General features: G+C 60.0%; 48 protein-coding genes, 2 tRNA genes and 1 riboswitch (2 of these 51 only partly in view). Of the genes, 28 read left to right on the top strand and 22 right to left on the bottom strand.

The features are described 5' to 3' along the window. The 3 genes from OK142_RS06550 to OK142_RS06540 all read left to right on the top strand — a co-directional run. Positions 1-1,132, top strand: the 3' portion of a protein-coding gene (locus OK142_RS06550) for an aspartate aminotransferase family protein (protein WP_498681678.1). It extends 68 nt beyond the left edge of the window; 1,132 of the gene's 1,200 nt are visible here — the last part of the coding sequence; its start codon lies off the left edge, out of view; the stop codon is at positions 1,130-1,132. 54 nt (positions 1,133-1,186) lie between these two features. After that, on the top strand, positions 1,187-2,104 hold the full coding sequence (argF, locus tag OK142_RS06545; RefSeq protein ID WP_137037048.1) for an ornithine carbamoyltransferase: 918 nt from the start codon (positions 1,187-1,189) through the stop codon (positions 2,102-2,104). 243 nt (positions 2,105-2,347) lie between these two features. After that, complete coding sequence (locus tag OK142_RS06540; RefSeq protein ID WP_035241561.1) at positions 2,348-3,337, top strand: Hsp33 family molecular chaperone; 990 nt, start codon at positions 2,348-2,350, stop codon at positions 3,335-3,337. 215 nt (positions 3,338-3,552) lie between these two features. On the opposite strand, the gene apaG is transcribed toward OK142_RS06540, so the two are convergent. Continuing rightward, positions 3,553-3,945 (bottom strand): Co2+/Mg2+ efflux facilitator ApaG/CorD, encoded by a 393-nt coding sequence (apaG, locus tag OK142_RS06535; protein WP_498681677.1) that lies wholly within the window; start codon positions 3,943-3,945, stop codon positions 3,553-3,555. 245 nt (positions 3,946-4,190) lie between these two features. Then, on the bottom strand, positions 4,191-5,375 hold the full coding sequence (locus OK142_RS06530) for an O-succinylhomoserine sulfhydrylase (protein WP_498681676.1): 1,185 nt from the start codon (positions 5,373-5,375) through the stop codon (positions 4,191-4,193). Positions 5,376-5,418: 43 nt separating this feature from the next. After that, positions 5,419-5,497, bottom strand: a riboswitch (SAM riboswitch). Positions 5,498-5,570: 73 nt separating this feature from the next. On the opposite strand from OK142_RS06530, the gene OK142_RS06525 reads away from it, so the two are divergent. Further along, positions 5,571-6,668, top strand: coding sequence for a 2'-deoxycytidine 5'-triphosphate deaminase (locus OK142_RS06525; RefSeq protein ID WP_035241992.1), 1,098 nt, complete (start codon positions 5,571-5,573; stop codon positions 6,666-6,668). A gap of 56 nt (positions 6,669-6,724) precedes the next feature. Continuing rightward, a tRNA-Gly gene (locus OK142_RS06520) sits at positions 6,725-6,798 on the top strand. A gap of 38 nt (positions 6,799-6,836) precedes the next feature. On the opposite strand, the gene OK142_RS06515 is transcribed toward OK142_RS06520, so the two are convergent. Then, the gene (locus OK142_RS06515) at positions 6,837-11,981 is read right to left on the bottom strand and encodes a beta strand repeat-containing protein (RefSeq protein WP_498681674.1); all 5,145 of its coding nucleotides are present in this window, start codon (positions 11,979-11,981) and stop codon (positions 6,837-6,839) included. A gap of 338 nt (positions 11,982-12,319) precedes the next feature. On the opposite strand from OK142_RS06515, the gene aqpZ reads away from it, so the two are divergent. Both aqpZ and OK142_RS06505 read left to right on the top strand, forming a co-directional pair. Beyond that, the gene (gene aqpZ / locus OK142_RS06510) at positions 12,320-13,045 is read left to right on the top strand and encodes an aquaporin Z (protein WP_137037052.1); all 726 of its coding nucleotides are present in this window, start codon (positions 12,320-12,322) and stop codon (positions 13,043-13,045) included. Positions 13,046-13,097: 52 nt separating this feature from the next. Next, on the top strand, positions 13,098-13,391 hold the full coding sequence (locus OK142_RS06505) for a hypothetical protein (protein WP_035227544.1): 294 nt from the start codon (positions 13,098-13,100) through the stop codon (positions 13,389-13,391). Between the two features lie 202 nt (positions 13,392-13,593). Here OK142_RS06505 and OK142_RS06500 read toward each other — a convergent pair whose 3' ends face one another. Then, entirely contained in the window at positions 13,594-15,531 is a 1,938-nt protein-coding gene (locus OK142_RS06500) for a glycosyltransferase family 2 protein (protein ID WP_498681672.1), read from the bottom strand. A 170-nt stretch (positions 15,532-15,701) separates the two neighbouring features. Between OK142_RS06500 and OK142_RS06495 the strand changes: the two genes are divergently transcribed. Next, entirely contained in the window at positions 15,702-16,463 is a 762-nt protein-coding gene (locus tag OK142_RS06495; protein ID WP_082183673.1) for a transporter substrate-binding domain-containing protein, read from the top strand. A gap of 12 nt (positions 16,464-16,475) precedes the next feature. Here the strand turns inward: OK142_RS06495 and uppX are convergent, their stop codons facing one another. Continuing rightward, positions 16,476-17,768, bottom strand: coding sequence for a Wzx-type polysaccharide biosynthesis protein UppX (gene uppX / locus OK142_RS06490; protein WP_498681670.1), 1,293 nt, complete (start codon positions 17,766-17,768; stop codon positions 16,476-16,478). A gap of 292 nt (positions 17,769-18,060) precedes the next feature. Between uppX and uppY the strand changes: the two genes are divergently transcribed. Together uppY and OK142_RS06480 are read left to right on the top strand one after the other, a co-directional pair. Continuing rightward, positions 18,061-19,356, top strand: coding sequence for a Wzy-type polysaccharide biosynthesis protein UppY (gene uppY / locus OK142_RS06485; RefSeq protein WP_003493729.1), 1,296 nt, complete (start codon positions 18,061-18,063; stop codon positions 19,354-19,356). Between the two features lie 26 nt (positions 19,357-19,382). Further along, positions 19,383-20,135, top strand: coding sequence for a polysaccharide deacetylase family protein (locus tag OK142_RS06480; protein WP_003493731.1), 753 nt, complete (start codon positions 19,383-19,385; stop codon positions 20,133-20,135). A 65-nt stretch (positions 20,136-20,200) separates the two neighbouring features. Here OK142_RS06480 and OK142_RS06475 read toward each other — a convergent pair whose 3' ends face one another. Together OK142_RS06475 and OK142_RS06470 are read right to left on the bottom strand one after the other, a co-directional pair. Continuing rightward, positions 20,201-20,854, bottom strand: coding sequence for a S24 family peptidase (locus OK142_RS06475; protein ID WP_003493732.1), 654 nt, complete (start codon positions 20,852-20,854; stop codon positions 20,201-20,203). Between the two features lie 113 nt (positions 20,855-20,967). Further along, the gene (locus OK142_RS06470; protein ID WP_003493733.1) at positions 20,968-21,618 is read right to left on the bottom strand and encodes a response regulator; all 651 of its coding nucleotides are present in this window, start codon (positions 21,616-21,618) and stop codon (positions 20,968-20,970) included. A 254-nt stretch (positions 21,619-21,872) separates the two neighbouring features. On the opposite strand from OK142_RS06470, the gene OK142_RS06465 reads away from it, so the two are divergent. After that, complete coding sequence (locus OK142_RS06465; protein WP_313607270.1) at positions 21,873-22,226, top strand: DUF952 domain-containing protein; 354 nt, start codon at positions 21,873-21,875, stop codon at positions 22,224-22,226. Then, positions 22,226-23,317, top strand: a complete 1,092-nt coding sequence (locus OK142_RS06460; RefSeq protein ID WP_137037057.1) for a quinone-dependent dihydroorotate dehydrogenase — start codon at positions 22,226-22,228, stop codon at positions 23,315-23,317. The genes OK142_RS06465 and OK142_RS06460 overlap by 1 nt, the downstream gene beginning before the upstream one ends. Before the next feature lie 213 nt (positions 23,318-23,530). Here the strand turns inward: OK142_RS06460 and OK142_RS06455 are convergent, their stop codons facing one another. Together OK142_RS06455 and OK142_RS06450 are read right to left on the bottom strand one after the other, a co-directional pair. Continuing rightward, positions 23,531-24,028, bottom strand: a complete 498-nt coding sequence (locus OK142_RS06455) for a CAP domain-containing protein (protein ID WP_082183681.1) — start codon at positions 24,026-24,028, stop codon at positions 23,531-23,533. Between the two features lies 1 nt (position 24,029). Continuing rightward, entirely contained in the window at positions 24,030-24,296 is a 267-nt protein-coding gene (locus OK142_RS06450; RefSeq protein WP_498681666.1) for a DUF6460 domain-containing protein, read from the bottom strand. A gap of 157 nt (positions 24,297-24,453) precedes the next feature. Here OK142_RS06450 and OK142_RS06445 point away from each other — a divergent pair, with 157 nt between their 5' ends. The 3 genes from OK142_RS06445 to OK142_RS06435 all read left to right on the top strand — a co-directional run bounded on the left by OK142_RS06445 (position 24,454) and on the right by OK142_RS06435 (position 26,857). After that, a complete protein-coding gene (locus OK142_RS06445; protein WP_313615288.1) occupies positions 24,454-25,395 on the top strand; it encodes a class I SAM-dependent methyltransferase in 942 nt (313 codons plus the stop codon). A 135-nt stretch (positions 25,396-25,530) separates the two neighbouring features. Next, complete coding sequence (locus OK142_RS06440; protein WP_498681747.1) at positions 25,531-26,142, top strand: YitT family protein; 612 nt, start codon at positions 25,531-25,533, stop codon at positions 26,140-26,142. 73 nt (positions 26,143-26,215) lie between these two features. After that, the gene (locus OK142_RS06435; protein ID WP_498681663.1) at positions 26,216-26,857 is read left to right on the top strand and encodes a YitT family protein; all 642 of its coding nucleotides are present in this window, start codon (positions 26,216-26,218) and stop codon (positions 26,855-26,857) included. A 26-nt stretch (positions 26,858-26,883) separates the two neighbouring features. Here the strand turns inward: OK142_RS06435 and OK142_RS06430 are convergent, their stop codons facing one another. Together OK142_RS06430 and OK142_RS06425 are read right to left on the bottom strand one after the other, a co-directional pair. Next, positions 26,884-27,345 carry a carboxymuconolactone decarboxylase family protein gene (locus OK142_RS06430; protein WP_498681662.1) on the bottom strand — a complete coding sequence of 154 codons (462 nt, stop codon included), beginning with the start codon at positions 27,343-27,345 and terminating at the stop codon, positions 26,884-26,886. 108 nt (positions 27,346-27,453) lie between these two features. Continuing rightward, a complete protein-coding gene (locus tag OK142_RS06425) occupies positions 27,454-27,957 on the bottom strand; it encodes an RrF2 family transcriptional regulator (protein WP_313607275.1) in 504 nt (167 codons plus the stop codon). A 122-nt stretch (positions 27,958-28,079) separates the two neighbouring features. Here OK142_RS06425 and OK142_RS06420 point away from each other — a divergent pair, with 122 nt between their 5' ends. Then, entirely contained in the window at positions 28,080-30,599 is a 2,520-nt protein-coding gene (locus OK142_RS06420) for a ligase-associated DNA damage response DEXH box helicase (RefSeq protein ID WP_498681660.1), read from the top strand. 34 nt (positions 30,600-30,633) lie between these two features. Further along, positions 30,634-31,362 carry a ligase-associated DNA damage response endonuclease PdeM gene (gene pdeM / locus OK142_RS06415; protein ID WP_313607278.1) on the top strand — a complete coding sequence of 243 codons (729 nt, stop codon included), beginning with the start codon at positions 30,634-30,636 and terminating at the stop codon, positions 31,360-31,362. A 24-nt stretch (positions 31,363-31,386) separates the two neighbouring features. Here pdeM and OK142_RS06410 read toward each other — a convergent pair whose 3' ends face one another. From OK142_RS06410 to podJ, 4 genes are all read right to left on the bottom strand, one after another. Next, entirely contained in the window at positions 31,387-31,824 is a 438-nt protein-coding gene (locus OK142_RS06410) for a universal stress protein (protein ID WP_006313302.1), read from the bottom strand. A 159-nt stretch (positions 31,825-31,983) separates the two neighbouring features. Then, entirely contained in the window at positions 31,984-32,811 is an 828-nt protein-coding gene (locus OK142_RS06405; protein ID WP_216330681.1) for a TIGR02186 family protein, read from the bottom strand. Continuing rightward, complete coding sequence (locus tag OK142_RS06400; protein WP_003493749.1) at positions 32,808-33,734, bottom strand: sulfite exporter TauE/SafE family protein; 927 nt, start codon at positions 33,732-33,734, stop codon at positions 32,808-32,810. Before OK142_RS06400 ends, OK142_RS06405 begins: the two co-directional genes overlap by 4 nt. Before the next feature lie 264 nt (positions 33,735-33,998). Next, positions 33,999-37,769, bottom strand: a complete 3,771-nt coding sequence (podJ, locus tag OK142_RS06395) for a cell division protein PodJ (protein ID WP_498681654.1) — start codon at positions 37,767-37,769, stop codon at positions 33,999-34,001. A 378-nt stretch (positions 37,770-38,147) separates the two neighbouring features. Between podJ and OK142_RS06390 the strand changes: the two genes are divergently transcribed. The 6 genes from OK142_RS06390 (at position 38,148) to OK142_RS06365 (ending at position 44,689) form a co-directional block, all read left to right on the top strand. Then, complete coding sequence (locus OK142_RS06390) at positions 38,148-39,944, top strand: acyl-CoA dehydrogenase C-terminal domain-containing protein (protein ID WP_498681652.1); 1,797 nt, start codon at positions 38,148-38,150, stop codon at positions 39,942-39,944. A gap of 32 nt (positions 39,945-39,976) precedes the next feature. Then, entirely contained in the window at positions 39,977-41,185 is a 1,209-nt protein-coding gene (locus OK142_RS06385; RefSeq protein ID WP_498681650.1) for an acetyl-CoA C-acetyltransferase, read from the top strand. A 183-nt stretch (positions 41,186-41,368) separates the two neighbouring features. Beyond that, entirely contained in the window at positions 41,369-43,585 is a 2,217-nt protein-coding gene (locus OK142_RS06380; protein ID WP_498681648.1) for a 3-hydroxyacyl-CoA dehydrogenase NAD-binding domain-containing protein, read from the top strand. 314 nt (positions 43,586-43,899) lie between these two features. After that, positions 43,900-44,322: a hypothetical protein gene (locus OK142_RS06375; RefSeq protein ID WP_498681646.1), complete on the top strand. Its 423-nt coding sequence runs from the start codon at positions 43,900-43,902 to the stop codon at positions 44,320-44,322. 89 nt (positions 44,323-44,411) lie between these two features. Continuing rightward, the gene (locus OK142_RS06370; protein ID WP_216330686.1) at positions 44,412-44,648 is read left to right on the top strand and encodes a hypothetical protein; all 237 of its coding nucleotides are present in this window, start codon (positions 44,412-44,414) and stop codon (positions 44,646-44,648) included. Next, positions 44,614-44,689: transfer RNA gene (locus OK142_RS06365), tRNA-Phe, on the top strand. The genes OK142_RS06370 and OK142_RS06365 overlap by 35 nt, the downstream gene beginning before the upstream one ends. A 531-nt stretch (positions 44,690-45,220) precedes the next feature. Here OK142_RS06365 and mnhG read toward each other — a convergent pair. From mnhG to OK142_RS06330, 7 genes are all read right to left on the bottom strand, one after another. After that, positions 45,221-45,565 (bottom strand): monovalent cation/H(+) antiporter subunit G, encoded by a 345-nt coding sequence (mnhG, locus tag OK142_RS06360; RefSeq protein WP_313617428.1) that lies wholly within the window; start codon positions 45,563-45,565, stop codon positions 45,221-45,223. Then, the gene (locus OK142_RS06355) at positions 45,562-45,843 is read right to left on the bottom strand and encodes a K+/H+ antiporter subunit F (protein WP_003493758.1); all 282 of its coding nucleotides are present in this window, start codon (positions 45,841-45,843) and stop codon (positions 45,562-45,564) included. Before OK142_RS06355 ends, mnhG begins: the two co-directional genes overlap by 4 nt. Then, complete coding sequence (locus OK142_RS06350) at positions 45,840-46,328, bottom strand: Na+/H+ antiporter subunit E (protein WP_216330687.1); 489 nt, start codon at positions 46,326-46,328, stop codon at positions 45,840-45,842. Before OK142_RS06350 ends, OK142_RS06355 begins: the two co-directional genes overlap by 4 nt. Continuing rightward, positions 46,325-47,971 carry a monovalent cation/H+ antiporter subunit D gene (locus OK142_RS06345; protein ID WP_216330688.1) on the bottom strand — a complete coding sequence of 549 codons (1,647 nt, stop codon included), beginning with the start codon at positions 47,969-47,971 and terminating at the stop codon, positions 46,325-46,327. Before OK142_RS06345 ends, OK142_RS06350 begins: the two co-directional genes overlap by 4 nt. Beyond that, on the bottom strand, positions 47,968-48,303 hold the full coding sequence (locus OK142_RS06340) for a Na+/H+ antiporter subunit C (RefSeq protein WP_137037070.1): 336 nt from the start codon (positions 48,301-48,303) through the stop codon (positions 47,968-47,970). The genes OK142_RS06345 and OK142_RS06340 overlap by 4 nt, the downstream gene beginning before the upstream one ends. After that, a complete protein-coding gene (locus OK142_RS06335; protein ID WP_498681642.1) occupies positions 48,303-51,221 on the bottom strand; it encodes a monovalent cation/H+ antiporter subunit A in 2,919 nt (972 codons plus the stop codon). Before OK142_RS06335 ends, OK142_RS06340 begins: the two co-directional genes overlap by 1 nt. 106 nt (positions 51,222-51,327) lie before the next feature. Next, positions 51,328-51,705, bottom strand: coding sequence for a hypothetical protein (locus tag OK142_RS06330; RefSeq protein ID WP_003493767.1), 378 nt, complete (start codon positions 51,703-51,705; stop codon positions 51,328-51,330). 505 nt (positions 51,706-52,210) lie between these two features. Between OK142_RS06330 and OK142_RS06325 the strand changes: the two genes are divergently transcribed. The 5 genes in view from OK142_RS06325 to cheR are tightly spaced (at most 16 nt apart) and all read left to right on the top strand, a layout consistent with a single transcriptional unit that may run on beyond the window. Next, complete coding sequence (locus OK142_RS06325; protein ID WP_498681640.1) at positions 52,211-53,818, top strand: globin-coupled sensor protein; 1,608 nt, start codon at positions 52,211-52,213, stop codon at positions 53,816-53,818. Further along, entirely contained in the window at positions 53,818-54,117 is a 300-nt protein-coding gene (locus tag OK142_RS06320; RefSeq protein WP_216330690.1) for an STAS domain-containing protein, read from the top strand. The genes OK142_RS06325 and OK142_RS06320 overlap by 1 nt, the downstream gene beginning before the upstream one ends. After that, positions 54,114-54,479, top strand: a complete 366-nt coding sequence (gene cheY1, locus OK142_RS06315; protein ID WP_003493773.1) for a chemotaxis response regulator CheY1 — start codon at positions 54,114-54,116, stop codon at positions 54,477-54,479. The genes OK142_RS06320 and cheY1 overlap by 4 nt, the downstream gene beginning before the upstream one ends. Positions 54,480-54,495: 16 nt before the next feature. Further along, complete coding sequence (locus OK142_RS06310) at positions 54,496-56,763, top strand: chemotaxis protein CheA (RefSeq protein WP_498681638.1); 2,268 nt, start codon at positions 54,496-54,498, stop codon at positions 56,761-56,763. 13 nt (positions 56,764-56,776) lie between these two features. After that, on the top strand, positions 56,777-57,671 hold the 5' portion of the coding sequence (gene cheR / locus OK142_RS06305) for a protein-glutamate O-methyltransferase CheR (RefSeq protein ID WP_082183695.1). 14 nt of this gene lie beyond the right edge of the window; the window shows 895 of its 909 coding nt (coding positions 1-895); its start codon is at positions 56,777-56,779; its stop codon lies beyond the right edge, outside the window.

The raw sequence follows: 57,671 nt of genomic DNA, 5'->3' as shown, positions 1-57,671 counted from the left end.
GGGCGTCTGGCTGTTCACGGAAAGCGGCGAACGATATCTCGATTTTGCGGCCGGTGTCGCCGTCAACTCGCTGGGCCATGCCCATCCGCACCTTGTGGATGCGATCAAGACGCAGGCCGAGAAGGTCTGGCACGTCTCGAACCTCTATGAAGTGCCGGGACAGGAAAAACTCGCCAGGCGCCTGACGGAAGCGACTTTCGCAGACAAGGTGTTCTTCACCAATTCCGGCGCGGAAGCGCTGGAATGTGCAATCAAGACCGCGCGCCGTTATCACTATTCGAAAGGCCATGCGGAAAAGTTCCGTATCGTCACGTTCGAAGGCGCATTCCATGGCCGTACGCTTGCGACGATCGCCGCCGGCGGCCAGCAGAAATATCTCGAAGGTTTCGGTCCCAAGGTCGAAGGTTTCGATCAGGTGCCGTTCGGCGATGTCGATGCCCTGAAGGCAGCCATCACGGCCGAGACGGCCGCACTTCTGATCGAGCCGATCCAGGGCGAGGGCGGTATCCGCGCGCCCAGCAAGGAATTCCTGCAACTCCTGCGTAGCCTGTGCGACGAGCACGGCCTGCTCCTGATTTTCGATGAGGTCCAGACGGGCGTCGGCCGCACGGGCAAGCTCTTTGCCTATGAGCAGACCGGTGTTGCGCCCGATATCATGGCAGTCGCCAAGGGTATTGGCGGCGGTTTCCCGCTTGGCGCATGCCTTGCAACGGCGGATGCTGCTTCCGGCATGACGGCGGGCGTACACGGCACCACCTATGGCGGCAATCCGCTGGCCATGGCGGTCGGCAATGCCGTGCTGGATGTCGTTCTAGCCGACGGTTTTCTCGAAAAGGTCCGTGACGTCGCACTGGTTTTCCGCCAGGGCCTCGCCTCGCTCAAGGATCGTTATCCTGACGTGATCGAGGAAATCCGCGGCGAAGGCCTGCTTCTGGGTATCAAGGCGAAGGTCCCTTCGGGCGATCTGCTGCAGGCCATGCGCGCCGAACATCTGCTTGGCGTGCCTGCGGGCGACAATGTCATCCGCCTTCTGCCGCCGCTCGTCACCACGGCGGAAGAGGCCCGCCAGGGTCTTGCGCGTGTCGACGCGGCCGCCGCCTCCCTGACAGCGAAACAGGCGAAAATCGCCTGAGTAAATCAAGGGCGGGCCTCTGTTCAGAGGCTCGCAAGCATGGGACAGATCAGCATGGTTTCACCAAAACATTTTCTGGACCTCTCGGCCGTCGGGTCGGAGGACTTGCGGACAATTCTTGATGATGCGCGCACGCGCAAGATTGCCACCAAAACCGGCACGGCGGAAAAGCCGCTCGCCGGCAAGATGCTGGCGATGATCTTCGAAAAGCCGTCCACCCGCACCCGCGTCTCCTTCGATGTCGGCATGCGCCAGCTCGGCGGCGAGACCCTTTTCCTGTCGGGCACGGAAATGCAGCTGGGCCGCGCCGAAACGATTGGCGATACGGCCAAGGTGCTGTCGCGTTATGTCGACGCCATCATGATCCGCACGACAGATCATTCGCGCCTGCTCGAGCTTGCTGAACACGCCACTGTGCCGGTCATCAACGGTCTGACGGACGACACCCATCCCTGCCAGATCATGGCGGATATATTGACGTTCGAGGAACATCGCGGCCCGGTCAAGGGCAAGACCATTGCCTGGACGGGCGACGGCAACAATGTGCTGCATTCCTTCGTGGAAGGCTCCGCTCGTTTTGGCTATCGCATGGCGATGGCGGTGCCGATGGGGTCCGAACCGCATGACAAGTTCCTGAACTGGGCGCGCAACAATGGCGGCGAGATCGCGCTGTACCACGATGCCGATAAGGCAGTGGCGGGAGCGGATTGCGTCGTTACCGATACCTGGGTGTCGATGAACCAGGAGCACAAGGCGCGCGGCCACAATATTTTCCAGCCCTATCAGGTCAATGAAGCCCTGATGGCGAAGGCTGATAAAGACGCGCTGTTCATGCATTGCCTGCCGGCACATCGTGGCGAGGAAGTGACTGATGGCGTGATCGACGGGCCGCAGTCGGTTGTCTTCGATGAGGCGGAAAACCGCCTGCATGCGCAGAAGTCCATCATTGCCTGGTGCATGGGCGTCATCTGACGGCTCTTGCCCTTCCTGCCAAACGGTGAGGAAGGGTGCTTGAACTTGGCTCGGTACATTACCATCTGTGGGACTTCGAAAAGGCTCGTCGGTTTTGCTGGCGGGCCACAATCACGATTTGCACGATTTTTCCCGGAGGCGGTTTCGCTTCCCGAATCTCTGTGCGACAAGCGGAAAAAGCACATTCAGAAAGCCGGACTTTTGGACGGTAGCGGCGCAACGGCTGCGCCAAGGAGTTATGATATGGCAGATGTAACAGTTGAACTGGACGACCTCGATTTGGCTGGCGACGACAAGGTCGTGCCCTTTCAGGTCGAAGGTCTGGATGTGCGCGGCCGCGCCGTGCAGGTTGGGCCGCTGTTGAATGCCATTCTCGAAAGGCACGACTATCCTGCGGTGGTCGCCCGCCTTCTCGCGGAAGCCACCGTTCTGACGGCGCTGATCGGCACCTCGCTTAAATTTTCCGGCAAGCTCACCGTTCAGACCAAGGGTGACGGCCCGGTTGACCTTCTGGTGGCGGATTTCACCGCCCCTGAAAGCATGCGTGCCTATGCCCGTTTCGATGAGGAGCGGCTGGCGGAGGCGATTGCGGCGGGAGCGACCTCTCCGGAACAGTTGCTGGGCACCGGCATTCTGGCCTTCACCATCGATCAGGGCGCGGGAATGCAGCCCTATCAGGGCATCGTGCCGCTGGACGGCTCGTCGCTGGAAGAAATCGCCGGGGTTTATTTCCGCCAGTCGGAACAGCTTCCCACCCGCGTGCGCCTTGGCGTCGCCGAATTCTTCGACCGTGACGGCGAAGGAAAGCCACGCCACGGCTGGCGTGCCGGCGGCGTGATTGCGCAATTTCTGCCGCAGGCGCCTGAGCGTCTTCGCATGCGTGATCTTCACGGAGGCGACGGCGATGAGGGCAATTACGACGTGGCTGAGGATGATGCCTGGACCGAGGCGGTCACGCTGCTGAACACGGTGGATACCGACGAGCTGACCGATCCGCAGGTGCCGGTGGAGCGTCTGCTCTACAGGCTTTTCCACGAAAGTGGCGTGCGCATCTACGATCCGCAGGCGATTTTTGACCGCTGCAGCTGCTCGCGCGAAAAGATCAAGGGCGTGCTCTCCGGTTTCACCGCCGAAGAGATCAAGGCAAGCGAAGAAGACGGCGCAATTGCCGTGACCTGCGAGTTCTGCTCCACGACCTATCGCTATGATGTCAGCGAGTTTGAAAACGTCTGACGAGGAGAGCCGTACCTTCGCACACCGTCATCCCGGCCTTGAGCCGGGATCCAGCGCGATCAAGTCTTTGATCGCGTAAGACTCTTTCACGGCGCAGACGCGCCGTGGCTGGATGCCGGATCTAGTCCGGCATGACGGAAGAGAGATTTTTTACCTTACCGACGACACTCTCAGCTGCGCTTTTAACGCGCGGCTCTCGCGTTCCTGCGATTTCATCAGTTCAGAACCCGCAATAGGCCAGGTGAATCCAGTGAAAACGCGGGTATGGTGACATTGAACACCTCGCCCTTGTCCGTTTCCATTTCATAATGGCCAAACATCAGGCCGGACGGCGTATCCAGCGGACATCCTGACGAATATTCGTAGCTGTCGCCGGGGTTCAGATGCGGCTGCTCGCCGACGACGCCGGGGCCGTAGACTTCATCCACCTGTCCGTTCTGATCGGTGATGTGCCAGTAGCGGTTGACGAGTGTTACCGGAATATCTGAGTTGTTCGAGATCACGACTTTATAGCCCCAGACGTAACGATCGTCATCTGGGTCGGATTGTTCCTCGAGATAATACGGATCGACCGTAACCTCGATATCCCTTGTCAGAGCACGATACATACGCGCCACACCTCGATATTATGCCTGCCGCCGATATCCTACACTATAGGTTCTGGCTATCGTCAAGAAAATGAACGACTTGACGGGCAGGCGGCATCTTCTGTTGCGCTGTTTTCCACCGTTAGGGATAACGGTAAAGGTAAATATTGGTTGCCTGATACCGGGCTTCACCCTTGCGGCGGGAGCCTTTCGGGCGCCATGGCCGGTCATTGAAGACGGGCCATGGCGATGTGCAGACTGAATTTTTAAGCCGAAACGGCTGCCAGACCCTTCGCCAGATCCTCCAGCAGATCGTCCGTATCCTCAATGCCGCAGGAAAGACGCAAGGTGCCGCCGGAAATGCCGAGTTCGGCGCGCGCCTCATCGGTCAGGTTCTTGTGCGTCGTGGTGCCGGGGTGCGTAATGAGGCTCTTGGCATCGCCGAGATTGTTGGAGATCTTCACGATTTCCAGCGCGTTCTGCAGCGCGAAGGCCGCATCCTTGCCACCCTTCAGTTCGAAAGCCACGAGCGTCGAGCCGCCGGACATCTGCCGCGCGATGATGTCGGCCTGCGGGTGATCGGCGCGGCCGGGATAGATGACCTTGGCAACCTTGCCGCTATCGGCGAGGAAATCGGCGATTTTGCCGGCATTGGCCGTCTGCTGCTTGACGCGCAGCGGCAGGGTCTCGATGCCCTTCAGCAGCGTCCAGGCGTTGAACGGCGACATGGCCGGGCCGGTATGGCGGAAGTAATCCTGCAGCTCTTCCTCGATCCAGTTCTTGTCGGAAAGGATCACGCCGCCAAGGCAACGGCCCTGACCGTCAATATGCTTCGTTGCCGAATAAACAACGATGTGAGCGCCGAGTTCGAGCGGCTTCTGGAAGAGCGGCGTCGCGAAGACGTTATCGACCACCACTTTCGCGCCGATCTGGTTGGCGAGCTTCGCCACGCCGGCAATGTCGATGATTTCAAGCGTCGGATTTGTCGGGCTTTCAAGGAAGAACAGCTTGGTGTTCGGCTGGATCGCCTTTTCCCAATTGCCGAGATCGCGTCCGTCGATCAGCGTGCATTCGATGCCGTATTTCGGCGCAAGCGTTTCGACCACCCAGCGGCAGGAGCCGAAGAGGGCACGGGCAGCAACGATATGATCGCCGGCGCGCAGCTGGCACATGATGGCGGCGGTGACAGCGGCCATGCCGGAGGCGAGCGCCCGGGCGTCTTCCGCACCTTCCAGCAGGCACATGCGCTTTTCGAACATGTCATTGGTCGGGCTTGCATAGCGGGCGTAGATAAATCCATCCGTTTCACCCTTGAAGCGCGCTTCGGCAGCTTCGGAGTTTTCGTAGACGAAACCCTGGGTCAGATAGATCGCTTCCGACGTTTCACCATAGGGTGAGCGTAGCGTACCGCCGTGAACGAGCTGGGTTGCCGGGCGCCATTTATTGCTCATGTGATCACCTTCAAAACAAAAAAACCGGCCGCAAAAGCAGACCGGTTCCTAGCACCCGGTCTTTTTAGCCACTTGTTTAACGTGGCTGCAAGCCGACCGGCCAAATCACCACGGGATAAGCTTGCCATACTGCCGTTACCGGCTTGCGTCAATGCTTTCCTTTTGGTTTTGTCGCCGTAAAAAGGAATGATGACCATGATCAGAACCACGGGCATTTTGGCGGATGGCGCAATCAGGGCGCTGTTTGCGGGCGGCAAGCTGAAAAGCGAAGCTGATCTCGATGCTGACCAGGTGCAGCCCGCCAGCCTCGATCTGCGGCTCGGCTCGAAGGCCTATCGCGTGCGCGCCAGTTTCATGCCGGGCCCCGGAACCCGCGTCATCGACAAGCTCAACCGCTTCAGCCTGCACGAGGTCGATCTCACCCAGGGGGCGGTGCTGGAAACCGGGTGTGTTTACATCGTTCCCCTGATGGAAAGCCTGGAGCTGCCGGCGGACATGTCGGCCTCGGCCAATCCCAAAAGCTCGACCGGACGTCTTGATATCTTCACCCGCGTCATGACCGACAATGCGCAGGAATTTGACAAGATACCGGCTGGATATTCAGGTCCGCTCTATCTGGAAATCAGCCCGCGCACCTTCCCCGTGGTCGTGCGTCGCGGATCGCGCCTGTCGCAGATCCGCTTCCGCGTTGGTCACTCGCTGCTCAACGAAAGCGAGCTGCTGAAACTGCACGAGACGGAAATGCTGGTCGCGAGCGACACACCGAACGTGACCGGCGGCGGCATCGCGCTTTCCATCGACCTCATGGGTTTTGGCGAGAACGGCCTGATCGGATATCGCGGCAAGCATCACACGGCGGTGGTCGATGTCGACAAGAAGGCTCAGCACGACGTTCTCGATTTCTGGGAGCCGCTGCATGCGCGCGGCCGCGCGGAACTGATCCTCGATCCCGATGAATTCTATATTCTCGTCTCACGCGAGGCCGTGCATGTGCCCCCGCTTTACGCGGCCGAAATGACGCCTTTCGACCCCTTGGTGGGGGAGTTCCGCGTGCATTATGCCGGCTTCTTCGATCCCGGCTTCGGCCACGCGCAGGCCGGCGGCACAGGCAGCCGCGCCGTTCTCGAGGTGCGCAGCCACGAGGTGCCCTTCATCCTCGAACACGGCCAGATCGTCGGCCGCCTGGTTTACGAGCATATGCTGCAAAAGCCGGAAGGCCTCTATGGCAGCGGCCTCGGCTCCAACTACCAGGCCCAGGGCCTGAAACTTTCCAAGCATTTCCGCGCGGAATAATGACCCCTCCGGGTGCTTGACACCCGGATGGAACTATCCGATGTCTTGTCTGCGGCGCGGGTGTAGCTCAATGGTAGAGCAGCAGCTTCCCAAGCTGAATACGAGGGTTCGATTCCCTTCACCCGCTCCAGCTACCTTTCTTTACTCCAGCATTCGCCGCACTGAAGGTCATGCGTTCAGGTAGGACAAAATCGCAGCAGCGACGTCTGGCGACTGTTGAGACGTCGCCTGCGTCGTCGACGTGTCGGCTACGGTGGATGAGGCGATGGTTTGGGCGGAGCTGCTTACCGGATCGTCGCTGTTCAACGCCACGACCTGCGCCGAACTCATGGCGGCGATCTGACCCGGTGTGAAGGCTGCCGCCTGCGAAGCCGTCAAGGCGGCGAGCGCGCTGGTGCTCAATCCCGAGATCGCGTTTGAACTCAAGCTGATGATTTGCTCGGTGGACAATGCGGCGAGATCGTCTCCGCCAAATGCGGCGGTCTGCAGCGATTTAAGGGCGCCGACCTGCGCCAATGTCAGGGCTCCGATTTGCGCGGAACCCATTGCCGCCACCTGGCCGTAGCTCAGCGAAGCCACCTGGCTTGTCGTCAGTGCGCCTACACCCTGAGAGGAAAGGGACGCTATGACGCCGGTGGAAAGCCCCCTGATCGCCGACGAGTTGATCGCGGCGAGTTCCTCGGTGGTAAAGGTTGCCAGACCTTCCGCCGTCAACCCTGCTAGTGCGGCTGAACTCAACGCGGCGATCTGGCCGGTGGTGAGTGCCCGGATCTGCTCCTTGCCGAAAGCGCCGATCTGGTCGCTGGTCAATCCGGCGACGCCGGCTGTACTCAAGGCCGCAACGTCAGTGGAAGACAATGTGGCGATGAAGTCGGTAGACAATCCCCTTATCGCGTTCGAGCCAATCGCAGCGAGTTCCGCCGGCGAGAAGGTTTTCAGCATGGCCGGAGACAGGCCCGTGAGCGCCTCCGAACTCAACGATGCGATGTGGCGGGTGGAGAGCGCTTCGATCTGCCCAACACTCAGGGCGCTGATCTGTGCGCCGCTGAAGCCGGATGCAGCCAGAGCATCGAGAGCCGCTATCTGGGTTGCCGAGAATGAGGCGATGTGGGCGGGGCTGAGGACGGCAATCTGTTTGGAGGTGAGGGCACTAACCTGGGCATTGCTCAGGGTGTTCAGCTGGCTACTGGTCAAGACGGCCACCTGCCCGGTGCTCAGCCCACTAATGGCATCCGGGCTCAATGCTGCGATCTGCGCTGCCGTCAGCGACGCTATGGTCTCCGTTGAGAGGCCCGCGATCGCATTCATGCCGATTGCAGCCAGCTCGGAATTGGTAAATGTGACCAGATCATCGGCGCTGAGGGCCACGATCTGTTTCGAGTCGAGCGCGCCGATCTGAGCGCCGGTCAGAGCCTCGACCTGATCGTTGCTCAACGCCACAATCTGATCGCTGGTCAGGCCTGTTATGCCCGCCGTGCTGAGAGCGGCGATCTGGGCTGTTGAAAGCGAGGCGATGTCATTCGTGCCTAGCGCTGCAATCTGTTTGGAGGTGAAGGCGCCGATTTGGGCGTTGCTCATGGCCTCTACCTGGCTGGTGCCGAGCGCGCCAATTTGGTCGATGGTCAGGCTGGCTATCGCCGCCGTGCCGAAGGCGGCGATCTGTGCGGTCGTCAACGAAGCGATCGTGGCCGTCGACAGGCCGGGGATCGCATTCAGGCTGATTGCGGCCAGCTCCGCGGTCGTGAAAGTGCTGAGGTCATCAGCACCGAGGGCGGCAATCTGTTTGGAGCTGAGAGCGCCGATCTGGGCACTGGTCAGGGCCTCGACCTGATCGGCGCTGAGCGCCGCGAACTGATCGGTGGTCAGGCCAGTCACACCCGCTGTGCCGAGAGCGGCGATCTGGTTTGCCGAAAGCGAGGCGATGTCGTCTGTACCCAGCGCTGCAATCTGTCTGGAGGTGAGGGCGCTGACCTGGGCGCTGGTCAGGGCGCCCACCTGATTGGTCCCGAGGGCTGCAACCTGGTCGGTGGTCATGCCCGATACTACCGTGCCCAGTGCTGCGATCTGAGCCGTCGTCAGCAAAGCGACCGTTGCTGTCGACAGACCCCGGATCGCTGTGGAGCTGATTGCAGCCAGCTCGGCGGCGGTGAAGGTGTTGAGATCATCGGGACTGAGGGCGGCAATCTGTTTCGAGTTAAGCGCGCCGATCTGAGCGCTGTTCAGAGCCGCGACCTGATCGGTGGTGAGGGCGTCAATCTGATCAGGGGTGAGGCCCGTTATCCCCGCAGCGCTGAGAGCGGCGATCTGGCTTGCTGAAAGCGAGACGATATCGTCCGGGCGCAACGCCGCAATCTGTCTGGAGGCGAGGGCACGGATTTGGGCATTGGTTAGCGCGTTCACCTGAGCGCTGGTCAAGGCGGCCACCTGCCCGGTGCTCAGTCCACCAATGCCAGCGGAACTCAGGGCGGCAATCTGCATCGTCGTCAAGGAGGCTATGGTCTCCGTTGACAGGCCGGGGATGGCACTGGCGCTGATCGCTGCAATATCCCTGGCGGAGAATGTTGCAATGTCCTCCGTGCTCAAGACGGCGATCTGTTTCGAGGTGAGAGCGCCGACCTGTGCGGTGGTCAAAGCCTCCACCTGTGCCGTCGTCAAGGCGGCAATCTGCGCGGTGGTCAGCGCGCCGATGCTTTGTGCGTTGAGAGCCGAAATCTGACCCGTTGTCATGGAGGCTACGGTCTCGGTCGACAGACCTTGGATCGCGTTTAAGCTGATCGCGGCAATATCCTTGGTCGAGAATGTTGCAATGTCATCCGTGCTCAAGACGGCGATCTGCTTCAAGGAGAGCGCGCTGACCTGTGCAGGGGTCAGGGCAGCCACCTGAGCGGTGGTCAGGGCGGCGATCTGCGCCGTGCTCAGTGCACTGATGCTTTGCGTATTCAGGGCGGCAATCTGCGCCGTCGTCAGGGACACCATCGTTTCGGCCGACAAGCCCGGGATCGCCGTCGAACCGATGGCGGCAATCTCCCTGGGTGTGAATGTCGCGAGATCATCCGTGCCCAGTGCCGAAATCTGCGTGGAATCGAGATTGACAATCTGCGCGCCCGTCAGGGCGCTGGCCTGACCGGTGCTGAAGGTCGCCAGCTGCTCGGCGCTCAGTCCCATAATGCCTGCGGCACTTATGGAAGCGATCTGGTTTTTTGAAAGAGCAGCTATGTCGTCTGTGCCCAGAGCGGCAATTTGCGCCGAGCTTAAGCTTGCCATTTGCCGGGTGGTCAGACGTGAAATCTGATCGGTGCTCAAAGCGGTGATCTGACTGGTTGAAAGTCCCGCGATGCCTGCGGCGCTTATGGCCGCGATCTGGACCGGCGAAAGTGATTTTATGGTGTCCTCGCTCACGGCCGCGATCTGCGCCGCGCTGAGAGCGCTGATCTGGACTGCGGTCAAGGCCGAAAACTGACCGACGCTCATGGCGGCAATCTGATCGGCGCTCAGGCCCCTGACACCCGCTGCACCCAACATTGCGGTTTGGCTGGTGGAGAGGACCGTCACATCGCTGCCAAGGGCAGCGACCTGCGCCGAACTCAACGCTTTAAGCTGCGCGGCGGAGAGAAGGCCGACCTGATCTCTACTGAGGGCTTCGACCTGATCGGTGGTCAGGCCCGTGACTGCGCTGGCGCTTAGAGCAGCGATCTGATCTCTGGTCAGCGCGGCGATAGCATCCACGCTCAAGCCCGGCAGGGCCTTGTTCGTGATTGCCGCGACATCAGCGGTCGAGAATGTCATCAGCTGCTCCAGACGCAGGGCCGCGAGTTGCGTCGAACTCAGCGACCTCACCTGCGCGGAGGACAGGGCCTCGACCTGACTGGTGCTCAAGATGTCGATCTGATCTGCTGTCAGGCTTGCGATCACGCCGGCGTTCAGGGCGGCAATCTGGGTGGCCGACAGGAGTTCGATCTGACTGGCGTTCAGGACTTGAAACTGCGCTGCGCTGAGGGCGTTGAGCTGGGCTGTCGTCAAGGCTGCGATCTGATCATCGCTAAGCGAAGCGATCGCCTCCGTACCCAGGCGTAAGATTGCTTTGCTGTTGATCGCCGCGATATCGGCGGTGGAGAAGGTTGCTATATCCTCGGCGCCGAGGGCGGTGAGTTGCGCCGCACTCAACGCCTTCACCTGCGCCGGTGACAGGGCCTCCATCTGGCTCGTGCTGAAAGCCGAAATCTGTTTCGTCCCGAGTGCGGCAATCTGAGCCGTCGTCAAGGCTGCGATCTGATCGGTACTCAAGACTTCGATCTGATCGGTCGTCAGGCTTGCAATTACGCCCGTGCTGAGGGCAGCGGTCTGATCGGGGGTAAAGCCTGATAGCGCCTGCGTGCTCAGGCCCGGCACGGCTCTGGCCGTCACCGCCGCGAGGTCGGCGAGGGAGAAGGTCGCTATGGCATCCGTGCTGAGCACCGCGAGTTGCGCCGAACTCAGCGCCATCACCTGCGCCGGCGACAGGGCTTCGATCTGGCCGACGCTGAAGGCCGCGACCTGTGTCGTTTTGAGTGCGGCAACCTGAGCTGCCGTCAATGCGGCGACCTGATCGAGGGACAGGGCGGCGACACTATCCGTGGTCATCCCCGGCAGGGCCTTGGCGTTGATCGCCGCAATATCGGCGGTCGAGAAGGTTGCTATATCCTCCACGCTGAAGGCCGCAAGTTGCGCCGAATTCAGCATCCTGATCTGTGCGGGCGACAGGGCTTCGATCTGACCTGGACTCAAAACCGCGATCTGATCGGTCGTCAGGCTCGCAATGGCGCTTATGTTCAGAGCCGCGATCTGATCTGGGGTAAGCGCTGCGATCGCCTCCGTGCTCAAGCCGGGCATGGCTCTGGCGGTTATCGCCGCAATATCGGCGGTCGAGAAGGTCGCTAATTCCTCCGCGCTGAAGGCCGCAAGTTGCGTTGCTTTGAGGGCGCTCACCTGGGGCGCGGTCAACGCCTCCGCTTGATCGACCGTCAGCGCATCGATCTGCGTGGTGGTGAGCGCAGAAATCTGACCCGCACTCAGGCTCTTGATGGCGTATTGATCGAGGATGTTCAGCTGATCCAGCGTCAAACCGATGATGGCGCCCTGTGAGATGGCGCTTAACTGTCGGGAGTTGAGGACTTTGACATCCTCTGCATCCAGTGCCGCGACTTGATCGGAGGAAAGCGCTTTAATCTGAGCCGTGGAAAGCGTCGCCACCTCATCGGTTGTCCAGGCTGCAACTGCTGCTGTCGAAAGATATTTGATCTGATTGACATTCAGGGAAGAAATGATCGAAGTCATGTCCGGAAAATCCTAAAGGCTAAGGCCAAATTCTCAACAGCAACAAATGATTTACTTGCCAATGCCCCGAAGAGCGTCCGTTCAAGTCCATCACTTTGCAAAGGCTCATTACGCAATCGGGCTTGCCTGAGCCTGAAGTTGCTAAGCGTCAGCCGATCTCACCCTGCGTTGTCTTTTTGAAACGCTTCAGGCGCTGGCGTGCGAGCAGAGGCAGAGGAACGCTGTGTCGTGCGGGAGCGCATTGACGCCCCGGCAGTCGCGTGAATATGCGATTTAGCTTGACTACTATTAAATTGCACGTAATAGTTGATGCAGTCGTAACATGATGGGGAAATGTTATGAGTCGCAAGCTTCTTTCGGAATTTCTGGGTACCTTTTGGCTCGTGTTCGGAGGCTGCGGCAGTGCGGTTTTTGCTGCTGCTTTTCCTGAACTCGGCATTGGTTTTCTTGGTGTCGCTTTCGCTTTCGGCCTGACGGTTTTGACCATGGCCTATGCGGTTGGCGGCATTTCGGGCGGTCATTTCAATCCGGCCGTTTCCGTCGGCCTGTCGGTTGCCGGTAAATTTCCGGCAGCGAACCTCCTGCCCTATATAGTGGCGCAGGTTCTGGGGGCGATTGTCGCGGCCGCGGCGCTTTATGTCATCCTTACAGGCAAGGCAGGGGCGGACATTGGCGGTTTTGCCGCCAATGGTTATGGTGAACATTCGCCGGGTGGTTATTCTCTCGTCTCGGCGCTGCTGATCGAGGTCATCCTGACGGCCTTTTTCCTGATCGTCATTCTGGGATCGACGCATGGCAGGGTTCCATCCGGCTTCGCGCCGATCGCCATCGGTCTTGCCCTCACCCTTATTCATCTGATTTCCATTCCGGTCACCAACACATCCGTCAATCCGGCCCGCTCCACGGGGCAGGCCCTGTTCGTCGGCGGATGGGCGGTGCAACAGCTCTGGCTGTTCTGGCTCGCTCCGATCCTCGGCGGCGTCATTGGCGCCGTGGTCTGGAAAATCTTTGGCGAGGAAGAGAAGGCCGGCCACGCCGGTTCCGTCCAGCCTGCGCAGACATGAATAAGAGGCTTTGTTTCCCCGAATGGTCGGGGAAACAAGTGAGGAGGATGACATGGATCTTACTTCGATATTGGCCCAAATCGTTGGTGGTGCGGTTGGCGGCACGGCAGGCGGAAAGATACTGAAGGATTCCGATCTCGGTTCGCTCGGAAACCTGATCGCCGGCGCCATCGGTGGCATCGGCGGCGGAACGGTTCTCGGATCGCTGCTCGGGACTGCAGGCACGGCGGCAGCCGGCGGCGTGGATATCGCCGCTCTTGCCGGTCAGCTCGTTGGTGGCGGTGTGGGCGGTCTGATCGTCCAGGTCATTGTTGGCTTGATCAAGAACAAGCTCGTCGCCAAATAAAGTTTTCAGCCGCTTCGGTGGCGAAGTGAAAGACCTTGCCGGGAGACAAGCCTCGTTCGGCAAGGCATTTTAAGTATTGCCGCTGCTATAGCGGCATCGCCATCGAAGCCGGAATGGTTTCCAATTGCGGAAGCGCGGACTGAGAGTATTCCATGTATCGTGAGAAAGCGCGAAGTAAGCGCTTCCCCCCGGCTATGTCTCGTCACGCCGCATCTTTGACGACAGGCACATGCGGCGTCTTGTTCCAGACGAAAGGTCTGGTTTTCAGCTCCACCACGGCGCGCCAGGCGGCAACAGACATCATCAGCCAATAGAGCGGGATTGCCATCCAGCGACGTCCGATCTGTTGTTTTTCGTAGGCTATCATCCTGTTTCGGCCCATCAGCACGAAGATGGCGTAGCTGCCGAAAATATTCAGCGTATCGATGAGAAATAGAGCCCCCTGCCAGGAAAGCAGCATATCCGCGCCATTTTCACGGATCGCCATGACCATGAAAGCGAAGGAAACGAACAGCAGGGGATGCGTTAGCGACGACAGGAGCATCCCGCCGATCAGTAACTGAAAGACCGTATAGGCACCCCATCCCATGTGGCGTGCGGTGATGAAGGGCGCGCGGGTCATTACCAGCCAGCTTTGCAGCCAGCCCTTGTACCATCGCGCACGCTGGTTCAGCCACACGGGAAGCGAGGTCGGCGCATCCTCCAGCGTCTGTCGCCGGATGACACCGCAGCGATAACCGAGCCTGTGCAGCCTGAGGCCCATATCGGCGTCTTCCGTCACATTGTAGGGATCCCAGGCGCCGACCCGACGCAAGACGGCGGTGCGGAAATGGTTGGAGGTGCCGCCAAGCGGCAACGGCAGCCTGTGCGCGGCGAGAACGGGCAACATGCAGCGAAAGAGACCAGAATATTCCAGTGCGAAACAGGCGCTGAGCCAGGAGGAGCGCGCATTGCTGATGATAAGCGGCGCCTGCAGGCAGGCCACCTCTTCCGGCTGGTCGTGAAAGGCGGCATGGGCTTCGCGCAATTGTTGCGGATGCGGTCGGTCTTCGGCATCGTAAACGGCAACGAATGTGCCGCGCGCGCCGGAGAGTGCATAGGTCAGCGCCTTGGGTTTGGTGCGCGGTAGGGACGGCGGAACCCTTATGATCTCCACATGCGGACCCGGATTTGCCCGATGTATGGCCTTAATCGTCGCGGCGTCGTCCGCCTCGCAGACGAGCTTGATGTCGAGCCGGGATTTGGGCCAGTCCAGCCGCTCCAGCGCACCGACAAGCTGCTCGACGACCGCTTCTTCGCGATAAAGCGCCACGAGAATGGTGTAGACCGGCAGATCTCCGTCCTGCGGGAGCGGGACGACGGTTTTTGCATCGTTTTCTCTGGGCGCATGGACGAGCGCAAAAAGTCTGAAAAGCAGGGTGGAAAGATAAAGCATTGTCAGCGTGACGTGAATATAGACCAGGGTCGCCTGCGTATAAAACAGCAGCGACAGAACGAGCAGGGTAACGAGGACACCGCTTGTAAAACCCTGCTGCCCTTGCAGCGTGATTCTGGCCGAATGCTGCGGCGCCGCGTTGAAAAGCCGATGTCGCGTGTCCTGGCAGCGGCGCGCCTCGCCCGCCTTCCAGATTGCGCCGCGCATCGCCTGCGGTGTGGTCACAGCCAGTTCGTCGAAAAGCTGCGGACGCTGATCGAGCATGCTTTTCAGCAATTCCATCCGTGCCAGTTCCGGCACGATCAGCAGCATCGGTTTGCCGTTCAGTGGTGCCAGCCGCAGAAGCCGTGGTTCGGCAAGTTGCATGTCCAGATGTTTGATGTCTGATACCCGGCCGGGATCGATTTCCGCAAGAAACGGCAGTCGCAAAAATCTGGCAAAGGCGCCGTAATAGGCATCCGCATCGACAAGACCGCTTGCCAGCAATTCGTCTTCCACGGTCGAGCCGTTTTTCAGGGCCCGTTCTTCGAATGTGCTGATATAGGGCTTGCCAAACCCCAGCGAAGAGAGAAAGCGCGTTGATCCGGGCTCGTCCTGTTGGGGAGCCATCCAGAGCGGATTGTCACCAATGAGCGAAAACGCAATTTTTCGTCCCGCCGGCGTCGTGCGAAACGATTCTCGTGTATACTGCCTAAAATAATCCATGCATCGCCGCCGCTGTCATGGTAACGCGCCAATTCCTGCTACGGACAGTATAGATGAGAATGACGAATGTAACGCGGAATGTAAGTCTTGTTTTTACTTTAGCTGTCGCTTTACAATTTGTTGGCTTTTTTAGCAAAGTTCATGCGGAAGGTCTGTCGGACGGAAACCGCATGCCGGTGCTGTTTGATGCGCAGGAGCGGTTTCCGGGCGGCGATCTTTCTTCCGTTCCCCGCATCAGGTTTCTGATGTCGGTCGATTTCCCACCCTTCAATTTTACTGATCAGGAAGGCCGGCTTGCGGGTTTTCATGTCGATCTCGTGCGTGAAATCTGTGCCCAGCTGAAGGTTGAAAGCAAATGCCAGGTGCAGGCGCTGCCGTTTGACGAGCTGGAAGCGGCGCTCGAGATGGGGGAGGGGGAAGCGGTGATTTCCGGTCTCGCCACCACCGCCGATCTGCGCAAGAGTTTCACCTTCTCACGCCCCTATCTGCTATTGCCCGCACGCCTGGCCGTCAACAAGGCGGGGAAATTCACCGGTTCCGGCGCTGAAGCCCTCTCGGGAAAAAAGGTAGGCGTTGTCACGGGTTCGCGGCACGAGCAGATGCTGAAGGCATTTTTTCCAAAGGCCGCGGCTGAAGGTTTCGAGGGCTATGAACCCATGTACGACGCGTTGAAGACGGGCAAGGTGGACGCCGTTTTCGCCGATGGTCTGCGCCTGCCTTTCTGGGTTTCAGGAAGCGCGTCCGAAGGCTGCTGCTCGCTCTTCGGCGGGCCTTACATGTCCGACAGATTTCTTGGCGAAGGCCTGTCCATCATGGCTGTCGATCCGGACAATGTGCTTGTGCCGGCCTTTGATCAGGCGCTTGCCGCACTTTCCCGCAACGGCCGGCTGGAAGAAATCTACCGGCGTTATTTCCCCTATGGGCTTTATTAAAGAAAGCGCCGTCTATTTGGCAGGTGCAAAGGCTTCATCGTTGCGCCGCAGGCGCAGAAGCGCGATCCAGACGGCCGCGGCAATAGCGGATTCCACCAGGAAATAGCTGCCGATCGTTCCCGAAATGCTGAAGAACCAGGTGAAGACGGCGACGACAACGGAGCCGATAAGGTTGCCGCTGTTCCAGATCTTGGCGCGAATATCCTGCCGCCCGGATGCACCGAGTGCTTCAAGCGCCGTCGCCGCCACCGCCATCGGTAAAACGACCCAGCAAAGGACACGGGTAATGATGGGCAGCGAGACATATTCGTCGCCGAACAACAGGGGCAGGAAAGGCGCGATGATGAAGATCGCCAGCGCGCTGCCAACTGCGATAACGAGCGCCGCCTTCAGCACATTATAGGCGCGTTCTATGGTCTTTCCGATGCCCTGCAGAGCGGCCGAGGCCGAACCCGGATAGATCAGGCGGTTAAGGGCCTCCACCGAGAGGTAGGAGCTGTCGAGAATCCGCCGGGCGATGGAATAGCTGCCCAGGACCTCGGCGCTGGCAATGACGCCGAGAACGAGAATATCGGCATTGCCGCGCACGGCCTTGAACAGGAACTGGGTGGAGAACAGAATGCCGATGCGGATTTCATCGCGAACGATCCGGAAAACCGGCTTGCCAAGCCTGCCGATCGCCTTGACCGAGATCACCGTCGCAATGGCGTGGGCGGCAAGGTTCCACAAGGCCCAGGCCTCGACCGTTTCTATCTTGAAGATGAGGCAGGCAACCACGGCGGCAATCGTGCGTGCGACGGCGAACATCACTTCCAGCTTGTTGGCTGAAGCGAAGTCGGAATGGGCGATGAAGCTCTGCGTGGAAAGCGAAATGACTTTCAGAAGAACGAGGTTCGTTATCAGGATCAGGAAGGTGGTGATGAGTGTATGCAGCAATGTTTCCGACGTCGGGAAAAACACCGGGATCGTCACCATGCCGATGAAGGTCAGTACCACGCCTGTCGCCGCGCTGAGAAGATAGCTGTGGCCGAGCATGACGGGAAACATGCTGCGATCCTGCGCGACGCGGCGGATCAGAGATTCCTGCGAACCGATGCCGCAGATCTGCACGCCGAGATTGGTGACGGCCGTGATCGACGCATAGAGCGCGAATTGTTCGACGCCGAGATGACGGGCAAGCAGGGCGAATGTCAAAAGCTGGGCGGCGCTGGACATCAGCAGAGCCCCGCCGGACGCCATATAGGTCAATCCCAGTCTGACTAGATGGCCGAGCCGCGGCGTATTGAACGACACCTCATTCTCCATGTTTTCCGACATTGCCGGACGCATTCAAAAAATGACTGCCCTGCTTTGTAATATTTGGCGAACTGAAAGCCGGCGTCCGGCCAGTAATCTGAATGCCGGTGAACCGATGAATGACAGTTTCTTCTGTCTTAGCCTTCTTTGAGGTAAGAGAGGGTTAAAGCAATTACACAATAATGATGATAATGACTGTTTATGGTTGTTTGGACAGGGCCTGGTTTCAAAAAAGGGTTTCGTCGTTCGTCCGAGAGCAGACCATAGATGATCCGATTATCCGTTCTCCGTACAGGCGACCATGCCGCGTTTTGCTGATACCCAGCCCATTTCTGCGCCAAGCAATGCCATGTCGCTTACGGGCAGCCGTCGTGACGCGATTTTTTTCGTCGGCACGATGCTTTATATCTGGATTTCCGTTGCCCCATTTGAAAATCTCGCGGCTCCGCCGGTGCCGCATGCGGCCGCAAACCAGCTCACCGGGCTTGTCATTGCTTTGATTTTGGGTGTTTTTGCCCTGCGCCACCGGCTGACAGGACTTTTGCTGCGGCCGCGTCTGCCCATCCTCCTGTTGTTTTTCTGGCTGGTGATCTGCTCGGTGCTTGGCGAGCAGCCGGGGACCTCGCTGCAACGCCTGATCTTTACGGCCCTTCTCTGTTTCATCACCAGCGTCCTTGTCGTCATGCCCCGGGACCGGCGCCAGTTTGACCGGATGATGGCCATCTTCGCCATCATCCTGCTGGCGCTCTGCTATTTCGGGGTGCTCTTTCTGAGCTCGCGCTCGATCCATCAGCCCTACGATCTCGATGAAACGTCGCTTGCGGGCGATTGGCGCGGCATCTTCAACCACAAGAACGCGGCTGCTCCGGCCATGATCATTCTTTTCATGGTCGGGCTTTACCTGCGTAATGCCTGGTCGACGGTTGGCGGTATCGCAATCACGCTTCTGGCAGGTTTCTTCCTCTGGAAAACCAATGGAAAAACCGCGGCGATGCTGTTGCCAGTCACTATCGCGCTGATCTGGATTCTGGAAAGACATGCAGGCCGCACATTGCTGATGATCGGCGGCCTTCTGGCCTTCTTCAACATCCTTGCAGTCGGCTCCACCTATTTTCCGAGCATACAGAATCTGGTCGAAAGTCTGGGTATCGATTCCACTTTTACCGGCCGAACGGACATATGGCGTCTGTCCTTCGACACCTTTGCGCAATCGCCGATTTTCGGGCAGGGTTTCCAGGCATTCTGGACGAGTAGCGCGCTCCTGTCGCAGGCCGATATTTCCGAAACCTGGGCGGTCACGGCCTCCCATGCCCATAACGGCTATGTAGAAAGCCTGCTGAATGGCGGCCTGCCGGCATTTATTCTCATAGTCATATGGCTCGTCATCATACCTGCAAATGATTTTCGTATAGCGGTGGAAAGGGGAACCGATCCGGGATTGACGCGGCTTTTTGCCCGAATTTGGGTGTATGCACTGCTTTCTTCGTGTATTGAGAGTAATTTCTTTACTGGAACTGGGCCTATCTGGTCTTCTCTTCTGATCGCAATCTATTGTTTGAGGCATCAGGCTTACGACATACTTGAACAAGGGCAGTAATTTGCAGAAAGGCCGGGGGGCTATGCATGGCGCAAAAAATCGGGACATTTGCGGACCGGATCAATAACCGGCTCGTACGCTATTTTCCGGGACCGGCGGCTCGGATCGAGACATCCGAACCGATCGTCTCCTTCACATTCGACGATGTACCCGCAACCGCCTGGACAAAGGGCGCACGCATACTGGAAAACGAGGGTGTTTGCGGGACGTTTTACATTGCGGGCGTTTTCATCGACACGCACGATGAGCAGCAGGAGATGATCTCCACGCAGGGCTGTTCGGAACTGGCAGCGGCCGGCCACGAGCTAGCCTGCCACACCTATTCTCACCGCAAACTCTCAAGCTTTTCGCGGCGCGGGCTTGAGGAGGATCTCGATCGCAACGAAAGCGTGCTCGGATCATTCAACCAAAATGGGCATAAACGGAATTTTTCCGTTCCCTTCGGCATGGCCTCACCCCTCATGCAACCATTGTTGCGGCGCAGGTTCAGGACGGCCCGTGGCATCACGGCCGGCATCAATCGGGGCAGCATCGATCCCTATAATCTGGCTGCGGTGGAATTGCGGCCCGATCAGAACTATCTCAACGCTGCCGATCGCTGGCTTGAGGATGTTTTGCAAAATGGCGGCTGGCTCATCATTTTCACGCATGATGTCTCGCCTGCGCCGAGCTTTTACGGTTGCCCGGAAGATAGGTTGCAAGGCCTTGTCCGCAGGGCGGTGTCCGGCGGTGCGAAGGTCATGCCGGTTGATGCCGCTGTCAGCGCACTCGGCCTGTAAAGGGATATTGTCGGCAGGGTGCGGAGAGCGTAGCGACGTAAGCGGGACGCCCGCACGCTCATTGCCTATTGGCTGGCCCAGATGATGCGGGCGATCCATTCCACCTCGGCCATGTCGAAGCTGCGGTTCGGATGTTCGGGGTTGAGCGAAAGAAGCTCGATATTCTTGGGGCTTTGCCGCGCCAGCACCTTGGCCATCACTTCGCCGTCGCGGCTTTTCAGCACCACGCGGTCGCCGCGCCGCACCTGCGCGCCTGGCTCTACAATCAGGATGTCGCCATCGCGGTAAAGCGGCATCATGCTTTCGCCCTGTACCTCCAGCGCATAGACGCCCTGCTTGCGTTCGGGAGAAGAGGGGAATTCCACCACATCCCAGCCCTGACCGGCCGGAAAACCACCATCATCGAAGAAACCGCCGGAACCCGCCTGCGCAAAACCGAGCAGGGGTATGGCATTGTCCGCGCCGGAAGGCTGCATCGTCTGGGCGGCCTTGCCAAAAGCATAGCCGAAAAACTGGTCGACGCTTGCCCCCGTCGCCTCCAGCACCTTGGAGACGGATTCCGTCGAAGGCCAGCGTTTGCGGCCATCCGGGCCGAAGCGCTTCGATTTGTTGAATGAGGTCGGATCGAGACCGGCGCGCTTCGCCAATGCCGAGGGCGTCAGCTCATGGCGTTTGGCAAGCGTATCGATGGCGCCCCAGATCGTCTCGTGTGACAGCATGGTAAGAAAGCCCGCAGGTGGAGCCGATAGCGGAAAAGCTCCTGTCATTTACTCCCCGGAATCTAGACCATATCCGGCCCGGAGTAAAGAAAGGAAAGGAATAAAATCCTTGATCACGCCACCATGGCCGATGTGTTTATCTTGGCGAGCTGGATCACCGCCTGCGTGCGGCTGTCGACCTTGAGTTTCAGCAGGATCGCGGAGACATGCGCCTTGATGGTGGCTTCCGAAACATTCAGCTCATAGGCGATCTGCTTGTTCAGCAATCCTTCGGCCAGCATGCCCAGAACCCGGCTTTGCTGCGGCGTCAGCGTTCTGAGCCGGCCTATGAGATCAGCCACATCCGGGTCGTTTTCCTTGTCACCGTGGCTGCTCGCCGGTATCCAGACGTCCCCTTCCAGAACGGCGCGAATACCATCGCGAATATCGTCGATGCCGGAGGATTTGGAAATGAAACCGGAAGCGCCGAGTTCGATGGACCGGCGAACGGTGGTCGCATCATCCGTTGCCGAAACGATGACGATCGGCAGGCTCGAAAATTCCGCCCGGAGCGCCATCAGGCCTGAAAACCCGCTGACACCCGGCATGGCGAGGTCGAGAAGCATCAGATCGGCGTCGTTACGCGCCGTCGCGGCACTTCGGGCGGCCTCGAAATCCCCGGCTTCTATGATGGTCTGCTGCCCGTCAAGACCGGATACGGCCTGTTTGAGGGCGCCGCGAAAAAGCGGGTGGTCGTCTGCTATGATAATGACAAGTTCCGACATTCTGGCCCCCTCCCAAGGGCGTTATGCGGTTCTTTCGCTGGTCTGATGCACTCCCATTTGCCGGCGGTCGAAACGCTACCGGCTCCTCCGCTCAAAGGTTGCTCCAATCGGTTGCGCATTACAAGAAAAAGCTTGTGGACAGGCGGCCTTTGACGGCTTCAGCAATAAAAATGCAGTGGAAACTGTGGACAATCGACCCGCTTTGCGGCAAACCGCCCAGACTGAAAAGCCTTGGAAAGCCTTCGGAGAGCCCCATGCAGGAAACGCCCGCGATCATCTATAAAATCGTGCCGGAGACGTTGTGGAATGCGGCCAAAGCGAAGGGCGTCTTCGAAGGCGCCGCCATCGATCTGACCGACGGCTTCATTCATTTCTCGACGGCAAAGCAGGTGGCCGAGACCGCCGCAAGGCACTTTTCCGGCCAGGTTGACCTGCTTCTGATCGCGGTCGACGGGGGCGTGCTTGGCGACAAGCTGGTCTATGAACCCTCGAGAGGCGGCGATCTTTTCCCCCATCTTTATGCGTCTCTTCCCCTGACCGCCGTGCTTTGGGAAACGCCGCTTTCACTTGGCCATGACGGCCAGCACCAGTTTCCGGAGATTTTGTGATGAGCGGATTATTTTCCTCGATCGGCCGCAGGGGTCTGTTTCTGGTCGATGCGGAAAAGGCGCATGGCCTCTCCGTGGCGGCGCTGAAAAGCGGCTTCCTGCCGACCTGCATGGTGCCGCACGATCCGCGTCTGCAGCAGACCGTGGCAGGCCTCGTTTTTCCCAATCCGCTTGGCATGGCTGCGGGTTACGACAAGAATGCGGAAGTGCCGGGACCACTTCTGCGGCTCGGTTTTGGCTTTACCGAAATCGGCACCGTCACGCCGCGTGCGCAATCGGGAAACCCCAAACCGCGCATCTTCCGTCTGGTTGAGGATGAAGGCGTCATCAACCGTCTCGGTTTCAACAATGAAGGCCACGCCGCAGCACTGGAACGTCTGAAGCAGGCGCAGCTGCGCGGCATTGTCGGCGTCAATATCGGTGCCAACAAGGACAGCGAAGACCGCATCGCGGATTATGTGCAGGGCATCGAAGCCTTTTATTCGATTGCATCCTATTTCACCGTCAATATCTCCTCGCCCAATACGCCGGGCCTGCGCGACCTGCAGGCGCGGGAAAGCCTCGCAGCACTTCTCGCCGCCGTGCTGGAACGCCGGAAAGTGGAGGCAGAACGCTTTGGCAAACGCATTCCGATCTTCCTCAAGATCGCGCCCGATCTGACCGAGGAAGGGCTGGATGATGTTGCAGAAGAGGCCTTGGCCCATGATCTCGATGGCCTGATCGTATCGAACACCACTCTTTCGCGCGAAGGCCTGCGGCCCGGTCCGCACAAGGGTGAGGCCGGCGGGTTGTCCGGCAAGCCGCTATTCGAGCTTTCGACCACGGTTCTCGCCAAGATGCGCCGTCGCGTGGGCGGCAATCTGCCCATCATCGGCGTGGGTGGGGTTTCTTCGCCGGAAACGGCATTGGAAAAGGTAAGGGCAGGGGCCGATCTGGTTCAGCTCTATTCCTGCATGGTCTATGAAGGCCCCGGCCTGCCGTCGTCCATCGTCAAGGGCCTGTCGAAGCTGGTCGCCCGCGAAGGCGTGGAGTCGATCCGCGACTTGCGCGACAGCGCGGTGGACCGCTGGGCCGACCGTAAGCTTGGCTGAGCATGATCTAAAGGTCGAGACGGTGCCGTCGGTTAAGAGGAGTGCTTCTTGTGGTGCGCCCTCCTCCTCATTCCTGTGCTTGTCACAGGAATCCAGCCAGCCCAAGTCCTTGGGCTGAAAGGACTCTTCCCGCCGCGCAGACGCGCGTCGGATGGATTCCCATGACAGGCACAGGAATGAGGGTGGAGGGGTTTTAGCCCCCGCCCCATTATCTCACGCGCAGAGCACCATCGCCCAATAGGGCCGGTTACGGCTGGCGGCATCATAGGCAACAGCGACGCCGAGGCCATTATAGGGCCCAAGCATGTTTTCGAGATGATGTTTAGAGCCGATCCAGGCCTTGACGACACGCTCCACGCTGTCCTGACCTGCGGCCACGTTTTCCGCCGCCGGTAGCGGCACATTGCCGTCCTTCATGCGGATGAGGAAACTGTCGGTCAGGCCGATCAGATGCGCCATTTTCTGCGCCTTGACCATGCGGCCGGCCTGATAAGCGGCAGCACCGCTGGCTGCGCCATTGATGGCGAGTGGCGAAAGGCCCTTCGAGCGGCGCAACTCGTTGACCATCGGAAGCGCTGCCGCGGTCTCATCGCGGGTGCCGGACGGCATGCCCTTGTTGGTGGGCACGGAAACGCAGGCGGAAAGCACGGAGCCGGCGGAAATCAGCACGAAGCCGCGCCGGGTGAGCGTCTGGAATGATGTGTCGGTCATGTCAGCGGCGATAGCTCAGGAGACGCAGGATGATGAAAACGGGAATGACGATCGTAGCGCCGAGGATCAGATAGTCGCCGATTGCGCCCAGCGCATGGAAACCGCTGCGCCACAGCTCGACCACGAAATCGCGCGCGCCATAGATGATGTTCCAGGGCGTCAATCCGAAGATCGCCATCAGAAAGCCGACGAGCAATGAAACCACCAGCAGCTTCACCACGGTGCGGGCCACCGTATCACCCAGCATTTTGTTGACCTCACCGGCCATCAGCAAGTCTCCTGTTTTGTCCTGACATATGGGGCGCACCGCTTCGATGCAAGTTTTCGCGCACTATATCGCGCCATATTCGCCGCTGCCATGAAATAGGACTTGAGTTTTTTTATGGCTTGATAAATGACAGCCCGCATCTTCTCAGGAATCTTGAATGGCCCCAAACCAGTTTTCTTCCGGTGACGTCATTGCCGACCGCCGGGCGGACTATGCCCGCATGTTGGCGGAGAGCGGTGATTATCCCGCCGCCGCCGAACTCATGGAACAGGCGCTTGAACTTGCGCCACGGTGGACGGCGGGCTGGTTTCGCTTCGGGGAATATCACGAAAAGGCGCAGGAGACTGCAAAAGCCGTGGCGGCTTACGAGAAAGTCGCCGAGCTGGATACGGAAGGGCTGTTCGCAGCCGAACTGAAACTCGCGGTTCTCGGTGCCGCGGAAACACCCGAGCAGCCGCCGAGCCGTTATGTGGAAGGGCTGTTCGACGATTACGCCGACCGTTTCGAAACGTCGCTCGTCGAGAAACTGGATTACAGCGTACCGCAGAAACTGGCGGAGCTGATCGGCAGGGCGGCGGATGGCGGCGTCTTTGACACCATTGTCGATATTGGCTGCGGCACAGGCCTTCTCGGCATCGAAATCCGCTCCCTGGCGAAGCGGCTGGAAGGTTTCGATATCTCCCAGAATATGCTTGCCAAGGCCGAGGAAAAAGGTCTTTACGACCATCTCGGTCAGGCCGATCTTTCGCTGGACGCCGCCACCTCGGGGCTGTTCAGCCCGGAAAGAGTGGAACACCGCGCCGCTCTCGTCGCCGCTGCCGATGTGATGATGTATCTCGGCAGTCTCGAAACCGTCATGCCGCTCGTTTCAGCCCTGCTTGCGCCCTCCGGTTTCTTTGCCTTTTCGGTGGAGGATGCGGGGGACGAGGAGGGTTTCGTTCTGCGGGAATCTCTTCGTTACGCGCATTCGAAAAGCTACGTGACCGGCCTTCTGGAGCGGGCGGGCTTTTCCCTCATCGAAATCCGCAAAACCACCATTCGCAAGGATGCCGGAAAACCCCTTTCCGGCATTCTTTTTCTTGCACGCGCCAAAGCCTGAACATCTCGTTTCTTGCCTTTTTCACGATAGGTCAGCCTTCCTTACGCATCCATCTTGATCGGCTGTTTTTTGCAGTGCAAAATACGCCGGAACCTGAGGGAAAAAAGCGTGAGCAGAACGAGAAGCGTTTACAGCATGTGGAGTTCGGACCCGGCGAAACATGCGCCGGTGGAAGACGTGCAGGGCATCGTCACCGGTGCCATCGTGTCGGCGCTCGGCTTTTATCTGCTGAACAAGGTCGGCCTTCTGACCGGCGGCACCGCCGGCGTCGCCTTCCTTATTCATTATGCCTTCGGCATCAGCTTCGGCCTCCTGTTCTTTCTCGTCAATCTGCCGTTCTACTACCTTTCCTTCCGCCGCCTCGGTCTTGCTTTCTCCTTGAAGACCTTCATCGCCATCGGCCTCGTTTCGGTGCTCACGGAAGTGGAGGCGCGCTGGATGATCATCGACAGCATCAACCCGCTCTGGGCGGCGCTGCTGGGCGGCCTGCTTCTGGGTTATGGATTGCTGGCGCTTTATCGCCACCGCGCCAGCCTGGGCGGTATCGGCATTCTGGCCATCTATATTCAGGACCGCTTCGGCATCCGCGCCGGTCTGATCCAGCTGGCCTTCGATGCCTTCGTGATGCTCTGCGCCTTCCTCGTCATCGATCCGGCCACCGTCGTCTATTCGATTGTCGGCGCTTTCGTGCTCAACATGTTTCTCGCCATCAATCACCGCTCGGACAGATACATCGTCGTGCGCTGAGTAAAGCACGCTTGAAATCCATCGCGCTTTTGCGCAATAGCTCGATCAAGGCCGGAAAATCAGGGGAACGGACATGGGCGATACGACTGTGCGCAAGCGCGTGAATATCTGGGCTTCCGCGCCCGATCGTCATTCGCTGCTGGAGGATGCCCAGGGCGTTCTGGCTGGCAGCATGCTCGTCTCGCTGGGTGTGACGCTGCTGTCCGCCGCGGGCCTGCTCACCGGTGGCACAGTCGGCCTTGCCTTTCTGGCGCATTATTCCACCGGCTTCAGCTTCGGCGTGGTCTTCTTTCTCGTCAACCTGCCGTTTTATTATCTCGCCTTCCGCCGCCTCGGCCTTGCCTTCACGGTCAAGACCTTCTGCGCCATCGCCATGACTGCGCTTCTTTCCGAATATATGCCCGGCTTTTTCGCCTTTCAGAGCATCAATCCGGTTGCTGCGGCTCTCTTTGGCGGATTGACCGTCGCGGCCGGCATGCTGGCGCTGTTCCGTCATCGCACCAGTCTCGGCGGTTTTGGTATCCTCGCGCTTTATCTTCAGGATCGTTTCGGCTGGCGCGCGGGCCTCGTGCAGCTCGCCTTTGACGGCATGGTGCTGGCCTGCTCGTTCTTCGTGGCCACACCTTTCATCATCATCTGCTCCATCCTCGGCGCGCTGGTCATGAACCTCACGCTCGCCATCAATCACAGAAACGACCGCTACATCGCCATGTAGCGGCCGCCCATTTTGGGTTTAAGAGGTCACGCCGCCTTCGCAGCCGCATCGACCGGATGCTGCGAGCGGAAACCGACGGCGATGCGGTTCCAGGTGTTGATGGCGCCGATGGCAACCGTGATCTTCACGATCTCCTCATCGGAGAAATGCGCCTTGAGCGCCTCGAAGGCGTCATCCGGAGCGCCGGTTTCGGCGATCTTCGTCACCGCATCCACCCAGCCAAGAAGCGCGCGTTCCTGCTCGGTATAAACAGGGGATTCCCGCCACACGCTCATCAGGTTGATCCATTGTTCGGAAAGCCCGTCGTGACGGCTTTCCTTCACATGCATGTCCACGCAGAAGGCACAGCCGTTGATGATCGAGGCGCGCAGCTTGATGAGGTGAACGAAGCGGCGCTCAAGACCGCTGCTCTGGACGTAGTTTTCCAGCGCCATCACGGCCTTGAAGGCTTCGGGAGATGCTTTTGCATAGTTGATACGGGTTTTCATGGGTCTCTCCATTGGTTGGGTCTGTTTAAGGGCATGCGTCATCGCTCCGGAAAGCGGCGAAGCTCTCCGGTGTAGGTCGATCTTTCTTTGGGGGCCTGTTTTCGGGTCTCAGCGCGTCATCGTCTTGCGCTCGTTCAGCTCCAGAAAGGCGCAGCCACGCGCGGCAATCCCGCCATCATCATTGGCGGCGAGATCGTCCAGAATATCGGCGATTGTGGTCTTGGCGAGTTCGGCCCGATAGGCTTTCTCCGCCTTCAACATCGCGGCGTTGATGCCGCAAGGCTTGGTGAAATAACGTCCCGGCAAGGGGTTGGGCCCTCGCTGGCGGATTTCCGCGCAGCGAAAGGCGGGCTGCGGTCCCTCGACGGCGAGAACGATATCGAGCAGCGTGATCCTGTCGGTCGTCCGGGCAAGACGATAGCCGCCCTTCGGCCCCGGCACGGTGGCGACTATTCCGGCGCTCGACAGCGATTGCAGGTGTTTCAAGAGATAGCTCGTGGAAACGCCGTGGAATTCGGCCAGCGCCGCCGCTGAAAGCACGCCGCCTTCGGAAAGCCCCGCCAGCATGCCTACGCTGTGAATGGCCTGTTCAACGCCGTCGCCGAGTTTCATCCGATTTGCTCACGTTTGGTTTGCTCAAGTATCGTGGATATTATTTATCCATGATTATGCATTCCTGTCAAGCGAGCCTGTTCTGCTCTTCTTTTTTCTAGGTTTCTCACTACCTTGAGAGCGTGAAACACGCTGAGTCTCCCATTTCCGGCACGCATGTCGGCACCTTACCCCTGTCATTCCAGAAATGGTTTGCGCAAAAGGGTTGGTCTCCGCGCGCCCATCAATTGGAGCTTATGGCGCGGGCGCGTGGCGGTGAGAATATGCTGCTGATTGCGCCGACGGGCGCCGGCAAGACGCTGGGCGGCTTCATGGCTTCGCTCACCGATCTTGCGGAACGCGGCAAGGTGCCGCCCGGCGCCGCCTTTGTCGGCGTGCACACGCTCTATATCTCGCCGCTGAAGGCGCTCGCGGTCGATATCGAACGCAACCTCACCAGACCCGTCTCCGAAATGGGCCTGCCGATTTCCATCGAGACCCGCACCGGCGATACGCCGCAGGCAAAACGTCAGCGCCAGAAGATCAAGCCGCCCGATATTCTCCTGACGACGCCAGAGCAGGTGTCGCTGCTGCTTGCAAACAAGGAAGCCGAGCGCTTTTTCCGCGACCTCAAATATGTGGTGCTGGATGAGCTGCACTCGCTCGTGACCTCCAAACGCGGCCATCTGCTGTCGCTGGCGCTCGCGCGGGTGCGCCGGCATGCTCCAGATGTGCGCTTCATCGGCCTTTCAGCTACGGTCGCGGAGCCGATGGATTTGCGCCGCTATCTCGCACCGCAGGGGCAGGGTGAGCCGCCCGCTGGCCTCATCACCGTCGAGGGCGGGGCAAAGCCGGATATCTCAATCCTGCACACGGAAGAGCGCATTCCGTGGTCCGGCCATTCGGCACGTTACGCCATGAGGGATTTATATGCGGCGCTGAGAGAGCACCAGACGACGCTGATCTTCGTCAACACCCGCTCGCAGGCGGAGCTGATCTTTCAGGAACTCTGGACCATCAATGACGATAATCTGCCGATTGCCCTGCATCACGGCTCACTGGATGCCGGCCAGCGCCGAAGGGTGGAGGCGGCCATGGCCGAAAACCGGCTGCGCGCCGTCGTCGCCACCTCCACGCTCGATCTCGGCATAGACTGGGGCGATGTCGATCTTGTCGTGCATGTCGGAGCGCCAAAGGGCGCAAGCCGCCTGGCCCAACGCATCGGCCGCGCCAATCACCGCATGGATGAGCCGTCAAAGGCGATCCTCGTTCCCGCCAACCGTTTCGAGGTGATGGAGTGCCGGGCAGCCCTTGATGCGAACTATATCGGCGCGCAGGATACGCCCCCCATTGCCGAAGGCGCGCTCGATGTTCTGGCCCAGCACATACTCGGCATGGCCTGCGCCGAGCCTTTCGATGCGGACGATCTCTATCGTGAAGTGACGAGCGCCTCGCCCTATGCCGATCTGCCACGCGCCACCTTCGACCGGGTGGTGGATTTCACCGCCACCGGCGGTTATGCGCTGCGCACCTATGAACGCTACGCCCGCATCCGGCAGATGAAGGACGGTCGCTGGCGCGTCTCCAATCCGGCGGTCGCGCAGCAATATCGCCTGAACCTCGGCACCATCGTCGAGGCGGCGGAACTCAATGTTCGCATGGTCAAGCGCAATGCCAAGGGCTCTGTCGGACGCGGCGGCATGTCGCTCGGCAAGGTCGAGGAATATTTCCTTGAACAGCTGGTGCAGGGCGATACGTTTCTTTTTGCCGGCAAGGTGCTGCGTTTCGAAGGTATCCGCGAGAATGAATGCCTGGTCTCCCAGGCCTTCTCGATGGACCCGAAGATACCCTCCTATGCCGGCGGCAAGTTCCCGCTCTCCACCTACCTAGCGGATCAAGTGCGGTCCATGCTGGCAGACCCGGCACGCTGGCATGCCCTGCCGGATCAGGTACGCGACTGGCTGGCGATCCAGAAGGAAAAATCGATCATTCCCAAGCGCGACGAGCTACTGGTGGAGACCTTCCCCTTCCGCAAGCGCTTCTTCATGGTCATGTATCCCTTCGAGGGACGCTTGGCGCACCAGACGCTCGGCATGCTTCTGACCCGACGGCTGGAACGGGCGGGCGCAAAGCCCATGGGCTTCGTCGCCACCGATTATTCGCTCGCCATCTGGGCCATGGACGATATCGGCAGCCGGTTGAAATCCCGGCGCCTGTCGCTTGCAGACCTGCTGGACGAGGACATGCTGGGCGATGATCTGGAGGCATGGCTGGACGAATCCTTCATGCTGAAGCGTACCTTCCGCAACTGCGCCGTCATTTCCGGCCTCATCGAACGCCGCCATCCCGGCAAGGAAAAGACCGGCCGTCAGGTCACGGTCTCCGCCGATCTTATTTATGACGTTCTTCGCAGCCATGAGCCGGATCATATCCTGCTGGAGGCCACGAGGCGCGATGCGGCCGCGGGACTTTTGGACATTGGCCGTCTTGGCGATATGCTGAAGCGAATCAAGGGCCACACCACCCACCGTGCGCTGGAGCACGTCTCTCCGCTTGCCGTTCCTGTCATGCTGGAAATCGGCCGCGAGACGGTGGCGGGCGAGGCGATGGATCAGGTTCTTGCGGAGGCCGCAGACGAGCTGATCGCCGAAGCCATGTCCTGAAGCATTAAACTGGAATAAAGGAACGAAGGTAAAAGTGCTAAGCCGGCTGACATTGAGCGACAGGTTTTCGAATGGCTTCGAATGCCTCGGCAGCGAAACCGCTATCAACGGCGTCGCCGCCTGGTGCGATCCGCTCGGCGGGCTCTACCTGCCGGACCTGTCTCTGCTCGTCGTTTCCGATCTGCATCTGGAAAAAGGCGCGGCCTTTGCCCGGCGCGGGCGCATGCTGCCCCCTTACGACACTATCGCAACCCTCAAAATCCTGTCTTCGCTCGTCAGCCGCTATGATCCGAAGATCGTCGTCAGCCTCGGCGATAATTTCCACGACCGCGTCGGGTCCGAGCATCTGCCGCTTATGCTGCGCGAACTCATCCGCGAGATGGCCCGTGGCCGGGAATGGATATGGATCAACGGCAATCACGATCCTGATGGTACGGTCGATCTGCCGGGCTCTTCGGTGGATGAGATGTTTTATGGCAATCTCGTTTTCCGCCATGAGCCGAAGGTGGGAGATGCTGCAGGCGAAATCGCCGGCCACCTGCATCCCTCCGCCACGGTTCGCCGTCGCGAAAAGACGGTGCGGCGGCCCTGTTTTGCTACGGATGGTTCACGGCTTTTGATGCCGGCCTTCGGGGTCATGAGCGGCGGGCTGGATTTGCGCCACAAGGCGATGCGCGGCCTTTTCGATCACGCTGAACTCGTGGCGCATCTGATGGGACGGGACCGCATCTATTCGGTGCGGTTTTCAAATCTGCTCGGCTGAGCGCAATCACTCCGCTTCGGCCGCCTATTGACGGTAGACCAGCACCGGTATCTTCGAGTTTTTCAGCACCTTGGCCGTGACACTGCCGAGAAGCATCTCGATGAAGCTTCTGCGACGGTGTGAAGCCATGGCGATGAGGTCGCAGCCGGTTCTGTCGGCGATTTCGATGATCGCCTCGTCCGGCCGCCCCGCCCGCGCCAGCAGCGCCTCGCAATCAAGCCCCATCGCTGCGGCGTGCGCCTGCGTGTCTCTCAGAAGATGCTCTGCCTCCTCGCAACGGTGGAATTCCTCTTCGGCAATGGCGGCAATGTCCTCGACATCGCTGGCAATCACGTGAAAGGGTTCGGATACCGTCACGACGGTCACCTTTGCGCCTGCCTCTCTGGCGAGAGCGAACCCTTGGTCGATTGCGATCTGCGCCAGCGGCGAGCCATCGGTGGGAATGAGAATGTGCTTGAACATGACATTTCTCCTTTTCATCCCGGTCACAACCGCATTTGCCGCCATTAGCTGCGTGCGCGGTTGTAACATCTTGAATTTTACAGCAAACCCCGGAAGGAAGCGAATGCTATCTTTGCCCGCGCGGGCGGCAGACGCTCTCTTTTGCGCGATTGAAAACGCTCAGTCCTTGCGGAAGATGATGCTGGCGCCCCAGCCGGTGACGACAGCCAGCAGAACGCATAGCGCGCCATAGGCAAGCGGCGTCTGATGCGCCGCATCGGTGATCGCCTGTTCCATGCCGGTCTTGACGACGCGCAGTTTCAGCTCGCGCTGGGCGATGAACTTGCCGCTCTTGAACAGATAGGCACGGGCGGTGTGCACGCCGTTCGGCACGTTGGCCGGCAGGCGCAGTGTCGCCCAGAACAGGCCGGTGCGTTCCAGCCTCACCCCGGTCGTATCGTTGCGATAAATGCCGCTTGAAAGCTTGAGCCGACGATAGGCCTCCTGAAAATCGAAGACATTGTCAGGCACGCCGGAGAAGACCGCGCTTTTCAGCGACAGATGATCGACGCCAAGCCCCATGGCCCGCAAGGTGCCGGGAGAGGCGACGGCGCTGATATCGCGCGTGCTGGCCATGGAATAGGATTCCGGCAGGGGCGTGAAGGTGATGGCGCTGGTATTGATCCAGATGCCCGCCACCCGCTCCTTCTTGCGCACGGTCATATAGTCGCTCGGCCCTTCGAGCGTCACGACGATATCATATTGCCCGATGGCGAGCAGCAATTGGTCGGTATTGTTCAGCGCGCCGAAGAGGGTGAAATCCGCGCCGCGAAAATCCGAGGCGATGGGAATTTCTGTCGTTGAAGCGCCGATTTCGATGTTTTCCAGCAGGGATCGCTGCTGCGGACCGGGCGGCAAGGCAAGCGGCGGCGTCTGTGCCGAAGCCATGCTCCCAAAGGCAAGGAATGGCGCCAGAAAAAGTGCGGCAAACGACAGATGGCGGGTCAATAGCCTAACCCTCCGACCGCAACCGAAAACAGGTCTTCCGGGCGCACCACCAGCGATACTGCAAGGCGAAGGGCGACCGCGAGAACCAGAAGCGCCAGAAGCGCGCGCAACTGTTCGCCGCGCAGTTTCTGGCCCACGCGCACGCCATATTGCGCGCCGATGACGCCGGCCACCATCAGGATGAAGGCCAGCACCACGTCGACGGAATAGTTCGTCGCGGCCTGGACGATGGTCGTATAGGCGGTCACGAAAATGATCTGGAACAGCGAGGTGCCGACAACCACGCTGGTCGGGATGCGGAGGAGATAGATCATCGCCGGCACCATGATGAAGCCGCCGCCGACACCCATGATGGAGGTGAGAATGCCGATGCCGAAACCCAGCGTCACGATGGGAATGATGCTGAGATAGATCTTCGATTTCTTGAACCGCATTTTCAGCGGCAGGCGGTGAACCCAGTTGTGATGGCCCGGGCGGCGCAGCGTTACGGTTTCGTTGCGGGCGGCGCGGCGCAGCGCGGAAATGCTTTCCTTCAGCATCAGCCCGCCAACGGTGCCGAGCAGGATGACGTAGAGCAGCGAGACAATGAGATCGAGCTGGCCGATGCTGCGCAGAAAGGAGAATATCCACACGCCGACCGTGGCGCCGACCAGACCGCCGACAAGCAAAACACTGCCGAGCTTGACGTCCAGCGTCCCGCGCCGGAAATGCGTGATGGAGCCGGAAACGGAGGAGGCCACCACCTGGTTCGCGCCGGTCGCAACAGCTACCACGGGCGGAATATTGTAAAAAATCAACAGCGGCGTGATCAGAAAGCCGCCACCCACGCCGAACATGCCGGAAAGAAAACCGACGGCCGCGCCCATGCCGAGAATGATGAAAATATTCACCGACAGTTCTGCGATCGGCAGATAGACAGTCACGGCTCGGACCTCGGGCAAATGGTTCCGGGCGGCAGGGCTTGTCCGGGTGAGGGGGGCCGCGCCGCGATTATACTTTCTGTCTGAAAAGACCGGGCATGCCCAGCCTTCATTCGTCATGCCCGCGAGGGTCTGACGTGTCAACATTCAACGGTAAATACGTTGATAATTTGGAAAGATAGAGACCAGGCGTGGGGGCTGCGCCACATTCCGACGCCAAACTGAAGGGAAGCGGCCGGTGCGGCCGCTCCAACCGTTGCGGAACGGTTATTTGTTGCGGGCCAGCAGCGCGGTCACCAGTTCGTTGGTAATGCGCCCGTCAGGCGTTTGGCCCACGGATTTCTGGAAGTCCTTGATGGCGGTGACGGTATTTTTGCCAAGCTTGCCGTCAGGCTGGCCGGCATCGAAACCGTTCTTGTTCAGGATTGCCTGAATGTTGCGGATCGCCTTTTCCATGTCGACGGAAGCGGTCTTGACGCCCTGCTTGCCGGCCCATTCCTCGGGCGGGTTGACGCTGTTGGCGTCGTCCGAAAGCGGCTTGACCTTCCATGCTTCCACTTTGGCCTGAGCGCTCAGAAGCTGTTGCGGGTTCATCGCTCCTGCAACCTCGTCGCGCTTCTGGGCAGCGTCGGCGTCGCCATCCTTGGCTGCAATCGCGAACCACTTGTAGGATTCCTCGATATCCTGCTTCACGCCGCTTCCGCGGGCGTAGAGAATGGCGAGGTTGAACTGGCTGTCACGGACACCGAGTTCGGAAGCCTTGATGAACCACTGTGCGGCGGCACTGAAATCCGGCTGGCCGGCCGCGTCGGAGGCGAGCAGGACGGCGAGATTGTGCATCGCGCCGGCATTACCCTGATCTGCGGCCAGCGTGTAATAGCGCTTGGCTTCGGAAAGGTTACGCTCGACACCGTTTGCCTTCTCGTAAAGGTTGGCGAGACGATATTGCGCGGGTGCAAGGCCGCGATCCGCCGCCAGCTTGTACCATTTGGCGGCTTCCGCGCGGTCGGCGGTCACACCACGACCGTCGGTGTAGCGTGCTGCAATCTCGAACAGCGCCTGTGTTTCGCCCTTGGCGGCCGCCTCGGCAAGCGATGCGGGCTCGATGCCGGCGGGAACCGTAATCGCGTCCTGTGCGGGGGTAGCTGTCGCAGCTGCTGGCGCCGGCGCCTGCGGCTCGCTCTTTGCAACCGTGTCAGGCGTCGCCGTATCCACCACCGGTGCGTCGGCGACCGGTGGCTCGTCGGCAAGCGGTGCGCCGCCGATGGTGCGGGGATCAATGGTATTCTGCGGCGGTGCTGCGTTTTCGATGCTGTCGGCGGATGCCTGCTGCTGCGGATCGATGACGAGATCGGACGGGATTGTCACGGCGTCGTCGCCGGTCTCGGGCAGTGCGGAGACCGGAGCATTGTCCATTTTCTGTTCGATGAGCGGTGTCGGGGCTTCCGCGCCGCCGATCATCGTCTTGACGAGCGGCATGGCCATCATGGCGAGAAGAATGGCGCCGATACCGAGCAGCAGCGGGCGGCGATAGCGCGACAGCACAGAGGCGTCGGCCTTGCGGCTCTTCTTGCCGGTTTCAAGTTTCTCCGGTGACGTTTCCATGGCGGCGGCCTGAGCCGCGCGACGGGCAGCGGCAATGAAATCCGTCCGTCCTTCTGCGTCTGCAGCCTTGCCGCTGGCGGCAACCTGGCTGGCGCGCACGCGTTCCAGTATCTTCTTGATATCAGGCGCGCCCGAACCCGGCTCCAGTAGTTCGTTCTCCTGGCCGGCCGGCAGAACGTCGATCGGATCAAGCGACGGGGCCGGTTCCACCTGGGTGCGTGTCGAGGCGGCAGCCACGGGTTCTTCTACCGGTTTGGCGGTCTTTGCCGTGCCGGTTTTGAAACGTTTCGTCAGGCCGGCAAGCAGGCTTTTCTTTTCCGCTTTTGCGGGCTTGGCGGCAGCGGGCGGCACGATGGCGTCCGCGTCGTTTTCGCCAGCGTCATCAGCGTCGAGAATGGCCTGCTCTTCGGCGATATAACCCTCTTGCGGGAAGATGGCAGCCGGCATTGGCACATCTTCGCGTGCGGAAGAGACCATATGCTGTGCGACATTGCGCGCGGCGGTCGTCTCCTGGCGATAGGCGGGAGCCGCATCGCGATTGTCGAGGCTGTCCAGCCGTCCGGCGATCTGCACCAGCGTCTCGTGAAGCGCCTCGAAGGTGCGGTGCGTGCGTTCCTCGGTGTTGCGGCTCAAGGCCTCCAGGCTGCGCAGATCGGTGGCAAGATCGGTCAGCATGGTCATGTCGGCGAGGTTTGCGCCGGAGGAGACATTATTGCGCGTAAAGGCGTCCAGAACGGCCTCGGCGGCCTGCCGCGCGGCCTCGATGATATATTCGTCGTTCGACGCCATATAGTCTTCGATCGCCGACATGCGGGCGTCGAGTTCGGGCGACATGCCCGCCGGCTGGTGGTGACCGGGCTGGCTGATCAGCGAGGAGAGGTGGGATATCTGGTTTTCGAGGCTTGCCAGCGCGCCGCTGTCGGCGGGTGCGGCATGGGCGGACTCGTCCAGACGGGCGGCGATATCGCCAAGCCGTTCTTCCAGGCGCGAAAAGGCGCTTTCGTTAAAGCCGGATGCCGGCTGCGGCTGGCTGTAGCGATAGTCGAGATCCTCGATGCGCCGCGAAAGCGTATCGAGCCGTTCCGCCAGACCGTCATTGACGGCGCCGTGATCCAGCGCGTCGATCTTTTGGGAGATGTCGCTGAGGAAGGATGTCAGTTCCGCCTGTTGCGACGGGCGCTGCGAACGCTCCAGAAGCAGGGAAAGCTGGTCCAGCCGCTCATGCAGCTGTGCTGCGTCGCGCGCGGTGCTCAGCTCGTCGATCTTGCCGGCCAGCGTTTCGAGGCGGGCGGTCAGATCAAGAGCCGGTTCAGGCTTGGCGGCGGCAAGGCGGTTGATGTCATCAAGCTGTTCGGCAAGGCCGTTCAGACGGGTTTCCAGCCGCTGCGCCAGTGCATTGTCCGTCGCCTGCGCATTGGAGCGCGCGCCGGTCGCGGCAATCGCACGGCTGATTTCGTCCAGCCGCTGGTCGAGGCCGGAAAACTGCTCGGTAAAGGCAGCCTCATTGGGCTGCATATGTTTGCCAAGCTGCTCCACCGCGCTTGCAATCGCGATCAGCTTTTCCTCAAGCACGCGCACGGCCGGATTGTTGCTCATGCCGCCGAGCTGGGTCTTGATGTCGTCCAGACGATAGGCGAGTGAGACGATCTCATCCTGCAGCGAGGTCGCGTCGAAGCCGCGCAGCGTGTCTTCCACATTGTTCCAGCGGCTTTCGATCCGGTGCACGCTGTCTTCACGCGCAAGCTGGTCGATCGTGAGGCGCAGGTCCTCGAATTCGTTGCGCAGGCCGTAGGCATCAGGAGCTGCGAGATTGCCGAGCTGGTCGATGCTGCCCGCAAGCCGTGCGATATCGTCGCGCAGATCGCCGATGAATTGCTGGTCTTCAGCGATGGCGCGAATGTTGCGAATTTCAGCGCGCAGCCCCTGCGCCTCGCGCGCTACGCCTTCGGAAATATCGTGCTTCAGCTCGTGGCGCAGGTTGACGAGCGCCTGTGCGATCTCCTGCAGGGCCGCGTCGTTACGCTGCTGCTCCTGATAGGGCGGGATGGAACGCGCACGCGGTGCGGCCGCCGCTGCCGCGGTCTGAACGTCGTTCGGGCGATATTCGGGCGCAAGCGGTCTGGTGATGGTCCGTTCCGGACGCGCAACGGGCTCCTGCGGACGCTGGAAGCTTGATTCGAGCAGGCGTTGGCGCTGGCGGATTTCGTTGACGGGGTCGAGCTGCGGCGGGGTAACCGTGGCGCGTGGTTCGCGCGGCGTGGCGTAAGCCTCGGTTTTCGGTTCCGGCGCGGGGGTGGCCGCGCGCGGCTCGCGCGGGAACTTCTGGCTCATCAGCCCTTCGATACGGGCTTCCAGGCCTTCAATGGTGCGATTGAGAGCATCAAGAGACGACCTGTCGCTTGGCTGTTGGGTTTTCGATCGCAATCCGTTCATCTTCTCGCTCGCTTCGCTTCCGTCCGGCGTGCCCGGTTGTTTGTCGCAACGGTTGCCTGTCTGGACATGCCGTCGCCGCAACAAGCAGCAATTCTAGAGCCGGTATTTGCCCCCTTTGAGGAAAATGCGCCGATGGACGAAGCAGTTACCTCTGTCGGGAGAATTCACGAAACGTGGTAAAGAAGTGGTTAACTATGGTCGGAATTTTTTAACTTTTGCGGCGCATGGCCCTCTCGCGCGGGCGCAGACCATCCATTTGGCGGAAAGGGCGGGCGATAATCCGCCGGAATTTATTTGACGTTTACGCGCACGTCAAATATTGTCATCCCATATTGGCCGGATCGGCTCCGGCTTTCACGATGCGGAGGAACATCGGTAATGCCTGTTTACAAGGCCCCAGTCAAAGACACGCTTTTTATCCTGAACGACGTTCTCGGCCTCGAGCGGTATAACAACCTGCCCGGCTTCGAGGATGCAACCCCTGACATGATCGAGGCGATCACCGGTGAAGCCGCCAAGCTTGCCGAAGACCGGCTTTTCCCGCTCAACCTTTCCGGCGACCAGCAGGGCTGCAAGCGCGCCGACGACGGTTCGGTCTCCGTGCCTGATGGTTTCAAGGAAGCGTACGACGCCTATTGTGAAGGCGGCTGGATCGGTCTTGCCGTTCCGCAGGAATTCGGCGGTCAGGGCCTGCCCTATACGCTTCATGCCGCGATCGGCGAATATATGTCGTCCGCCAACCTGTCGCTGATGATGTATCCCGGCCTGACGCAGGGCGCCATCGCTGCCGTCTTGGTGCACGGAACGCAGGAACAGAAGCAGACTTATCTGCCGAAAATGGTCGAAGGCACATGGTCCGGCACCATGAATCTGACCGAACCTCATTGCGGCACCGATCTCGGTCTTCTGCGCACAAAAGCAGTGCCGCAGGGCGACGGCAGCTACAGGATTTCCGGCCAGAAGATATTCATTTCGGCCGGCGAACATTCCATGACTGATAATATCGTCCATCTGGTGATCGCCCGCATCGAAGGTGCACCGGAAGGCACCAAGGGCATTTCGCTCTTCATCGTGCCCAAGTTCCTCGTGAACGAAGATGGCACGCTGGGCGAGCGCAACGGCGTTACCTGTGGCGCGATCGAACACAAGATGGGCATTCACGGCAACGCCACCTGCGTCATGAACTATGACGAAGCGACGGGTTATCTGCTCGGCGCGGAGAACAAGGGTCTCTCCGCGATGTTCGTGATGATGAACGAAGCCCGCCTTGGCGTTGGCCTGCAGGGCCTTTCCGTTGGCGAGATCGCTTATCAGAACGCGGTTGAATATGCCCGTGAGCGCATTCAGGGCCGCTCGCTTTCCGGCGCGAAATTCCCGGACAAAAAGGCCGATCCGATTATCGTGCATCCGGATATCCGTCGCACGCTGATGACCATCAAGGCCTATAACGAGGCCGGCCGCGCCTTCCTGCTCTGGACGGCGCTGCAATCCGACATCGCCCATCGCGCCGCTGACGAAAAACAGCGGCAGGCGGCGGACGACCTGCTCGGCCTCGTCACGCCGATTCTGAAAGGTGTCCTGACCGACAAGGGCTTCGACCACGCGGTGATGGCGCAGCAGGTCTTCGGTGGCCACGGCTACATCGAAGAGCACGGCATGAGCCAATATGTCCGCGATGCCCGCATCACCATGATCTATGAGGGCGCCAACGGCATTCAGGCGCTTGATCTGGTCGGCCGGAAGCTCGGCATGAATGGCGGCCGCGCCGTCATGGCGCTGTTCAAGGAAATCGGCGATTTCTGCGAGGAAAACCGCGCCGACGAAAAGCTCAGCCTCTACACCAAGGGCCTGAAGAAGGGCTTGAACGACCTGCAGGCCGCAACCATGTGGTTCATGCAGAACGCCATGGCGAAACCCGACAATGCCGGTGCCGGCTCGACCGACTATATGCATCTCTTCGGCATCGTGGTGCTGGGCTACATGCAGGCGCGCATGGCGAAAGCCGCCAGCGAAGCGCTTGCAGAAGGCAGCACTTCGGACGAGGATTACCTCAAGACCAAGCTTGTCACGGCGAAGTTTTACATGGAGCGCATCATGCCGGAAACGGCGCTGCGCAAGGCCCGCATCGAAACCGGCGCGGACACCATGATGGAACTGGCTGCGGAAGCATTCTGACAGGGCGTTTCAAGCGCCGAGGGAGAAAGTTAATGACCGACGTTTATATCTACGACCATGTCCGCACCCCGCGTGGACGCGGCAAGAAGGATGGCAGCCTGCACGAGGTGCCTTCCGTTCGCCTTGCCGCCAAGACGCTGGAAGCCATCCGCGATCGCAACGGGCTGGATACATCTGCTGTCGATGACATCATCATGGGCTGCGTCGATCCGGTCATGGATGCCGGCGCGGTGATCCCCAAGGCCGCCGCCTTCGAGGCCGGTTATTCCAACAAGGCACCGGGCATGCAGATTTCGCGCTTCTGCGCTTCGGGTCTCGACGCCATCAACTTCGCGGCCGGCAAGGTCAAGGCCGGTTCGGACGATATCGTCATCGCCGGCGGCGTGGAAAGCATGTCGCGCGTCGGCATGGGCATGTCGGGCGGTGCCTGGTACATGGACCCTTCCGTGAACTTCCCGGCCTTCTTCATGCCGCAGGGCGTGTCGGCCGATCTCATCGCCACCAAATACGGTTTTTCCCGTGACGATGTCGATGCCTATGCTGTCGAGAGCCAGAAGCGCGCCGCGCATGCCTGGGAAAAGGGCTATTTCAACAAGTCCGTCATTCCCGTGAAGGACCGCAACGGCCTGACGATCCTTGACCGCGACGAGCATATGCGCCCCGGCACGGACATGCAGGCGCTCGCCTCCCTCAACCCCTCCTTCCAGATGCCGGGTGAAATGGGCGGTTTCGAAGCCGTCGGCATCATGGCCCACCCGGAAGTGGAGCGGATCAATTACGTCCATCACGCCGGCAATTCGTCCGGCATCGTCGATGGCGCCGCCGCTGTGCTGATCGGCTCCAAGGCTGGCGGCGACGCGATGGGCGTGAAACCGCGCGCCCGCATCAAGGCTTTCGCCAATATCGGCTCCGATCCGGCGCTGATGCTGACCGGCCCCGTTGATGTGACGGAAAAGCTCCTGAAAAAGACCGGAATGTCGCTTGCCGATATTGATCTCTTCGAACTCAATGAAGCTTTTGCCGCCGTCGTGCTGCGTTACATGCAGGCTTTCGAGATCGACCACGACAAGATGAACGTCAACGGGGGCGCAATCGCCATGGGCCATCCGCTGGGTGCCACGGGTGCGATGATCCTTGGCACGGTGCTGGATGAGCTGGAGCGGCGCGATCTGAACACCGCGCTCGTCACGCTCTGCATCGGCGCTGGAATGGGCACGGCGACCGTTATCGAGCGCGTTTGAGGCGGGGGGCGACCCCAGGCTCCTCATCCCTGTGCTCGTCACAGGGATCCAGCAGCGCCGCGTCTGCGGCGCGCGAGAGTCTTCCAGCCCAAAGACTTGGGCTGACTGGATTCCTGTGACAAGCACAGGAATGAGGGATTGGGAAGTCCGGCGAAACGAAATTCAGGGAAGAGGAATCCCAAAATGAGCACTTATACCAATTTCACCATCGAGACGGACGCAGACGGCATTGCCCTCGTCACCTGGGACATGCCGGAAAAATCCATGAACGTCTTCACGTCAGAGGTGATGGACGAACTGAACGCCATTGTTGATGCCACCGTCGCCGACAGCGCCGTCAAGGGCGTCGTCTTCACATCTGGCAAGAGCACCTTTTCCGGCGGCGCCGATCTTTCGATGATCAAGTCGATGTTCTCCTTCTACAATGATGAGAAGGCGAAGAACCCGGATCAGGCCGCTGCAAAGCTGTTCGAACTGGTTGGCCGGATGACTGGCCTGTTCCGCAAGATCGAGACCAACGGCAAGCCCTGGGTTTCCGCCATCAACGGCACCTGCATGGGCGGCGCTTTCGAACTCTCGCTTGCCTGCCACGGCCGCGTGGCCTCCAGCGCCAAAAGCCTCAAGATCGCCCTGCCGGAAGTCAAGGTCGGCATCTTCCCCGGGGCCGGCGGAACCCAGCGTGTGCCGCGCCTGACCGATGCGCAATCGGCACTGCAGATGATGACGACGGGCCAATCGCTGACCGGCGCACGCGCCAAGGCCATGGGTCTGGTGCACCAGGTGGTGGAGCCGGATCAGCTGGTCGCCACCGCAAAGCAGATGATCAAGGACGGCCTGAAGCCGGTCGCCCCTTGGGATGAAAAGGGCTTCAAGGCCCCCGGCGGTGGCATCTGGACGCCCGCAGCTGCCCAGCTCTGGCCGGCCGCTCCGGCGATCCTGCGCCGTGAAAGCGCCGGCAACTATCCGGCAGCGCTTGCCATCCTCAAATGCGTCTATGAAGGCCTGCAATTGCCCTTCGATACGGCGCTCAAGGTGGAGCAGCGTTATTTCACGGAAATCCTTCGCTCGAAGGAAGCCTTCGGCATGATCCGCTCGCTGTTCGTTTCCATGCAGGAACTGGGCAAGGGCGCGCGCCGCCCGGCCGGCCAGTCGAAGACCGAGTTCAAAAAGGTCGGCGTCGTCGGCGCGGGCTTCATGGGCGCTGCCGTCGCTTATGTCACCGCAGCCGCCGGCATCCCCGTTGTGCTGGTCGATCGCGATCAGGAAGCGGCCGACAAGGGCAAGGGCCATTGCGAGGAAAGCGTCAAGGCGGCCATCGGCAAGGGCAGGCTAACGCAGGATGAAGGCAAGGCCCTGCTCGACCTCGTCACTCCCAAGGCGGACTATGCGGCGCTTTCTGACGCAGATCTCGTCATCGAGGCCGTCTTCGAAGACCGGGATGTGAAAAAGGCCGTCATCGAGGCCGTGGAGGCCGTGCTGCCTGAAGGAGCGATCTTCGCCTCCAACACCTCCACCTTGCCAATCACTGGCCTGGCGAAGAACTCCAAGCGCCCGGCGGATTTCATCGGCATCCACTTCTTCTCGCCGGTCGAGAAGATGATGCTGACGGAAGTGATCCTCGGCAAGGAAACCGGCGACAAGGCGCTTGCCGTCGCGCTGGATTACGTGGCCAGGATCAAGAAGACGCCGATCGTCGTCAACGATACGCGCGGCTTCTTCGTCAATCGCTGCGTGCTGCGCTACATGGCGGAAAGCTACGACATGCTGATCGAGGGCGTACCGCCCGCCATGATCGAAAATGCCGCGAAATTCGCCGGCATGCCGGTCGGCCCGCTGGCGCTGAATGACGAAGTGGCGATCGATCTTTCCTACAAGATCCTGAAAGCGACAGTCGCCGATCTCGGCGAAAAGGCCGTCGACCCGCGCCATATGGAGCTGGTGAAGACGCTGGTGGAAGGCGAGGGCCGCTTCGGCCGCAAGAACGCCAAGGGCTTTTACGACTACCCGCCAAAGCCCGCCAAGAAGTCCCTCTGGCCCGGCCTGAAAAATCTCTATCCGCAGCAGAAGCCTGAGGATGTGGATATGGAAGTGCTGAAACAGCGCTTCCTCGTCACCGTGGCGCTGGAAGCCGCCCGCACAGTGGAAGAAGGCATCGTCACCGATCCACGTGAGGCCGATGTCGGCTCCATCCTCGGTTTCGGCTTTGCGCCCTACACCGGCGGTGCGCTCTCCTACATCGACGGCATGGGCGTGAAGACTTTCGTGGCGCTCGCCGAGAAGCTGAGCGAGAGCTATGGCCCACGCTTCAAGCCGACGCCGCTTCTGAAGGACATGGCCGCCAAGGGCGAGACCTTCTACGGTCGTTTCGATCCCTGTGCCAGCACCGCGAAAGCGGCATAAGCCTTCTCGGCAGATCAACGAACGGGACCCTTCGGGGTCCCGTTTTGCGTCTCTCCAGGCTCAACGTCATCCTCGGCTCGACCCGAGGATCCATTCTTCCGACGGGTTGAGGCCCCCCGCCTCAAGGGCGAGGATGATGCAGGAGAGATTTTACACTTCTGTCGTCAGCCTGAGGCCCTTCGGGGCCTTTTTTAACGGCCTCTGTCCCGATGCTGCCGCTTTATGTGCATCCTTTGCCCGGCTGGGGCGTTGAAAAGGCGTGATCGGGCGATCTGCGCCCGCTGCCGCAATTCAGGACGCTTCAGGAGACTGCAATGAAGACATCACTGCGATCCCATGGTTTTGACAAGCCATCGGACCTCGACGACCACCTGGCTGAGCTTGATGAAGAAGCTGCGGAGAAAAAGGCCGGAAAACCCGCCGCCGGACAGGCGCGTGTTTCCGCAATGGTGGATCCGTCAATACGCGCGGAACTGGATGATCTGCGCAAACAGCTGGAAAAGATCCGCCGCGACGTGAAAAAGCTGGAGGCGGCTTCCCATCCGGTTCGTCATAGACCCGCAAATATCAGGCACGAGAAGGACCACGAGAATTCGCGCCTGATGATGGTGGTGCGCTCCGTTGCCGTCACCTCGCTCGCCAGTCGCATCTTCGCTTCCTCGCCTGTCATGGCGGCACTGGTGGCCGTTGTGCCTTTCGCGCTTGGCCTTGCCGCACGGCACAGGGAAGGGTCTTAAAGGCGGGCGTCGTACGTCACCGCAGAAGCTGCCCGTCATTGCCCCAAAAAAGATCAGGTGAATTGCTGAGGGGAAATGCGGATTAGCGGATGACGAATACCGGGATTTCGGCGCGGGATTTGTCCTGCGCCGAGCCGGCATTCCAGCCATCCACAGGCGCCGTGAAAAAACTGTCAAAAAACTTCGCGATGGCGCTTGCCATGTCCGAACAAGATGTTATAACCCCGCTCACTTTCGGGGCACCAAACAGCCCCGCCCGCCAAAAGCGGAGGTTCTTCAAGGACCTGAAGTGCCCGGATAGCTCAGTTGGTAGAGCAGCGGATTGAAAATCCGCGTGTCGGTGGTTCAAATCCGCCTCCGGGCACCATTAATTCTCCCAGATAAAGTTTATGCAGCATTCTGTTTCGGTTCAACGAAAGCGGTACAATAAGATTCCGCTGTATCTATTTTGTAGTCGGACCCTGTTTTGTAGGGGGAAGAGGGATGTCTTCGCCAATATTCATTTTCTGAAGAGCTAAGGGCCTCTTCAGTAATTATTTAAGCTATTTCAATTATTTATTAGTTTACTGATTTTTCTCAATTGGATTTTTCGCCTAGTTGAGTGTTTCGTCGTCCTCCTTATCGTCCTACGTGAGATACTTTTGAAAATGAGGTTGATCGCGAGGCAAAAAAAATGTCAACGAGTGCGTATGCTATCCGGCGAATAGCTAACGAAGTTGCGCAACGAAAATTTTGGCTTTCAGTAATCGTGCTGAAACGTGTCCTCGCTACGGCTGGACCCATGAAATTCCGGCCCGTAAGTCGGATATCGCGAATGGAATTAAGGTGCTCCGAAGTAGAAGAATCTTCTTCACTTTTCGCAAGGTCATTATTCCGAGACGGCCTTAACCCAATCGAATTACAGATGCTCCCGATTATCCGTATTCTGCTCCGCCCGGTCCCGATAGAGCGCCGCACGCCCCAGCAGCATCAGCGACACCGGTGTCGTCACCGTCACGAAGATGCCGATGAAGATCTCGTGGAAGGCGAAGCGGTCGCCGGAGACGGAGAAATAGATGATCGAGGCCATGACGATGCCGCCGGTGCCCCAGCTGGTGCCGAGTGTGGGCGCATGCAGGCGCTCATAGAAGCTGTTGAGCTTGGCAAAGCCAATCGTGCCGATCAGCGTCAGCGAGGCGCCGAGGAGTACGAAGAACGCCACGGCAATGGCGGCCCAGAGCGGGAATTCTGCGGCATTGCTCATTCGATCACCTCGCCACGCATCATGAATTTGGAAAGGGCAACGGTGGAGACGAAGCCGAGGATTGCGATGAGCAGCGAGGCCTCGAAATAGATGTCGTTGCCGGTGCGCAGGCCGAAGGTCAGGAGAAGCAGCATCGCGTTGACGTAGAGCGTATCAATGCCCAGCACCCGGTCCTGGGCCCGCGGGCCTATGGCGATGCGGTAGACGGAGATCGTCATGGCGATGGCCAGCATCAGCTGCGCAAGCGAAAAGGACCAGAAAAGGATAATCGAACTCATTCGAATATCTCCATCAGCAGTTTTTCATATCGGTTTTTGATGAGGCTTATCCAGGCCGCCTCATCGACGTCATCGAGAACGTGAAGGAGAAGCGTGCCCTGGCTGGAATTATATTCGAGCCAGGCGCTTCCGGGTGTAGAGGTGAGGATCGTTGCCAGAACGGCAAGCCCCATCGGATCGCGAATCTCGAGCGGGACGGCAAGGAAACCGGATTTGCGGTCTCTTTCGCGCTGGAACAGAATGATCCTCACGACCGAAATATTAGACCGGATGATGTCGTAAAGCACGATGGCAATCAGCTTGACGAGCTTGTGCCAGTTGCGGATGCGCGGTTTCGCGGGCCTGAGCGACGCCATCGCCCAGGAGGCGATGAGGGCCACACAGGTGCCGAGCAGCAGATGTCCCGGCGAAAAACTGTTGATCGTCATCCAGAAGAAGATCAGCGAGACCGTCAGCAGCGGGTAGGGCAGAACACGGCTCATCATGGCTGCGCCTCCGGATTGCTTCCCGCCCTCGGTGCGGAAATGACGCCCTGAATGTAGCTCGCCGGCAGATCGAGAATACGTGCCGTCTCCTGCATGTAGCGCATCACCGGCCCGGCCTGCACGGTCATGGCAAGTGTCAGGCCGAGCAGCAGCATGATCGGTGCGATTTCGATGACGAGAACGCGCGGCACCGTGCCTTCAATGGAGGCCCAGAAGGTGCGGATGCCCGCACGCGTCATCGAGATCAGCGAGGCGAAACCGGCAAAGACGATCAGGAAGACAAGCCACCAGGAAAGCGTGGAGACGCTGTCATTGGCGCCGAGCCCGGAAGGATTGAGAATGGCGGTCAGCATGGAGAATTTGGCGATGAAGCCCGAGAGCGGCGGCAGGCCGGCCAAAAGAATGCCGCAGGCTGCAAAACAAGCGCCGAGCACCGCCATGGTGCCGGGCATGGTCACGCCGACTTCCTCTTCCTCCTCCTCATCTTCGCCCTCGCCATAGGCTTCCATGGTGACGGCAAGAACGTTCGCGCCCGCATCCTGCCCGCGTTCGACGAGTTCGATCAGCATGAAGAAGGCGCTGATGGTGAGCGTGGAACTGACGAGATAATAGAGCGCGCCGGCCGCCACCGTCGGGTTGCCTGTGCCCATGGCGGCGAGAAGCGTTCCCGACGATACCAGAACCGAAAACCCGGCCAGCCGGCCAAGCGCCTGCGATGCCAGAACGCCGATGGCCCCGAAGATGATGGTGGCGATGCCGCCGACAAGCAGGGCATCATGGCCAAAACCGGCGGATTCGCCGGCCGTCTGCCCGAAAAGCAGGAAGGACAGGCGGGCGATGACGTAAATGCCGACCTTGCTCATGATCGCAAACAGCCCGCCAACCGGGGCCGAAGCCGCGCCATAGGCGGAAGGCAGCCAGAAATTGAGCGGCCACATGCCGGCCTTGACCAGAAAGGCGATGCCGAGAACCGCAGCACCGGTTTCCAGCAGCATGCGCTGGTCCGGGTTGAGGCCTTCGATACGGTGGGCAAGGTCACCCATGTTCAGCGTGCCGGTGACGCCATAGATGAGGCTGACGCCGATGAGGAAGAACAGCGCCGCGACGAGGTTGATGGCGATGTAATGCAGTCCGGCCTTGACGCGCTGCTGACCGGAACCATGCAGCAAAAGGCCATAGGAAGCCGCCAGCATCACTTCGAAGAAAACGAAGAGGTTGAAGAGGTCGCCGGTGAGAAACGCACCGTTGACGCCCATCAGCATCATCTGGAACAGCGAATGGAAATGGGCGCCTGCCTTGTGCCATTTCGCCATCGAATAGATCAGCGAGGGAATGGCAAGCAGCGCCGTCAGAAGCACCATCAGCCCGGAAAGCCGGTCGGCAACGAGCACGATGCCGAAGGGCGCCGGCCAGTTGCCGAGCAGATAGACACCGCTCGAAACCACCGCCGCAATCTCTGTATTGACCGTCGAATTCACCTCGCGGAACAGCAGGATGGCGACGCCGAGCAATATGACGGTCGAGGCAAGGCTGATGGCGGCTTTCGCGACACGCTGGCGCTCATCGAAGAACAGCAGGAGCGCAGCGGTGATCAGCGGCACCAGAATGGGGGCGATGACGATGTGGAAGGGGAACGACATCATTTCGTCTCCCTCCCGTCCACATGGTCGGTGCCGGTCAGGCCGCGCGCGGCAAGCAGCACGACGAGGAACAGCGCCGTCGTCGCAAAGCCGATGACGATCGCCGTCAGCACCAGGGCCTGCGGCACAGGGTCCGCCAGCGTCGAACTGTCAACGCCATCGACCAGAACCGGTGGCGCATTGGTCTTGATGCCGCCGACACCGAAGATGAAGAGGTTGACGGCATAAGACAGCAGTGAAAGCCCGACGATGACCTGATAGGTGCGCGGGCGAAGCACCAGCCACACGCCGGAGCCGGTCATGATGCCGATGCCGATTGCAAGAATGAGTTCCATTACACGTCCTCCGCTTTTGCGGCTTCAGGCGTGCGAACGCGGTAGTTGCGCAACGATTGGTGTGCCAGTGCTATGAGAATAAGAACGGTGGAGCCGACGACCAGCGAGAAGACGCCGAGGTCGAACAGCAGGGCCGATGCCGTCGGCATTTTGCCGATATAGGGTATCTCCGTATACTGGAAATAGGAGGTCAGGAACGGGTAGCCGAAATACCAGGAGCCGATACCCGTTGACGCCGCCATCAAGAGGCCAAAGCCCATCCAGCGCAGTGGCAGGATGCGGATGCGATCCTCCGCCCAGCGCGCGCCGCCGGCGAGATACTGCAGCAGGAAGGCGATCGCCATGGTAATGCCGGCTGCAAAGCCGCCGCCCGGCATGTCGTGGCCGCGCATGAACAGGAAGATCGCGAAGGTGATGATGACGGGGAACATCCACTGCATCACGATCGATGGCACATAGAGATAATCGCGGACCGTATCGCCCTTGCTACGATCCGGGCGCTCGGCATCGAAGGCGTTTTGCATCTGCTGTTGTTCCGGCACCCCGATGCTTTCATGCGCGGGGCGGAAACGGCGAAGCAGCGCAAAGACGGTGAGCGCCACGATGGCCAGCACCGCGATTTCTCCGAAGGTATCGAAGCCACGGAAATCGACGAGGATGACGTTGACGACATTGGTGCCGCCGCCTTCCGAATAGGCGCGCTCAAGGAAATAGGTCGCGATGGCGTTCGGAACGGGCAGGGTCATGACCGCATAGGCGATGACGGACATGCCGATGCCGCTTGCGGCGGCCAGCAGGAAGTCACGCGCGCGGCGAAGCTGCGCCGGCAACTCGTCGCTGCTGTCGACCTTCTCGAAGCGTTTTGGCAGCCATCTGAGACCGAGCAGGATGAGAACCGTGGTGACGATTTCGACCAGCAGCTGGGTGATTGCGAGATCCGGCGCGGATAGCCAGACGAAGGTAAGGCAGGTGACGAGACCCGAGACACCAAGCATGACGAGGGCGGCGAGGCGATGATATTTCGCCTGCCAGGCGGCGCCCATCGCGGCGATCATGCCGATCAGCCAGAGAATGGCAAAGATCGGATCGAAGGTTGTTACGCGCGGCAGCGACAGGGAGAATTCCGAAAGGAACAGGGGTGAGAAACCGGCAAGAAGCGCCACGAGGATGAGGAGTCTCAGCTGCGGCTGCAGACGCCGCGTGCCGAGCCTGCTTTCCAGCCACCGCGCCCACTTCCAGGACACGGTGACGAGAATGCGCTCGAAGATGCGCTGTCCTCGCAAATGCCGGAAGACCGGCGGACCGTCGTCGCAACGCGAGAAATAACCGCCGAGCAGGACATAGATGGTAACGCCGCCGATAAGTGCCGCGATACTCATGATGAGCGGCAGGTTGAAACCGTGCCAGATCGACAGGCTGTAAACGGGCGTCTGCGGACCGAGAACGGAAAGCACGGCCGAATGCAGGAACGGGCCGATCGACAGGCTCGGAACGATGCCCACGATGAGGCAGGCGAAAACCAGGAACTCGATCGGGAAACGCATCCAGCGCGGCGGCTCGTGCGGATTGGGGTTCGGCAGGTCAACGGGCTTGGGGCCGAAGAAGACCGTGTGAATGAAGCGCAGCGAATAGGCGACGGCGAATGCGCCCGACAGCGTCGCGACATAGGGCAGGGCCCGGTCCAGCAGCGAATCGGCATGGGTCTCGACGGCTTCGGCAAAGAACATTTCCTTGGAAAGGAAGCCGTTGAACAGGGGTACGCCGGCCATGGCCGCGCTGGCCGCCATGGCGAGCGTGGCGGTTGCCGGCATATAGGTATAGAGCCCGCTCAGTCGCCGCATGTCGCGGGTGCCGGTTTCATGGTCGATGATGCCCGCCGCCATGAAAAGCGATGCCTTGAAAGTGGCGTGGTTGACCATGTGGAAGATCGCCGCAACCGCCGCAAGCGGGCTGCCGAGGCTGAGCAGCGTGGTAATGAGCCCGAGGTGGCTGATGGTGGAATAGGCGAGCAAACCTTTCAGGTCCTGCTGGAACATGGCGAAATAAGCGCCGAGCAGCAGTGTGATGACGCCGGCCACGCCTACCAGCCAGAACCATTCCGGCGTGCCCGCCAGCACGGGCCAGAACCGCGCGAGCAGGAAGACGCCTGCTTTCACCATGGTTGCCGAATGCAGATAGGCGGAAACGGGCGTTGGCGCTGCCATGGCGTTGGGCAGCCAGAAATGGAACGGAAACTGCGCGCTCTTCGTCAGCGCGCCGCCGAGAATGAGGATAAGTGCCGGCAGATATAGAGAATGGGCGCGGATATCGGCACCGGCCTCGATGATCTTGTCGAGATCGTAGCTGCCCGCCATGTGACCGAGGATGAGCAGTCCGGCAAGCAAGCTGAAGCCACCGATACCGGTCACGGTCAGCGCCATGCGCGCGCCGTCGCGGGCACCGGCGTTCTGGTGCCAGTAGCCGATCAGCAGGAATGAGAAGATGCTCGTCATTTCCCAGAAGATCGACAGCAGGATGACATTGCCGGAGAGGACGACGCCCAGCATCGAGCCCATGAAGGCGAGCAGAAAGGCGAAGAAACGCGGGATCGGGTCTTCTGCGGACATGTAGTACCGGGCGTAGAGGACCACGAGCAGGCCGATGCCGGTAATGAGGATCGCGAAGATCCAGGCAAATCCGTCCAGCCGAAGGGTGAAATTAAGCCCCAGCTGCGGCAGCCATTCCACATCATATTTCAGCGCCCCGCCGCCACTGACGGTCGAATAAAGAAACATGCTGGCGACAAGACCGAAGAGGGCGACAGCGCCGGCGACAGAGGCCGGACCGGCCGCCGCACCATCGCGCGGCATGAAAGCCGTCAGGAGAGCGCCGACGAACGGCAATGCGACAATAAATGGAAGAATGGTTGCAAGTGTCATATGCGGCGGCGGTTTTCTCTCTGGAATTGGAGCCTACGGCGGGTTTCCGACGACTCCGATCCCTCAAGGTTCATGATGAACCGAATGATGAGGACCGCCGGAATGACTAATAGATAATATGCGGGGGCGCTCTTGGAACCACGCTCGCAAAGTCTCGGAAAGCTTGTGGCACGACGGCAACAGGTGTGACCGCCGGCCTGGCTTCTGGCGTTATCCGCAGGGTGGATGAGGCGAAATCGCTGAGGCGAAAGCCCGAACCGGCGTCGCCGGCCTTGCAGCCGAAATCACTGCCGCTTGTGCATTCTTTGTCGCGAAGAGAAGGGGATCGGCCGAGATCCACCGTCTGCAAACGTTCCAGACGGCTGGCCTTCGAGATTGTCTTGACGCCGGAAGGCGCCTGAAAGCCGATCATGACGAGCAGGCTTGCGACCACGAGGCCGATCAACACTTGCGGATGGCGGCCTGAAAAGCGGCATTTCTCCATCCATAACAAGTTGGCATCTCCTTGATCGTAAAGGTCTCTTTAAAGCATCACCGCTGAGCGAATATCCCGTTGATTTGTTTTAGGGGAAGGCGGACACGCTTGTCCAGCGCACAGGCCGGAAAATCCGCCCGCAGCGTCCGATTCCTTTTCGTTTTTGCCCGTTTGCGGCAAAGTGAGGGCGACAATGGCTAAAAGCTTTTACAAATTTTACCGTTTGACGCCGATGCTTATGTTTCTTAACTTTCAAGCAAGGAATTAACCATAAAGATTGATGGTATTTCCACGGCGGAATGGGGTTCTCTCCCCTTCCAGGCATGACGCCGCACTGCCGTACCGGTGCCGATCCGGTATTTCGTTTCTTGGTTCAAGAAGGTCAGGCAAGCGTCGATGCCGCATCGTCCGCGATGGGTATGTTCGTTCAAAAATCCCCCCTTAGGGTGCTGGCGTTCTGAACCTTGGCCAATTGGCCGGGTTTTACCGGCCGTCATGTTATTGGGGACGTCGGTTGGGGCAGGACTTGCCATCAGATCAAGCGCGCAGATCGGCAGGCGGAAGCCTGGCGGGGCGGCTGCGCTTTGCCGGCCTTGATGAGACGCAATCCGATTTCCTGCGCAATTATCGCGGCATGCTGGAACCCTACGTCAAGGCGGGCCTGCGTGACGTGATGAATCGTTTCCAGTCCATGCCGGACTGTTCGCCGTCTTTCGAAAGCGAAAACCAGCTCAACCGCCTGCACGATCTGCAATCCTCGCATTGGAGCGTTTTGACCGATGCGCGCTTCGATGCGCTTTATGCCGAGCGGGTAAAGGTTCTTTCCGACAATGCCAGCCGCATGGGCCTCGACCCGCGCTGGCAGATTGCCAGCCAGGCGATCGTTCTGGAACATCTGCTCGGCGGGCTGGTGACCGAGCACGCCCCGCGTTCCATCCTTCCCGGTAATCGCAGGAAAAGCTGCGAGCTGGCGGAAGTCGTGAAGAACGTCGTCCGTCTGGTGATGGTCGATACCGAGATCGCCGTGTCGCTGCGCTTTAATGAATTGCGCCTGCGCCATGGCCGGGAACTGGCGGAACAGCGCGACAGCGACCGCTCCGAAGCGGCAAGCCTGCTGGGCGAGGCGCTGACAGCCTTTGCCGCAGGGAACTTGCAGGCCCGCATCGGTGGCAATGTGCCTGAGGCTTACGCGGACGTTGCTGTCTCCTTTAATGCGGCGCTCGAAACGATCGGCACCTCGCTGATATCGGCGCAAAACAGCATCGGCGAGGCCGAGGCGCTGAGCGCACGTTTTGCCGAGATTGGTCGTTCCATGGCGGAACGTTCCAGCCAGCAGGCCGCAGCCCTTGCCGAAACCTCCCGCGCCATCCAGGCGATGATAGGGACCGTGGCTGAAAACGGCGCGCGCATATCGGCGGCGGAAACGGCCGTTACCCGTGCCCGTGAGTCGGCAGTCGAAAGCGGCAAGGCGATCGGCGAGGCGATCGACGCCATGTCCGATATCGAGCAATCCGCCGAACAGATCGGCAGGATCATCGGCACGATCGACGAGATTGCTTTTCAGACGAACCTTCTCGCCCTCAATGCAGGCATCGAGGCGGCGCGAGCCGGGGACAGCGGACGCGGTTTTGCCGTCGTCGCGCAGGAAGTCCGGGCGCTCGCCCAGCGTTCCGCCGATGCGGCAAGAGAGATCAAGAGCCTTGTCGGCACCACGAAGACACAGGTCGAGGGCGGCGTGCGCATGGTGAACCGCACGCAGGAAGCAATCGGCGGGGTCGTCCGGCAGGTGTCGGGTATCAACGAGATGATCGCTGAGGTCTCCCGGCACACTGCCGCGCAGGCCGGCGAACTGCAATCCGTCGCCGCCGATATTGGCGAGCAGGAGAGGCAGGCGGGCCGGATCGTCGCCGATATCGGCGCGGGCGCATCCGAGGCCGACACGCTTCATACCGTCATTCTGGAACTCGGCCGCACCATCCGCGCATTCCATATTGCCCGTCAGGAACATTTCGCTGCCGCCGCCGGTGCGGATCGGCCGCACTCATCATTTATGGCCCGTGCGCATAACCGCACGGATTACGGCCAGGATTACCAACAATTCAGACGCCAAGGAGTCATGTAATGGCAGCCAGAAAAGCAGCTGAGGCGACGCTGAAACTGTCACCGGTGCTGGATCTCAACGAGGCATCGGCGCTGCACGGCAAGCTGATGACGCTGAGGGGAGCACCGTTGTCGGTCGATGCGTCGGAGGTTGAGCGTATCGGAGCACTTTGCGTCCAGGTCCTCATGGCCGGCGCGAAATCCTGGGAAGAGGATGGCAAGCGGTTCGGTTTTGCCAAGGTGTCCGATGCATTCGACAAGACCATGAAACTGATAGGCGTCGATATCGATCATTTGCTCCTGAAGGAGATGCAAAAGTGAAGAAAAAAGTTCTGACCGTGGATGATTCCCGGACGATCAGGAACATGCTCCTGGTCACGCTCAACAATGCCGGTTTCGAGACCATTCAGGCCGAAGACGGCATCGAAGGTCTCGAAGTGCTCGAGCAGAGCAACCCCGATGTCATCGTGACTGATATCAATATGCCCCGTCTCGACGGTTTCGGCTTCATCGAGGGTGTGCGGCGCAATGAAAAATACCGCGCCATACCGATCCTCGTCCTGACGACCGAAAGCGATGCAGAGAAGAAGAACCGCGCCCGTCAGGCCGGTGCGACAGGCTGGATCGTCAAGCCGTTCGACCCTGCAAAACTCATAGATGCCATTGAACGCGTAACCGCCTGATACGGGACATTTCACGATGGATATGAACGAAATCAAGGAAATCTTTTTCCAGGAATGCGAGGAGCAGCTCGCTGAACTGGAATCGGGGCTTCTTAAATTGAATGACGGCGACCGTGATCCGGAAACCGTCAATGCCGTTTTCCGTGCCGTTCATTCCATCAAGGGCGGGGCGGGTGCCTTCGGTCTCGATGATCTCGTGGCCTTCGCCCACGTTTTTGAAACGACCCTCGACTGCGTCCGTTCCAACAAGCTGGAGCCGACACAGGACGTCCTGAAAGTCATGCTGCGCTCCGCCGACGTGCTGGCGGACCTGACCAATGCGGCGAGAGACGGCGGCAGCGTCGATGAAAGCCGCACCCGTGGCCTCGTCAAGGAACTGGAAGCGCTGGCAAACGGGGAAACCATCCAGGTTTCCGCAGCAGTAGCAGCGCCAGCTGCTGCGAAGATGCCTGAACCCGTCGCGCCCAAGCCGACGGACGAGAGCGGTTTCGAGCCAATCCCATTCTCCTTCTCGGACTTTGCCGACGAAACCACGCCGTTGATGGAAGCACCGTCCTTCCAGATCGCGTTCAAGCCGCATGCATCGCTTTATTCGAAAGGCAATGAAGCAGCCCTTCTCCTGCGCGATCTTTCGCGCATCGGCGAGATGAGCATCAATTGCGACATGTCAGCGCTGCCTTCGCTCGACAAGCTCGATCCCGAAGCCTCCTATCTCTCCTGGACGGTTTCGATCACGACCGACAAGGGCGAGGAAGGTATCCGCAGCGTTTTCGAATTCGCCGAATGGGATTGCGACCTCGAAATCACCCCCGTTGTGTCGGATGCTGCCGCGGATGAGGAAGAGCTTCCGATGATCCCGGTTCCGTTCGATCTCTCGGCTCTCGATAGCGGGCCGGACGAAGAACCTGCCGTCGAAGCCGTCGCGGCGGAAGAACCTTTCGTTGCCGCAGCCGTCGAGGCGGCCGTCGCAACCACCCAGATCGCCCAGAGCGTCAATGCCGCCATCGAAAAGCGCGAGGCGGCAGCAGCCCCCGCCGCCGCCCAGGCGAACGCCAATGCCGCGGCCAATGCAAGTGCCGGCCAGACCATCCGTGTCGATCTCGACCGTGTCGATCGCCTCATCAACCTCGTCGGCGAGCTTGTCATCAATCAGGCGATGCTGTCGCAGAGCGTCATCGAAAACGATGCCAGCGGCACGTCCGCCGTCAATATGGGTCTCGACGAACTCCAGCAACTGACGCGCGAAATTCAGGACAGCGTCATGGCGATCCGCGCGCAGCCGGTCAAGCCGGTGTTCCAGCGCATGTCGCGTATCGTCCGCGAAGTCGCCGACATGATCGGCAAGCAGATCCGCCTCGTCACCGAAGGCGAGAACACGGAAGTCGACAAGACGGTCATCGACAAGCTGGCCGAACCTTTGACCCACATGATCCGCAATGCCGTCGACCACGGTATCGAAACGCCGGAAAAACGCGAAGCGGCGGGCAAGAACCCGGAAGGCACCATCAAGCTTTCGGCCAAGCACCGCTCGGGCCGTATCCTGATCGAGCTTCAGGACGATGGCGCGGGCATCAACCGCGAGCGCGTTCGCCAGAAGGCGATCGACAACGATCTCATCGCCGCCGATGCGAACCTGACCGATGAAGAAATCGACAATCTGATCTTCGCTCCGGGCTTCTCCACGGCGGACAAGATTTCCGACATTTCCGGCCGTGGCGTCGGCATGGATGTGGTCAAGCGTTCCATTCAGGCGCTTGGCGGCCGCATCAACATTTCCTCGCGCCCCGGCCATGGTTCAACCTTCACCATGAGCCTGCCGCTGACGCTTGCCGTTCTCGACGGCATGGTGGTGACGGTGGCCGGGCAGACACTTGTCGTTCCGTTGACGGCAATCGTGGAAACCCTGCAGCCGGAAGCGAAGAACATTCACTCCTTCGGCGCCAACCAGCGGCTGATCTCCATCCGCAACTCCTTCTGCCCGCTGGTCGATGTCGGACGCGTTCTGAACTTCCGCCCGACCCAGGCCGATCCGGTCGAAGGCGTCGCCCTTCTGGTGGAATCGGAAGGCGGCGGCCAGCGTGCCCTGATGGTTGATGCGATCCAGGGTCAGCGCCAGGTTGTCATCAAGTCGTTGGAAGCCAACTATACCCATGTTCCGGGCATTGCCGCCGCCACCATTCTGGGTGACGGACGCGTTGCGCTCATTCTGGATGTCGATGCCATCGTCAGCGCCTCGCGCGGACAGCCCCTGAAGCAGGAAATGTCGCTTGCGGCGACAGGTTGAAAGCGGAACATCCATGGCAGCACTTAATCTCAGCGACCAGCGCCAGTCTCCCGACGACGTCCTTGCCAGCGGCGAATATCCACTGTCGAGGCGCGATCTGTCGGAGATCGCTGCGATGATCTACGCGGATGCGGGCATTTATCTCAACGACACCAAGGCGTCGCTGGTCTATTCCCGCCTGTCAAAGCACATCCGCAATCTCGGCCTGTCGGGCTTCCGAGAATATTGCGCATTGGTGTCCTCGCCCGAGGGCGCGCAGGCGCGGCGCGAAATGCTGTCGCATCTGACGACGAATTTCACCCGCTTCTTCCGCGAGAACCATCATTTCGAACATCTGCGGGACGAGGTCCTGCCGGGCCTCATCGCGCGGGCGAAATCCGGCGGGCGCGTCCGCATCTGGTCTGCGGCCTGTTCCGACGGGCAGGAGCCCTATTCGATCGCGCTCACCGTGCTCGCCATGTTTCCGAATGCGGCGGATTACGATTTCAAGATCCTGGCGACGGATATCGATCCGAAGATACTGGCGCAGGCCCGCGCCGGCATTTACGACGACAATGCGCTGGAAACCGTCTCCCCCGCCATGCGCAAGCAATGGTTCACGGAAGTCGATGCCGGCGGTCGCCGCAAGTTCCGCATCGACGACAAGGTCAAGCGCCTCATCACGTTCAACGAACTGAACCTGATGACGCAATGGCCCTTCAAGGGCAATTTCGACGTTATCTTCTGCCGCAACGTCGTCATCTATTTCGACGAGCCGACCCAGATGCGAATCTGGTCACGCTTCGCCGGGCTGCTGCCGGAAGGCGGCCATCTTTATATCGGGCATTCCGAACGCGTGTCCGGTGATGCAAAGAACCTGTTCGATAATACGGGCATCACCACCTACCGCTTCATTGGTCACGCATCCG

This window comes from Agrobacterium sp. BT-220-3 (assembly GCF_025910175.1).
GTDB lineage: Bacteria > Pseudomonadota > Alphaproteobacteria > Rhizobiales > Rhizobiaceae > Agrobacterium > Agrobacterium oryzihabitans.
This window is presented reverse-complemented; position numbering and strand designations above follow the sequence as displayed.

Coding starts and splice junctions, on each gene's coding strand:
- argF (WP_137037048.1), top strand. CDS start 1,187: ATGGTTTCACCAAAACATTTTCTGGACCTCTCGGCCGTCGGGTCGGAG.
- OK142_RS06540 (WP_035241561.1), top strand. CDS start 2,348: ATGGCAGATGTAACAGTTGAACTGGACGACCTCGATTTGGCTGGCGAC.
- apaG (WP_498681677.1), bottom strand. CDS start 3,945: ATGTATCGTGCTCTGACAAGGGATATCGAGGTTACGGTCGATCCGTAT.
- OK142_RS06530 (WP_498681676.1), bottom strand. CDS start 5,375: ATGAGCAATAAATGGCGCCCGGCAACCCAGCTCGTTCACGGCGGTACG.
- OK142_RS06525 (WP_035241992.1), top strand. CDS start 5,571: ATGATCAGAACCACGGGCATTTTGGCGGATGGCGCAATCAGGGCGCTG.
- OK142_RS06515 (WP_498681674.1), bottom strand. CDS start 11,981: ATGACTTCGATCATTTCTTCCCTGAATGTCAATCAGATCAAATATCTT.
- aqpZ (WP_137037052.1), top strand. CDS start 12,320: ATGAGTCGCAAGCTTCTTTCGGAATTTCTGGGTACCTTTTGGCTCGTG.
- OK142_RS06505 (WP_035227544.1), top strand. CDS start 13,098: ATGGATCTTACTTCGATATTGGCCCAAATCGTTGGTGGTGCGGTTGGC.
- OK142_RS06500 (WP_498681672.1), bottom strand. CDS start 15,531: ATGGATTATTTTAGGCAGTATACACGAGAATCGTTTCGCACGACGCCG.
- OK142_RS06495 (WP_082183673.1), top strand. CDS start 15,702: ATGCCGGTGCTGTTTGATGCGCAGGAGCGGTTTCCGGGCGGCGATCTT.
- uppX (WP_498681670.1), bottom strand. CDS start 17,768: ATGGAGAATGAGGTGTCGTTCAATACGCCGCGGCTCGGCCATCTAGTC.
- uppY (WP_003493729.1), top strand. CDS start 18,061: ATGCCGCGTTTTGCTGATACCCAGCCCATTTCTGCGCCAAGCAATGCC.
- OK142_RS06480 (WP_003493731.1), top strand. CDS start 19,383: ATGGCGCAAAAAATCGGGACATTTGCGGACCGGATCAATAACCGGCTC.
- OK142_RS06475 (WP_003493732.1), bottom strand. CDS start 20,854: ATGCTGTCACACGAGACGATCTGGGGCGCCATCGATACGCTTGCCAAA.
- OK142_RS06470 (WP_003493733.1), bottom strand. CDS start 21,618: ATGTCGGAACTTGTCATTATCATAGCAGACGACCACCCGCTTTTTCGC.
- OK142_RS06465 (WP_313607270.1), top strand. CDS start 21,873: ATGCAGGAAACGCCCGCGATCATCTATAAAATCGTGCCGGAGACGTTG.
- OK142_RS06460 (WP_137037057.1), top strand. CDS start 22,226: ATGAGCGGATTATTTTCCTCGATCGGCCGCAGGGGTCTGTTTCTGGTC.
- OK142_RS06455 (WP_082183681.1), bottom strand. CDS start 24,028: ATGACCGACACATCATTCCAGACGCTCACCCGGCGCGGCTTCGTGCTG.
- OK142_RS06450 (WP_498681666.1), bottom strand. CDS start 24,296: ATGGCCGGTGAGGTCAACAAAATGCTGGGTGATACGGTGGCCCGCACC.
- OK142_RS06445 (WP_313615288.1), top strand. CDS start 24,454: ATGGCCCCAAACCAGTTTTCTTCCGGTGACGTCATTGCCGACCGCCGG.
- OK142_RS06440 (WP_498681747.1), top strand. CDS start 25,531: ATGTGGAGTTCGGACCCGGCGAAACATGCGCCGGTGGAAGACGTGCAG.
- OK142_RS06435 (WP_498681663.1), top strand. CDS start 26,216: ATGGGCGATACGACTGTGCGCAAGCGCGTGAATATCTGGGCTTCCGCG.
- OK142_RS06430 (WP_498681662.1), bottom strand. CDS start 27,345: ATGAAAACCCGTATCAACTATGCAAAAGCATCTCCCGAAGCCTTCAAG.
- OK142_RS06425 (WP_313607275.1), bottom strand. CDS start 27,957: ATGAAACTCGGCGACGGCGTTGAACAGGCCATTCACAGCGTAGGCATG.
- OK142_RS06410 (WP_006313302.1), bottom strand. CDS start 31,824: ATGTTCAAGCACATTCTCATTCCCACCGATGGCTCGCCGCTGGCGCAG.
- podJ (WP_498681654.1), bottom strand. CDS start 37,769: ATGAACGGATTGCGATCGAAAACCCAACAGCCAAGCGACAGGTCGTCT.
- OK142_RS06390 (WP_498681652.1), top strand. CDS start 38,148: ATGCCTGTTTACAAGGCCCCAGTCAAAGACACGCTTTTTATCCTGAAC.
- OK142_RS06385 (WP_498681650.1), top strand. CDS start 39,977: ATGACCGACGTTTATATCTACGACCATGTCCGCACCCCGCGTGGACGC.
- OK142_RS06380 (WP_498681648.1), top strand. CDS start 41,369: ATGAGCACTTATACCAATTTCACCATCGAGACGGACGCAGACGGCATT.
- OK142_RS06375 (WP_498681646.1), top strand. CDS start 43,900: ATGAAGACATCACTGCGATCCCATGGTTTTGACAAGCCATCGGACCTC.
- OK142_RS06370 (WP_216330686.1), top strand. CDS start 44,412: ATGACGAATACCGGGATTTCGGCGCGGGATTTGTCCTGCGCCGAGCCG.
- mnhG (WP_313617428.1), bottom strand. CDS start 45,565: ATGAGCAATGCCGCAGAATTCCCGCTCTGGGCCGCCATTGCCGTGGCG.
- OK142_RS06355 (WP_003493758.1), bottom strand. CDS start 45,843: ATGAGTTCGATTATCCTTTTCTGGTCCTTTTCGCTTGCGCAGCTGATG.
- OK142_RS06350 (WP_216330687.1), bottom strand. CDS start 46,328: ATGATGAGCCGTGTTCTGCCCTACCCGCTGCTGACGGTCTCGCTGATC.
- OK142_RS06345 (WP_216330688.1), bottom strand. CDS start 47,971: ATGATGTCGTTCCCCTTCCACATCGTCATCGCCCCCATTCTGGTGCCG.
- OK142_RS06340 (WP_137037070.1), bottom strand. CDS start 48,303: ATGGAACTCATTCTTGCAATCGGCATCGGCATCATGACCGGCTCCGGC.
- OK142_RS06335 (WP_498681642.1), bottom strand. CDS start 51,221: ATGACACTTGCAACCATTCTTCCATTTATTGTCGCATTGCCGTTCGTC.
- OK142_RS06330 (WP_003493767.1), bottom strand. CDS start 51,705: ATGGAGAAATGCCGCTTTTCAGGCCGCCATCCGCAAGTGTTGATCGGC.
- OK142_RS06320 (WP_216330690.1), top strand. CDS start 53,818: ATGGCAGCCAGAAAAGCAGCTGAGGCGACGCTGAAACTGTCACCGGTG.
- OK142_RS06310 (WP_498681638.1), top strand. CDS start 54,496: ATGGATATGAACGAAATCAAGGAAATCTTTTTCCAGGAATGCGAGGAG.